The following is a 54,568-nucleotide window of genomic DNA, read 5'->3' as shown; positions in this document are numbered from 1 at the left end:
GCGCCTTCATGGGCCACGAACCCACCGGCAAGCGCATCGAGATGCGCACCATGGACGTGCACCAGTTCTGCGACGGGAAGATCATCACCACCTGGCACCTGGAGGACTTCGCCGGCCTCATGAGCCAGCTCAACGCCCCTGCAGACGCCCCGACCCCGGCACCCTGGGGCTGAACCGGGTCACCTCCGGAGAGGGCAGGGACTCATACCGAGTCCCTGCCCTCTCCGCGTGCCTGCCCTGCGGAACACAGCCTGTCCGCACTGCTGGGGATGTTCGTCGACGACGTGGCGCTCATCCGCCGCGACGCCCTCGACTCCGGCTTCCTCAGACGATCCGCGGCCGACGGTCCGTCCCTATGGCCGGCGCAACCCGCGGATGAGCAGCGCGCTGCACACCAGCATCACTCCCGAAAGCAGCACGGCACTCCCGAGGATGGCTGCCGATGTGCTCCCCGCCACGAAGGACACGAGGATGCCGATGACGGCGAGCGGAGCGCCGATGAGCAGGCCCACGAGGTCGGCGGCTCCCTGCTGTTGTGGCTTGTTCATCCGTTCAGGCTAGCGGCGGACAAGAAGGCGTATCCGACCGCTCAGTACCCGTATCGGTCGCCGATCGGCTACCGACCGTTCAGCCTGATGCCGTTCGGGGCGCCACTCGTCGTCCAGGCGAGTCCTACGCTGGGCGCATGCTCCTGAGTGGTGGGTCCGAGCAGCACCGATCGGAACACCGCGTGCTCACGCGCCGTCAGTACGAAGCGATCTTCGGAGCACCTGCAGGCATCACGGTTCCGTCAACGAGAGCGGGCGTTCCGGTGCCCGCGGTGCCGCCCGAGGACTTCGTTCCAGAGCCGGCGGTGGGGGAAGTAGATGTGTGGTTGCCCGAGTGGCAGGTCGACGCGGACGGCTTCGACGTCGCCGTGGGGGAACGCATCCGGTGGTCGCTGGTCGAGATGGATCAGCGATGGGTCGACCGACCCCTCACCGAGCCGAGGAGCGTGTCACTCCAGCTCGACTTCACCGCCGAGGACCGCGACGACGCGGACCAACTGACTTGGCATGACCTCACCGGGACGGTCACCCGCATCGACCAGGTCTCAGCTCGCTACGTCAGCTCCCGCGACCCAGCAGAGGGTGGCGCGCGCATGCCAGAGGCTGGTGGTGCACAGCAGCACAGCGTGTCCTCACTCTGGGATCGCCGACCTCATCACGGCCGCATCACGAGCTGGATCGTCCGCGTCCAGTCCTGATCGCAGCGATCCTCCTTCGCCCACGCGTCGCCTGGAGCAGCAAGGATGCTGACCGCTGTGTCCACGAGGGCTCCGGTCAGGATCCGCTACCGAATGTTCCGTGCCCACGACGCTCGTGACCGTGCTGCCCGTCGCCTCGGTACGCACACGAACGGGAGGAGGAGTGCGGGGCTCAGGCACAGACCGACGCCGGTCCCCGCGATCACCGTCAGCGTCCAGTCGTCCTCGAGGAACGTCACCTGCTGTCCCGTCGGTCCTGTCAGTGTGCAGTCGGTGCCGAGTGGCCAGGACGACGGAGTCACACTGCCTCCGACCTCTTCCTCGAATCGTGCACCGACGACGGACGGGTCGTGTCCCGAGCAGCCCGAACCGTGGTCCCCACCGACAAGACTGCCGTGGGCTGCGACAAGAGCGAACGCGAAGAGGAATGCGCCGGTGACCACGGCCGAACCCGTGAGGACCCAGAATCGCCCCCCACCGAGGAGCCGACGGCGTGCGGGCCGGGCGATCACACCGTCGAGCCCAGAGCATCGGTGCGGACACAGTCCGGCGACCACTGCGCTCGCTTGCTGTCATCGGCACCTGCTCCGAGACTCATCGACTCGGTCGACGCGTGGTTGCGGGATCCGGTCACCGCCACGACCCGTGGTCCGGCAGGAACCCTGTGACCGCCAGGACGACGAACAGGGTCCCGATGGCCGCCATGACGATCCCGATAAACCGGACGAAGCCTGGCGTCAACGGGCGTCCGTTCGCGAGCTGGTCGCCGCCCAGCTTCTGCGCCCACTGGTTGAAGATCGCGATCGTCAGACCCCACAGTGCGGCGACGGCTCCGCCGATCCCGAAGATGAGTTGCGGGTTCATCAACCTCTCCGGCGTGCGAGCTGGTTGCGGAGGTTCCGGACGAACACCGCTTCAAGACCGACCGCGATGACGAACCCGACGACGGCGAACGCGATGTGGCCCGGGTCCCGACCTGAGGTGAGCGCGATGACCGGCAGCGCGACCACGATGACGCCGCAGACCACGACGTTGAGGACGGCCCCGATCACCCCGCCGGGGGTGCGGCCGGTGCGTTGCATCCAAGGTGTGGGCATGTCTCAGATCCTATTGAGAGGCGGCATGCTGCCGTTCTGAGCACACCGCACTGCTGCGGAGCGGGCTGCGTACCGTAGGTGCATGACGGTGACCCTGACCAGGACCGACCCGGAGGGCCAGGACCGGGAGGCCCTGATCGCCTTCCACACGTCGGCGGAGTTCCCCTTCCACGTGCGCGCTCGGCCGGGGCGGGCGGACATGGAGCGTGTCCTCGACGCCGGCACCTTCCGCGACGAGGACCACGAGTCGTGGTGGATCGATGACCATGACGCCGGTCGGATCGGTCTGGTCGTGCTCGAAGACCTGCAAGAGCCGTCGCCACTGCTTGATCTCCGGCTCGCGCCCGCTTTCCGTGGGCAGGGTCTGGGCGTGGTCGCGCTCCGCGCGGTGACCGATCACGTCTTCCGCGCGATGCCGGCCGTGCCACGGCTCGAGGGCCAGACGCGCGAAGACAACATCGCCATGCGCCGGGTGTTCCTCCGTGCCGGGTGGGTGAAGGAAGCGCACTACCGGGAGTCGTGGCCGGTCGAGGGCGGGCCTGCGCTGGCGTCGGTGGCGTACGCGGTGCTCCGCCGCGATTGGGAGACCGGTACGACCACGACGTTCGTGTGGGATGACGTCACACTCACGGACTGACGCCAGCAGAGGAGCGGCCGGCGTGAGCCAGCGCGCGGCGATGCTCGGTGACGACACCGACACGGCTGGGAAGCCGTACCGCCGGGTGGTCGTGCCAAGCTGTCGGTCATGGGGTGGACGAAGCAGTTGCCGACGTGGATCGTCGGAGTCATCATGGCGGTCCTGTTCGCCGCGCTGTGGTTCGCGTTCACGTTCGTCACCGCGCCGGAACTCGGCATCGGAGCTCGAGCGCTCGTGTCTGCATTGGTCGGGGCGCTGTATGGCGTCGGGATGGGGCTGTGGCTCGGGCGGACACGACGCGGGTACGGCGGGGTAGCACGACGACCCGACTTCGGCCGGGCCGTCCGCCGCGGCACCGTTCCGGCCGACGTGGACGTGGACGAGTGGCGGCGCGCGGTGGAGCACCATCAGCGGCAGTACCTGCCACTGCGCTGGGCGGCGCCGCTGCTGTACCTGCCGATGACCGCCCTCGCCATCTGGCTCGCGGTCACCGGTCAGCCGCTGTTCTGGATCGGTGCGGTCTTCTTCCTCGCCGTGTTCATCGGCACCGCTGTCACCACTCCACGAGTGCTCCGGAAGACGGAGACGATGCTCGCCGAGCTCGACCGACGGAAGAGCGTGCAGCAGACCGTCCGGTGACGGTCGTCGGTCGCCGCCACGGCGAGACTCCGGTCGCACAGAGGATGGACATCCCCCGTCGCCCTGGCCTCGGCATGGAGATCGTACGTCCCGGGAGTCAACAGGGAGCGGTTCCGCTCGGAAGCCAACGGGGGTGGGGGAGAGTCTCAGCTGAATCGAGAGAGGAACGACCGCGCTGAGCAGCGATGTCCTTTCTCAAGTCAGGTGAGACTCCTTCGCAGCGATGAGACCATGCGGCGCTTGAGAACGCCAGGTTCCAGCGTCGCAGAATCTTCTCACTCGACGTGAGACCTTCTGAGCCGACTGCCCAGGACGACGAAAACGACGGCGAAGCTAGTGGGCTTCGCCGTCGTTTTCGTGTTGTTCAGTTCTAGTTGAGGATCCTGTCCTCGGGTTCGCAGTCGGTGCAGCCGCGTGACTTCCGACGGTTCGGGACGCTCTGTTGCTTGACGTGTCCGAAGGCGCACTTCCACCAGTAGCGGTCGGTTCCGGCGAACATGAGCTCGGGCCGCTTGGGGACGTTGAGGTAGTCGTGCCATTCGGTGACGAGGAGCGGGTCGGTGGTTGCGAGGTCGTTGACTCGGAGGACCAGTCGTCGGCTGGAGCAGAGCGAGCATCCGTAGCCCTGGACCTTTCGGTCGATGCGCTGCGGGTACCAGTGGGCGGCGCTGGTGGTGCACAGCCAGTAGACCTCGTCGTTCGAGCCGTAGGAGTAGTCCTCGGGCTGCTTGCCGTTGTTGCGGGTGGGGTGCCACTGGGCGGCGATGTCGGGGTGCGTGTCGACGAGGCTCGTGCGCGTGCTTCGGAGTCGGGCGCGGCGGCAGGGCTCGCAGCCGGAGCCTTGGCTGCGGTTGTAGAGGGACATCTTGTAGTGGTGTCCGCAGTCGGGGCAGATCCATTCGGGCTTGTCTCCGCTGCCGGCGCACATCTTCGTGGCGGGGTGACCTGCCTCGTACGCGGGGTCGAGTTCGGCGGCGAGGCGGGGGTGGGTGGTGGTGAGGTCGTTGATGCCGGGGACGATGGTGCGGTTGCTGCAGATGCCGCAGTTGGTCCCGCCCTGGGTTCGGTTTGATGCGGTGGCCCAGTAGACGTGTCGGTTGCGTGGGCAGCGCCACGCGAGGCTGAGTCGGGCTGCGGCCTGGATGGTCTGAGCGGTGTTCTTGCCGTTGAGAACAGGGTCGAGCTCTTTGGCGATGTCGGGGTGCGTGGTTGCGAGGTCGTTGTAGCCGGGGGCGACGGCGCTGTTGGTGCAGACGGGGCATCGGCCCTTGCTGGAGTGCTGGTGTCCGTGGTCGCAGATGACGAGGCCGCCGCGGCCGAGCCGGAGGCCACTGGTGCGCTTGTCTTCGGCGTTGTAGGACGTGAAGGGGATGACCTGGTGTGCGGCGACGTACGCATCGGCGAGGTGCTGCGGGGCGGCGAGGTCGTGTGCCCAGGCAGGTTCGTACGGTGTTGCCGTGATGACTGCGTGGCGGAGGGCCCAGAAGGTCGGGCGGAAGTAACCCCACAGCGCGGCGGTGACCGGGGTAGCGTTGCGTCCGGTGAGACCGGTTACAGCGTCAGTGAGGACGGCGTAGGCGTGCGCATAGTCCTTGCCAGGGCGCAGGAGTTGCTCGAGGAACCGACCGGTGGTCACCGCGGCGGCGACATCGACGATGACGGCAAGGTCTGCGACGTCGCCGTTGCCGATTCGAGCGGTCGCACTCCGAAGAACGTTGTAGAGGTGCGGGGTCAGCCGGCCGCTCTTCTGGAGCCGGTCGAAGCGGAGTGCTGCGCGGGTGGTGGTGGCGTCGACCGTGCTTTGCCTGGTGGAGAGGTCGAGTCCGACCCAGCGACGGTGCCGGATGCACACCGGGTTGGTGAAGCCGGGCGCTTGCACGACGGTTTCGCCCTTGGTGCAGAGGGCGCACATCAGCCGCACGTTGCCGGCGTCCGGGCAGAGCTCGCAGCGGTGTTCGCCACCGTTGAGTTCGGCAGTGGAGAGCGGGACGCCGAAGCGGAGGTGGCGGCCGGTCTTCTGCTCGAGCACGTCCTGCCAGGTCAGGGTCGCCGATTCAGCTTTAGCGGCGCGGAGCAGCTGTTTCTGGTGCGTGTCGAGTTCGCGGTTTGCCGTCAGCAGTCGGCGGGTGTAGCTGGGTTCGGTCTCTCGGTGGAGGGGCTTGACGGTCATCGGGTAGCGGCGGGTGAGGAGGTCGTTCATGCTGCGATTCCTGGCAGGAGGGTCTTCTTGCTGCGGGCGTTGCGGGCGGTGTGCTCGGCGTATGCGGACTCGGCGGCGGCGTCGAGTTCCTGTGCGTCGAGCAGCGCCCGGTCGATGCGCTCGAAGGGGATGGTCGGGTCGGTGATGGCTTCGGTGGCGGCACCGGTGAGGAGCCGTCCGAGGCTGCCAATGGAACCGTTCGTGCGGGCGTGGAGGTAGTCGGCGAGGTCCGCGAGGGAGCCGTGTTCGTGGTGGCGCAGTGGGAGGTGCTTCTCGAAGGTGTTGATGATTCTCTTCCAAGCCTTCGCGTCCGTCTGGTTGCTGAGGTTGTACGGGCGCAGTTCCAGCAGGGAGAACCGTCCGCCGATCTGTGCTCCGCGTTCTGTGGCGAGCATCTTCTTCACGTTGATGCCGGCGTAGAGGAACGTCGCGGGGAGGTCGTTGTGGAGGTTCTTGAGCAGGTCGTGGGATTCGCCGTTGCCTTGTGTGTGGCGGGAGAGGTTGTGGAGTTCGTCGATGACGACGAGCTGGGTACCGGCGGCGTTGAGGAGGTCGACGACGCGGTTGCGGATGCTCAGCATGGTTTCGCTGCTGCTGACGGTGAGGCCGAAGAAGTCGGCGAAGGTGCGCATGAGGAGTTTGCCGGTGGAGCCGGCGGGAACCTCGATGTAGACCACGGGGATGCGGTTGTGTGCGCGGAAGTCGGGGAACTGGGTTCCGTAGGAGCGGTAGATGTGCCGCATGAGGCTCTTGCAGAGCGTGGTTTTGCCGAGGGTCGAGTTGCCGGAGATGACGAGTCCGGCGTGGCCGGAGTTCCGGCCGGCGTTCGCGGCAAATGCCTTCTCGAGCTGTGTGCGGGCCTTGGTGTAGTGCGGCGTGGCGAGGACGATGCCGCCGGAGAGGTAGAGGATTCGGGCTCGGTCGTGTGCGGCCCGAGCTTCTGCCGTCAACGCTTCGTACGCGTGGTCGTCGAGTGCGGCGGGCGCTGTGGAGCTGCCGGAGAGGAACGCGTCGAGGGTCTCGAGGCGGTGCAGGGCTGCGGGGCGGTCGTCGCCGTGGAAGTGAATCATCGGTGGGTCGTTTCAGTCGAGGACGTAGATGACGTCGTCGTCGTCATCGTCGGTGGGGTCGGTGGGGTCGGTGGAGGGAAGGTTCGGCGTACTTTCGATGGCCGTGTGCAGCGGCGCCCCGGCAAGTGCCGCGGTGACTGCGGCGACGTCGCCGCGGTCAGTTTCGGCGTCGGTGAGGGTGAAGTCGTTGTCTTCGAGGTGCGGGTAGAAGAGCGCGTCTTCGTTGCGGACGGTGCACTCAATCCAGCCGCCCTTCGGGTCGGCGACCCAGGCTTTCACCGGGTTGTAGGGGTCGAGCTTGACTTCGTGCCTGCCGTTGCGGCGCCGGAGGTCCGACTTGGTGTTGCGGAGCGGGTCGAGTCCCTCGGCGTCGAACTGGCGGTAGTTGATGGTGACGCCGGTGTCGGTGACGTGCCGGTACATGGTGGGCAGCATCGCGATGTAGTCGTCACCGGTGAAGGTCGTTTCGAGGTTGCTGGTCAGCCTCGAGGCGGCGGCGAACATCTGGTACGGCGTCAGCTTGTTTTCCGGGTGCATCAGGTCGCGGAGGCCGCCGTGCGGGCGGTGGTTCCAGACCTTGAGGAACCAGTCGTCGAGGAGTTCGTGGAGGGCGTAGATGTCCATGAGCTCTTCGCGCTCAACCTTGTAGCCGCGGAACTCGGGGGAGCGACCGACGTAGCCGTACCGGTACTGCAGGAGGAGAGAGTCGATGCTGCCGAAGTTGCGCTCGACGAGCGGCTTGCCGGTTGGGGTGTGCGGGGCGCTGTAGCGGATGTCGACCCCGTGCATCTCGGCGGCGGCGCGGAACGCTTCCGAGATGAAGTCCTTCCCGTTATCCATCACAATGCAGCGGGGGTGCACGAACGGTCGCGACTGCTCGTATTCGCGACGTTCCTCCGCGCTCATGAGCGTCACGGAGGGGTTCATCCGCTGCACCATCTCCCGGAACACGGCGTTGTTCGGGCGATTCTGCGGCGGCGTCAGGGCCTGCGCGAGAAGTGCGACGTGGTCGACCGCCTTCCCTGCGACGAGGCGGAGGGTGAACGCGAGGACGAGCCGTGTGGCGCGGTCGAGCAGCACCGTCAGGATGGGGCGGACGGGTTCGCCACTGGGCGACTTCACGAGGATGTCAAGTGTCGTGGAGTCGACCTGGACCTCGGCGCCGGGCAGCAGTTCCATGCGAGTGTTGAAGACGCGCTTCGGTCGGTTCTCCAGTGACCGTCGGGTCGATGCGGAGCCGGTTGTGTGCTTGCCCTTGGTCAGCAGGTCGATGTACCGGTACATCGTCGCGTTCGATGGCATGTCCGGAGCTTCGGCGCCGTGCCACTTCACGAGGTTCGCCGCTGTCTCGGCGATGAGGCGGCTCTTCGTACCGGTCGACCGGTTCTTCTGGTCCGCGATGACGGCGCACAGTGCGTCGTAGACGTCGGGGTTGATGTTCTTGAGCGGCGGGTCTGAGCGCTGCGCCCGGCCATCAGCGAGCGCAGATGCGCCATCCTCCCGCCAAGCCTTGAGCTTGCGCATCACCGTGGCGCGGGACGCAGCCTGTCCGTTCTTTTGTAGCTCCTGCACCTTCGCCGCGACGCGCTCGTTCTGCGTGGTCTTCTCGATGTCGTACTCCGGACGGCGCTCGGCCCGACCGGGGTTCACGCCGGTCTCGATTTCCGCGAGGTGGTCCGCCATCGTGACCGCGGCTGCTCTGGTCTTGTCTGGCAGGTTCTCGAATCGACGGACGATCTCGGGGAACGCCTGCGGCAGACCGACGACCTGCTGGCTGAGCTCTGCGATGTGCATGTCCTGGGTCTCACTCGTGGCGGTGTTGCGGAGGCGGATGACGCTGCCGAAGCGGGCGACGAACTGGTAGATGCTGCCGTCGCGGAGCTCGATGGGGTCGTCGACGTTGATGCTGGTCATGGGAGGGTCCGTTCGATGAGCGTGCGGTCAGAGATGGGGGCGGTGAGGTCGAGGCTGAAGAGGCCGCTCCAGATGAGGTGGTACAGACCGGCGCGGCCGCGGTCGAGGGCGTCGGGAGCGAGCAGCCGAGCGACGTCGCGGAGAGGAAGCGGCCGATGCAGCGCGTCGACCGTTCGGGCTACGTCTTCCGGTAGGGGGCGGTAGCCGTGGTGCTTGAATCCGGCTATCCACGACAGGTTCACGTCGACCTGGCGAGGCAGCTCGTGGTGCACCTCGTAGTGAAAGCCAACGTGCTCGCAGAAGGCGCGAGTCTTCGCGAACTGCTCCTGGAACTTCGGGATGTACTTGCTCGGCTTCACGTCGCGAAGCACCTGACGGTGGTCGCTGTGGAGGGTGAGGATGTCCGGCGTGTGCGAGGTGCCGTCCGCGAAGTCGATGCGCACGGGCTGCGCGCTGAGGGCGATGACGTCTTCCGACATGTCGAGCCACCGCATGACTTGCGCTTCGAGCTGCGATTCGTGCCAGACGTGCTTCCTGGCGCCGGTGAAGAAGTAGAGGCCCTGGATGTTCTTTTGGCGCGGGTATCGGTGCGGCTGGCGGAAGAGCGCAACGTCGTAGAGCTCTCGGTTCAGCAGGTCCGAGTTCGCAGCCGCCGTCTTCGGGCGGGCGCGCTCCACGTTCGGCATCCATGTGACGGTCGCCGGCAGCGCAAGCGCCGCAGCGTCCGCCGAGGTCAGCGTGCGCTGCGGCGTTCTGCTCCTCGGCTTAGAGGCCCGTGGTCGCGGGAGGGCTCGCGAACCGAAGGCCAGGGCCGGGTTCAGCGGGGTGGTGAGGGTCATGTCCACCCCTGTGCTGCGACGCCGACGCCAGCGGGGCAGAAACACAATTTGAGTCCTGCTTCTGGCATGAATATGCTCCTTTTGGTGCGTTTTCGGCACGTTTGAGGGATCTGGAAGGGTCGGGATGGCAGGGCCGCGCTTCGTCCCACGGGACTTCGCCGAGGACGCACGGGGCTTCGGGCATACGCCGGTGCTGCGGTGGTTGCAGGCTGCTGACCGGCGGGCGGAGGTGTTCCTCCGCGCCGCGCAGGTGCAGCATCAGCAGGTGCTGCGAATCCGGGAACGGATGCAAGCGCGGGGACTCAGCCCGAAGCAGTACGCAGCGCAGGCGGGGACGAGCTACCCGCGGTTACTTCGACTGCTCCGTGGGGAGGCGATCCTGCGACTCGAGGACATCGCCCTTGCCGACCTGGTCCTCGGGGGTGTCATCCACGAGCCGGCGGCCGCCGCGCCGACGGAGCCTTCCGCGAGTGACCTGCAGGCGTTGCTGGAAGCGATACCCGAGCGCACCGCGCAAGCGGTCATCGGCCATATCAAGGCAGCGCAGTCACAACGCGTGCCGGGCGCTGCTGGTGCGCGCCCCGGGGCTCGTTCTCGCTGAGCCGTCGGTCCCGCGCGGCGGCGTGAGTGCAGGGTGTGCTGGTTCCTCCTTCCGATAGGTCCCTCGATAGGTCAGTCGCGCGAGGTAGCGATTGCGGTCGTCTGCGGGATCGCTGGCGGGAAAGCCGTCCTGCCTCCGGACGTGTAGCGACCGTAAGCGCCCACAACCCGTTCTGGTTCCTGCTCTTGGACTGAGGTCCTCAGCTGGCAAGACCTCGTCGACGCGATCGCGTCTTCGTCCGCGCATAGCCCTTCCCGGGACCGACCGCCGGTCCCGGGAAGGGACCAATGGACACGTCCAACCGCACGCCCGACTACGTCACCGAGCTTCACCAGCACTACGCCGAAGTCGCCAACCAACCCAGCGCGCTCCTGAGCGTCGACCAGCGCCGCGGTGTCGAGTTCTACCTCGCTGACATCGGGGAGACCGAGCAGCCCGCGACCGTCATCAGGAACTGGATCGCCTTCGTCCACGACCTCGACCGCTTCGTCAGCGCCATCGGACGGCTACCCCGATCCGACTCTCGCCGACCACGTGCACGGACGGAGGAGCAAGCCCTGGTGGATCGGCTCGCGTACCAGCGCCGGCCAGAAGTCCGCGCCGCGCACTGCAGCTACCAGACCCTCCGATTGGAGTCGTTTCCTAGCTTCCGTTGGGAGCCGCAGGAGGAGCGGTGGGCGGAGCAGCTGATGCTGCACCAGTCGTTCTGGGCGGAAACGGGACGAGCCCCTCGCCGTGACGCCCCGGACCCGAAGGAACGAGCAATCGCCCGCTGGGCGACACACCAACGAGCCGCCCAACGCAACGGCACACTCACCCCCGATCGCGCCCGCCGGCTCCGCCACGCGACCTACCGCATCCTCTAGCTGGCCTGCGGCGTGAGCAGCGTCATCGGCGAGCGCGGTACGGAACTTTCCTGCTCTTGGACGGAGGTCTGTCCGCGAGCACCCGCCGGCGCAGCAGTCTCCGTAGCGTTCAAGCACCAGCAGCCAACGGACGAGACAGCGCGGCGGCTCGTGAGTTAGGCGTCCGAGGAAGCACGAAAGCGAAGGCGTGATGAGCACGAACCGGGAAGAAGCCGAGCACCGCGCACGGCAGCAATTCGCCATCCAGGGCATGGCCCGAATCCCACTCTCCGACCTGCGCGACCAGAGTCCCCCGAACCTGACCGCGCTCTACGCCGACGTTCAAGAGGGTCAAGCGCTGATCCCTGGCTTGAAGATGGGTCTTGGCGCCCTCACCGTGCAGCGGTGGGAAGCCTCCTACGCTGCCGCCGGTTGGGCGCTCTACGGCGCAGACCTCACCCTCGACATGGGCCATCCGTTCGGGTCGATGTTCTACCGCAACGACGCCGACGGCCGCGTGCTCCGCATCGGGGTGAAGTGGCACCCGCCGGTGCAGCAACTCGAGTTCCCAGCCCTGCATCCCTCGAAGCCTGAGCTCACCTCTGACTGCACGGACGACGAGGTCGCCGCAGTCACCCTCGATGCGAGGAGTCGGATCGGGACGCTTGTCGCGATCAACGCGCAGATCGGGTCATTCGTCGCCACCGAAGAGTCCGAGAACGCGATCCTCGACGCGTCCGGACTCGGACTGGAGCGCCTGTCCGAGGACGACCCGCGGTTGGCTCGCGATGCCTGACCCTCAGTCGCCGCGGTTCGAGCCGATCCCGTTGCGGCTGCTGTCGTTGACTGCTCAGTTCGACGCCGTCGTCTGGCCGGCGCTGGTGGGGATGACGTTCACGAACTCCACCGGTCCGGCGATCCTGCAACGGCACGTCACCGTCCGAGCGTCCGACGACAGGTGGACGTTCAGTCTCCTCAACGGCACGCAGCTCATCGAGCCTGCTGACCCGCTGGTGGAAGCGGCGACCCAGGTGATGAACGTGTTACAGGGGCTCCGTTCAATGGGTCGTGGTGGCGAAGCGGCTGGCCCTGCTGATGTCTGACCGGAAGTGGGTGCAGAACATCCGGCACCACCAGACGGTCCTGTCATTGCCATTCGGACTCGGCTGGACCATCGACATCACCCAGACACTGACCGCCCTCGCCGCCGCCGGTATGCCCGCCCAGGTGGAAGCGTTCGACCGGCTCCGGTTCGAGGACGGCCGGACTGCGTTCCTCGCCACTCCAGACCCCACCACCACCGCTCAGGACGGAGCTGGGGACGGCCACCACGACGACGTGGTCCTCCTGCCAGGTGGATCGGAGGGCGGAGTCCTGTCGCTTGTGCGCCGGTATCCGGACTTGGTGGTCGTGAATGGGAAGCGGCAACGCGTCTGGGCGAACGGCCGGCAAGTGCACGGAACATCGATGCAACGAGACGCGACACCGGGCTGGCGTCACGTGTTCGCCGTTGCCCGGACCATCGCCCTGCGCGGTGGCGGCACGCATGCCGTCGCGGAACACATCGGCATCCCGGCGGACGACGTCCGTGCAGCCCTTCCTGCCCTCGGGCAGACCGTGTTTCATACGCCGTTGGGGTGGGAAGCGACGGACCGGCCGTCGCTCATCGACTGGGCTCTCGCCGCCTACCCGGGCCCCGGCGGAGTGCGCACCTGCTGGCACCGCGACGACACCATCGACGCGCAAGCAGATGAGCTCATCGGGCTCGGCGGGGTGATGTCGGACCGGTGGGCGGCGCAGCAGGCCGGCGTCTTGGTCCCGCCGAACCGGCTGACCGCGTTCTTCGCGAAGCATCCCGACATGCAGGCGCTCGGCTATGAGCCCGCATCGGCGGATGACGCCACCGTGGCGGTCGTCATCCCGCAGGACACCACCATCCTGACCGCGGCCGAGGGGTGCTGCACGGATGAGTTCATCACAGCGCACGTCATCCACGAAGACAGCTGGGTGGCCGCGAACACCGACGTGGTGAACGCGTTACGGCAGCTGCTGCACTTCCAATCGGACCTCGCCCACGACCTCCGCTGGCACCCCAATGGAAGTTGACGAGGGGACGCCGTTGATGTTGCAGCTGCTGTCTATGACCTTGGCATTCGACGACACCCGCTTCTTCGGCTCCGTCATGTTCACCAACCCCACCCACCCCACCGACAAGCCCTCGGTCGTCCTCGTCGACCACGCCGACCAGGCGCCGTGGTTCCGGCTCAGCAACGTCGACCCAGACGTCCAGGACCCGTCGGATCCGGCGATGGTCGAAGCGGACCGGATCATGCGGTTCATCCTCACCTGGGCACCAGAACGCCTCGGCCGCACCCGCCCCGAACCCGACCAGTCCTGACCCACCCCGCACCACTCCCAACTTCTTTGGAGGTACTCACTGATGATGCGTCTGGTATCCATGCACCTCTCGAACGACCGGATCCTCTGGGGACATGTCCTCCTTGAGGACACCGACAACCCGGACGCGCACCTGGCGCAGATCCTCGTCCGTCCCATCGACACGGAGCCCGGGTATGAGCTGTTCGACAAGCACAACACGGTCCTGTCGGACCTGACAGTCCCAGCGACGCGGGAAGCGAACCGCATCGCGCAGACCCTCCTCATCCCCGCCTCCGAAATCGCCCGACGCGAGCAGGCCGCCCGGTCCGTCATCCACTCCGGGTACCTCGAAGGATTCCCCGACGACATGCCCTGGCAGTCACAGCTGTGGATGTACGCCCGCGGGGAGATTACCCCGGAGCAGCTCAGCGCCTACGCCGACGACAGCCGGCAGATCCCCCGCGACCCCGAATACACCGCCGTCAACGCAGCGGACGTACCCGAGGACTGGTGGCGGGCCACGCAGGCCCGGATCCGCCGGCACCTTCTCGACTCGACCCTCACCGAAGCGGAAGCCGCAGCCGCCCTGCAGATCAGCATCCATGAGGTTGGGGAGTTGTTCGGGTCGAACCGGCTGCTGAGCTTCGACCTCGAGGGCGAAGAACGCATCCCTGACTGACAACTCGTCAGGCCGGCCCTGCCCGAGTTTGGCGACCCGTCCGCCCTGCTGCCCGGACTTGCAGTGCTGTACGCGGCGGCACCGCAGCCGCTGCTGGACGCGGCAGCGATGACCGAGTTCATGACCACACCCCGCACGCACCTCACCATCGACGCCCACGCCCTGTCGCCGCTGCAATGGATTCGGGAAGGGCGCCCGCTCGAGACAGTCATCGCCCTGTTCCGGGAACGTGAATGGTGAGCGCCGCCAGCCGCCCCGACCTGTTCCTACTCAGCGTCGCTTTCGACCTCGCCGGCACCCACGGGCACATGTACTTCCGCGACCCGACCAGCCCGGAGCTCCGGCAAGTCATCGTTCACAACACCGACGGAAGCTCCGGCTACCGGTGCGAACCAGCACACGGTGACACCCGCGACGGGTGGGAGCCGTTCCTCACCGAAGCAGGCCGGCTCATGGCCCTCATCCGACCAGACACCCCGGAAGAACGCAGCTGATGCAACCCGCACTCGAATGGGTCGCCGCGGCCTACGCCGGGCGGCCTCAGATCACGATGCCATACGGGCTCGGCGACACCACCGACCTCACCGACACCCTCGCCGTCCTCAAACTCGCGGGACTCGCCGCAGCCGTGGAGACCCACGACACGATCCGCCTCGCCGACGGCCGCCGCGCACGCTTCCCAACACTGACACAGCGGCCTCGCGATGAGGACGTGGATGACGCGGAACTCCTCCTCATGGCACCGCGGACCGTGACGGCGACGCAGATCGCGCTCGCTGAACAGACCGCGACGGTGCTGCTGGTTGACGTCGACCGGCGACGCGTGTGGATCGGCGGGAAGCAAGTCCTTGGAGTGCACGAGCGGTGGAAGGACGCCGCCCCCATCTACATCACGTTCGCCGTCGCCCGGATGCTCGCCGTCAACGGCGCCACCTTCGACAGGCTCGTCCGGGCAGGGCTGACTGCCGGGCAGGTGGATGACGGGCTCGCGCGACTCGGGAAACGTGTGCACCGCACCGACATCGGATGGGAGTCGCGACAGGTGGGCGGCCTCGTCGACTGCGCTATCGCCTGCTACCCAGGACCAGGCGGCGTCCGCACTCGGTGGACGTCCGACCTGCCGCTCATCCAGCAGGCGGAACGACTCATCAGCGTCGGGTGCCGGATCTCCGGCCGTGCCATCTCCGACCGCCCCGGCTACCCCGCATCAGCAGGCGCGAGATGCCCTACCGGCTCGTCGCGTTCACCGAGCAGCAGGTCGACATGGCCGCGCTCGGGTTCGAACCCGACACGATCGGCTTCGCCGGCACCGAACTCATCCGGCTCGCCGACCCAACGATCTTCCTGACCGCAGCAGCCGCCGACTACACGGACCGCACCGACGACATCATCACCGCCAACACGCTCCTCCGCGCCGACTTCCGCAACGACGACGACGCAGCATCGTTGCAAGAGGTTCGCGACCGGCTGCAATTCCTCGCCGACACCGGTTACGACCTCCGACACAACCTTCCGAACTGACGCCGTCTGTTCGACGCCCAACGCGTCCGGTTGAGGCAGGTCCGTGAGATCCGGATCGGACAAGCTATTCGGGACGGCACGACGCTCGGCCGGCCGACGGATCGCCGTCGGTCGGTGAACGACCGTCATCTGAGACGACTCCCTAGCGCGGCCCTCCTGATGGTGGAGGATTCCACTGAGGACGCCACGACGTTGAATGCCGGCGTCAGCGGTGTTGTGCCGTAGGTTTCCTGTCGGAACCTCACAGATTGGCATTGCCTTCGATGACGACGTATGGCTACCGAATACACACGCTCGAGCCGCGCCTCGGTCGTGCCCGCGGAGACAACGGCGCGATGCCGTTAGAGGACGTAAGTGCCGCTGGCGGCGCTGTCGATGCGTTCGATCAGTTCAAGGTCGAGTTGCTTGCACTGCAGGACGATCGCACGCAGCTAGGTAACCCGACGTTCTACGTCGACGAGGTCACCGAGGCGGAGAGGCAGGCGCGCTTAGACGAGGCTGAGGGGGTGCCGTACTTCGAGGTCACGAACGTCGACGTGGAGGATCGCCGGATCCGCGTGACGATCGAGACCGGCCGTGAGCAGGATCACGATGCACTGGTGAGCCGCGACGGCACGCATGAGCCGATCGAACGGAAAGCAGCGGTACGAGGGATGCAAGTGGTCCTGCTGTTCCCGACGTCCGGGCCAGCGGCAATCATGCTGTCCGAAGTCCGTGGGCAGACCTATGTCGGGGAGCTGCTGATCAAGTGGCTGACACGCCGTGCTCAGCACGCCGCTGTCACAATCAACGAGGACAACCGGAAGGTCGTCGGCCCGTTCCTCAACTGGCATCTCACCCCGCAAATCGACGGCGCTCGGTTAGACGGGATCCTTGGTGAATCAGCCGACCCGTCGTTCCGCTTGCGCCGCCGAGGTGTCAGCGCCACCGGCACGCGCAGCAGTTACGACCTGGAACTGGTGCAGTGGGGGTTGAAGAAGACGCCCGTCGAGCGGGTGTTCGGCGCGATTCTCGCGATGGCAGAACGACGGGGGTCCACGACCGAGCTCGAGCGCCGGAAAGCTGCTGCCGCCGACGTCATCGAGCTCGTCGATCCGGCTGTCAGGAGTGGCGACATAGAGTACGACGACGCGGAGATCTCGATCGTTGAGAGGGGCAAGCGGCAGACCATCACCGCCGAGACTGTCGACAAGCTCTTCATCTACCCGCTCGGGCCGGTCCGCCCGAAGGGGTACCGTCTGATCTCCGAGGCTGCCCCGGTGGTGAACCGCATCGCGAAGGCGCTGAAGATCGCCGTCACCCTCCCTGAATGACCCGCTGATCGAACGGAGGATTTACACCGTGGCCTCTCGACTCGTGCCGATCGAGCTGTTCCGTGGGCACTGGAAGGCACTCAGTGATTACCGCAGCGAAACCCCAACCCCGGACCGCGCCACCCGTGCCACTCTGATCATCGGCCCAGTCGCCGCTCTCGTGGCTATGCTGCTGATCCCTGGCGCGCAACTCGCTGCTCCTGGGGCGCTCCTGAGCGGTGTAGCGCTGCTCGCGGGCAGCTTCCTCGCCGCGTGGGGGCAGATCTCCTCGATGCGATTGAAGCTCACCGATCGAATGGACCTCTACGGACAGACTGAGCAGATCGATCGGGACGCCCTCGACGAGTCCGCCGCGCACCTTCTCGTCGCGTCTCTGTTCTCTGCGGCGGCCGCGCTGATGCTCGTCCTCGGCATGAACTTTGCCGCAGATCCAAAGTCCGGCGCGATTCACGGAATCTTCGCTGCCCTAGCAACCGGCTTCGCCTCCTATGTGTTGCTCCTCTTCCTGATCGCCGTGCCCCGGTTGTACACCGCATATGTGAATCTGCATGCGGTCCGCGCTGCGTTGAACGGCACCCACAAGAGCCATCGGTGAGAAAGTCGGCGCCGCTGACCGGCGGAACCTTCTCAACGCCTCAAGACCCACCAGTCATTTTGTAAGTCACCCAGACAAAGCGGCGCACAGCAGGACCGCAGCGATGCTCGAAATCATGACCTGAACGGTGAGGGCGACGCGCACCGTTGGCCGCCGAGCCAGCACCGGTGCGCCGAACTCAACAGTGTCCGCCGACACCACTGACTGTCCGCCTCACCATCGACTCCCAGGACGGCCAAGGACCGGAGCGACATACCGAAGCCTGAAGCTATGTAACGAAGAGGTTACGTAAGCGGTAACGGCTTTACAGGCTTGCTACAGCAGCGCTCCGGCCAGTCTTGCGTAGTGGGGGGAGCAATCGAACTCCGAGACGGCGGGGTTAAGCATGGAGCGCAAGGCGAGTACCTCCCAGCGCTGGCAGCCACGCGCGGAACCTCAGGGTGTTCGCCAGATCGGAACCCCGGCAGCGCGCAGCGCCTCAGGTAAGCGTTCGAGTATGATGCGCATCGCGGAGACGAGCGCCTCAAAGCCCGCTGCCGTTTCATCCACAACATCCTCGAGCAAGGGCGGTAGGTAGGTAGAGAACGTCGAAGCGCTTAGGGTCAGCGCGCCGACTGTTTGGTCTGCTGCCCATGGATTCGCAGATGGCACACCCCCCTGGACACTCTGAGGACGCAGGCGGTGGTATCCCGCGTCTCGTCGGGCCAATAGCGCAGTCCACGCCGAGTTCGACGTTAAGCCCTCCAGCGGCACAACGAGGTCTACTAATGCGGACTCGCCGGTTCGAAGTGCGGCCTGCTTAAGGTGCTTCACGGTTTCGACGTTGAGGGAAAGGTTGGCAGTGCGCCCCGCGTCGAACGGCACCGGCAGGCCCGTCCACCGGAGTTTCTTATCGAGCCCCGCAGCGCCGCTGTGGATCCGGACGACTCGAGCGACGACGTTGACTGCAGCGTGTCCCGCACTCACGGCCCATAGTCCTGACGCCTCCGCCATGGCGCGGCCAGCCATGGAACGGCGACTTTCGCTGGCGTCATCAACCCGGGCGTCTCGCCATACCTCTCCATCACGGAGTGCAGCGAAAGCAAGTCCAAGTTGCTCACCCGCGGCTGCAGCGCGTCCCAGGAGGTCCGCGAAGTAGCCGTGTGGCAAACCTCTTGTCACACCATGAATCTCTGCCCACTCGTACTGGGCGCCTAGCATCTGCCAATCATGCGACACCATCGCGCTTGCCCGACTGACGGCGGTGAAAGGCTTGCCTGTGTCACCGGGTGACAAGCTGCTGACGACGGCGGCCACCACGGGGCCTTTCGGATGCTGTTGACTCACACGTAGAGTTTGATGCCCCTGGGTCGACACCACAACGGCTGCTCGCGGAACACTAGATCAGAACCGATCACTGTTGGGCGGCAGTGGCATGCAGGCGAAAGAGCACGCTCTCACGAGCGTGACGCTATCCTCAAGGCGTGCAGTCCGCCGTAACGAACATCTACGACTTCCTTGATGTATGGCTCGACGGAGAGTTGAATCTGACTGGAGCGCTCCGTGCGGCGGAGTGGCCGGAGGAACACCTTCTCGAATTCAGCCGTCAGTGGCCGGATCCGGATGGTGACTGCCTCGAAGCTGAACTGCGCGTTCTTTCGCCGGGCGAATTTCGGCCAATCGTCCCCTTGACCGGCGGCTCGATCGGTAGCCGAGCGCAGACGGTCCTCGAGCTACTTTTGTATGCGCCTGCCGTCGTCGTTCCGTCCGGCGACCTCCATGCTTCCTGGTCGCGTGGGCGACCGATGGATGGAGCGGCTCGGAATGACTTGAGGCGACAGCTTGAATGGCTTGCCGTCCTTCGCCCCTTTATCGAGTCGGGCGCCGTTGAATTCGTTAGAGGGCACGAGGGTGACGAGCTTGCGTCGATGTTCGACGGCGTCGGTGATGAACGGACGAATCATCGACTTAGGCTTATCGACGATATGACGATGAGCGATTGGAGCGAGGCCGGCTGGAACTGGCCGCAGGAGGTATCGGCCGACGAGATGTTTGGGCTCAATCGTGCGGTATCGCTTCATCTCGGTGCCTCTCTGGTCCTTGCGGCGGAACAAAAGGGGCAGTTCACCGCACTCGATGTGGTGAGTGAGATCGCAATGAGGCGGGCAATCGGAGGTCGTCGTGTTGAGGATGGGCGGGTCAGCATCCTTCGGCGCTTGGGGGATTTCGACCTCCCACGACTGGTTGAGCAACCAGATCTACTTCGCAACCTCCGAAGCGACGATGCATTTGAAAGCTGGCGAGCAGCGCTTCAAGCGGGCCTAGCTGTCGTCGGCGAGATACCGGACACTCCTGAGGGCCGCAAAGAAGCAGGCGGCGTGCTAGCAGATGTGCTGCAATCGAAGCTCTTTGCCGTGAAGAAGGCAACTTCCACCTCCGCCGTCATGTCCGCAGCAGTCCGTGGTTCGAAAAATTTCGCTATCGGGGGAATCGGGGCGGCGATCGGGACCGCGATCACTCAAGACCCTTCGGGTCTTGTCGGCGCTGCCGCTTCGGGTGCCGCCGATGTTGGCTGGGAGTATGTCGACCGCCTCGCGAAGCGCCGCGCGTCTTACGCCGTACTCGACATGACAATCGCTTTCACTGACTCAGCGCGATGAGGCTGAGGTTATAGGCGCCTGGCCGTCGCGGGACTGCTGCAGGTTCGGTTGACTCCTGAGAGGTAGGGGCATGTCCTCCTGCTGGAACGATGTGCGCACGGTGAAGGCGTATCCGGAAGAGTTCCGTCGTGACGTGATCGCGGTCGCCCGCTAGGGTGAGACATCGGCGCCAAGGACAAGATTGGCCAGCGAGGGTACTCAAACCCGCGATCACGATCGTCCGATCGTCCCAAGCGCGATGGGCCGTCGGTACTCCGAGCCCCGATAGTTCCAAGGGTCTGCTGTTGGTGCTTCACCGAGCTGATGACCGACGAACGAGACTGACGGCAAAGAGCGAACCGTAGTCATGCGTGCGCCAATTGTCCCGACGAACGGGAATCATCCGCCGGTAGCCGCTGGCACTCAGCTCCTGTTCTTGGCGACGTCCCCTCGCGGATCACTCTCGGCAGCCGTGGCCACTCGCGCTGGCGCATGAGTAGCGACAAGCCGTGACCTGATGTCAAGATGCAGACTGACCAAGGGGGAACATGACGAATCCGACACCCGCGACCAATCCTGCTACGGCATCGCCAGCCGATACAGTTGATACTGTCGCCCAGTTGACCAGCCGCACCCTGAAGTGGCTACTCGCCGGGCATCTCTCGGGGCTCGCCGCTTCCTTCACAGCCTTCGGGGTGGCTGTTCTCCTTCAGCAAAGCGCGGCATCCGTCACAAATGAAGCTATTCATGGTCAAGGTTTGACGGACGCTGAAGCCGAGGCGCTCATCGCCCGCGTCAACGATGGGTCGTCGAGAGCAGCAGACTCCTGGCTCACAGTCAGCTGGATCGCCTGGCTGTGCTTCCTCGTGTTCGCAGTCATCATTTCCGTCGTGCTCTTTCTCACAACCAAGGGCCGGATGCGCGAGCGTCTCGCGACGAACGGGTGGCTCTACACCTTCGTTTGGACAGCAGCATTGGGCGCCGCGAGCGCGCTTGCCCTCGCCGCGCTGTCTAACGCACTGATAGCGCATCTCAGTGCCTTCGCGCCATGGGTGTTTTTCGCCCCCGCGGTTATCCTTCTCGCCGTCGCAGCGCGCTTGAGTAGCGGATTCAGAAAAGCCCTTTTCCGATTCCTCAAGGAGCGCCTCCCTTCCTCGGCTACCTCTACGTAAGCGTCCACCAACAGCCCTTCAGGAGATCAGCCGTCTCGCACGACGCTCGGCCTATGGCGCAGACAATGCCCAAGCTCCCAGCTGTTGGCTCGTGCGCCCCGCGCTGACCATCGCAGGGGGCATGGAGACGGACGTCCCGACCGAGCACTGAGTCGCTTCCTCGCGGCGTGCTGCAAGAGACTCGTCCCACCTCCAAGCACTTCGTCACGCCCGATTTCGGCCTATCGTTGCAGGCCGCTTTGATGGTCGGATCGCCGCCTCTCGGCCTGCTCCTCGTGTTTTGCTTCCCGTTTCCGCGCCTTCTCTGCAGCAAGGTGCTGCCTGGTCTGCTGTTCTGCTTCGCGCTCCGCTTGCTCCCGCACCCATATCCGCACGAACTTGCTCGTCTTCTCACTCAACGGGTCCTTCAAGCCCCACGACGCCGCCGACAGCACGGCTTCGACGCGCTCTCCGATCAGGAGCAGAAGCCTTCGGGCAGCGACTGGGCTGAGTTCGACGACAACCGGCACGAAGGCGTCGTCCCTGAAGCCTGACGCAGGGCTGTAGTTGGAGTAACGACCGAATGCGTACGGCGCTTCTTTGAACCCGAGAGCGTGTTCCTCTGGACTGAGGTCGGCCGGTCCGAGGTGTGGGTGCAACGACGCAGCGAGCTTCTCGGCCTCTTCCTTTCGATGGGGACGTCCGTAGCCGTGAGCGTAGAGATCACGTAGCTGCGTGATCGGCGCCATCGCGCCGCCACCGATGCTCACCGGCCTGCTGAGGCAAGTCCGGTAGAAGAGGTCCGCCATTTTGCGAGACCAGGAGTGATTGCCCTTATATACCAGCGGCTCAGCATCGACGAAGAGTGCCCCCGGAATGGAAGCGAAGACGATTTCTGATAGAGCTACGCCGCGGCTCACGAGCATCAAGCCAGTGTGGGCATGAATCTCGAGCGGATTGGCTCCGAAGGCTTTTTCGGCCTCCCAGTAGACGTCGCCCATGTCGTGGAGTTCCGGGTCCAAGCGTGTTTCGACGTTCCCGACTACCTCTTCGAAGCGTTTGTCTATCTCCGGGCCGACAACCTGCAGGTACTGATGAATCGAGGCGAAGTCTCGGCGCGCGTCGTGAGCGATAGTCCGTAGGCGCGAGGCCCATGGTCCGGCGCTCGGATCGTCCTGCTCTATCACCGCGCACCTCTTCCAACCGCTTGTCCCTCGAGTACTGGTCCGCGGGGCTTCCCAAGAACACTTCGACCGCTGGCCTTCATTTTTCGCATGAGAAGACGGTAGAACAAACCACTGACGTCACGAACCGAGCGCGTCATGGGACCCGCACCAGTAGCCGATGCGCTGACAAACCTGTTCGGCCCACCCGATGGAGACCGGAGCTGCAGGGTCTGGAGCGAGATGCGCGTCTCGGGGGCCGATCCCCGCACGCGCAGCGACGATTGCGCCATTGACGACGGCGATGCTGTCTCTCTCACTGCGCTTCTGTCTAGGTGTCGACGGGCATTGAACGTCCGCAGCTTTGCCGACGAACGGCGAGAGGTCGTTCGCTCAGCCGATGTCAGTAGTGCTTCAGGATGTACCCCCAGGCAGAGTCGAAGGGCTCACCGGTGAGTGGCAGCTTGTACGTCCGGAACAGTTGACGCAGCTGACGGCGGATTGCCTTTTTGGAGGCATCCTTCGTCGCCCAGTTTGGATGCACGGCCTGCTTGACGAGGGCATCAACCTCGGCGACGACCTGTGAGACGAGCACGGTCATGCCCTCGGGGCGGTGCTCTTCGAAGATGCGCGTGAGCATGCCGATGTTCGGGTCTGGGAGATCTGCCAGGACCCCGCCATCTGCCTCTACTTCTGTAATCTTGAGGTCCTGTGCGACGCCGAACAGCGTGGTGAGGAACTCGATGGAGTCCTCCGCCGTCGCAATGACCCGCTGACGCAGCTGATCCAGGCGCTCGGCAATCGACGAGTAGCGAAGCGCTCCCTCGCCGCCGCCGTCGAGCTTGCGCTGGATGCGAGCGGTGAGGGAATCGAGGATGTCCCTTGCGGACTTCCCCTCGTACTCGGTCGGGACCGGCGGCAGCTGACCGCTCTCGCTCATCTTGCGGATCGTCTCTGCGTCGGCGATCACGACAGCGATGTTCCGATCGGAGACTCGGACGTTGCGCATGTGCTGGTGGACCAGCTCGCGGGTCTTCGGCCCGAGACGCTCCCACAGCAGATCATCGTCGTCGCTCTCAGCCGGGATCGCGGCATACACCTGCGCGTACCAGCGGTAGTCGTTAGCCCAGTCATCGAGAGCCGCGTCCGGGAAGATCGTCTCCCACAGTCCCTGCGAGAGAGCGAACTCTGCACGGAACTCTGCGCGGTCCTCGGTGTCGGCCGGCACCCGCTCGAGCGCCGCCTGCAGCGAGTCCATGGATCCGTCTCGGGTTATGCCCACGAAGCGGCGGCGAATCTCCTTAAGGGCGCCCTCGAGGGTGCGCAGTAGCTCCTCGGTGTCGATCTGGCGCTGTGCGTGTTCGGGGTTGGAAGGAGCGATCGCGCGAGCGAATCCGTCGCCGAGGCCGACATAGTCGACGATCGTGCCGTAGCTCTTAACGAAGCCTGTGTCCGGGTTCCGCCACGGCCTGTTCGTTCGGGTGATTGTCTGGAAGAGCGTGTGGAGTTTCATCGGCTTGTCGAGGTACAGAACGCCCTCGATCGGGGCGTTGAACCCGGTGCCGAGCTTGGCCGTGACGATGAGGAACTTCAGCGGGTCGTGCGCGTCCCGGAACCGGTCCAGCAGCGCTTCCTCTTCGGCGTCACTGAGCTTGTACTGCTCGTAGTCGCTCTTGCCCGACGCCGAGATGACGACCGCCACCTCGTCTGCGCGTCCGGCGCCGGCCAGCGCGCCACGGAGAGCTGCGTCGTAAAGAGTGCAGAGCTCCTGATCGGCCACGACAATTTGTGCCTTCATCCCGAGCGGGTCGATCGACTTGTAGAAGTGCTCGACGATGTCGGCGCTGACCGCTGCGATCCGTTCCGGGTTGTGGAAAATCGCCCGAGCATTGGCGACTCGCCGGGCGTTGGACTCCTTTTGCGTCTCGGTGAGTTCTTCCTCGGTGGCAAGCGCATCGAATGCCGCGTCGAGCTCATCCTTGGCGATGTCGAACTTTACCGGCCGAGGAATGACCCTCATCGGCACGGTGGTGCCATCGGCGATGGAACGGTCCGAGTCGTATGTTCCGAGAGCCCATTCCGGGTCCCGCTCGTCTCCGAACAGCTGGTATGTGTTCCGGTCCAAGTCTGCGATCGGAGTGCCGGTGAAGCCGTATCGGTGAGCGCTCGGGAGCGCTGCGCGCATCGCCTCACCCAGCGAACCCTCCTGGGTGCGGTGGGCCTCGTCGACGAGCAAGACGATGTTGTCACGCTCGCTGAGCACGCCCGCGCCAGCGAACTTGTGCACGGTGGTGGCGATGATGCCGCGCTGGCCTTGCTTGAGCGCCGTCTGCAGCGAAGCGAGCGTGGCCGCCTTGACCGGCTCGGGGACACCGGCGGAGGCGAACTGCGAGAAGGTCTGGGTGACCAGCTGAGTGCGGTCCGCCACGGCGACGATCGTCGGGTTGTTCATCCGCGGATCGAAGTACAGCCGCGTGGCCACCCACGACATCGTGAGCGTCTTGCCCGAGCCCTGCGTGTGGTAAACCAGGGCGCGGGAGCCTTGCTCGCTGGTGGCTCTGGCGACGATCTTCTCCACTGCCTCGTACTGGAAGTACCGCGGTAGAAGCTTGATCGTTTGGCCGGCGCCGTCTGCGTCCTGCACGTCGAACGCCGCGTAGTGCTCAATGAGGTTGAGTATGACCGTCGGGTTGAGAAGCCCCGCCACGCTCATCTTCACCCGGTCCCACCCCTCGACGGTCGCTGGCACCTCCGACGAGCCCCAACGGTTCCAGTGGTCCAGAGGGGTGCGCACGCCGGCGTACCGAAGGTCCTTTCCGTCGGTGGCGAACGACAGCAGGTTCGGCGTGAAGAACACTGGCTGATGCACCTCGTAGGAGGAATGGATGTCCTTCGCACCGTCCTTCCACGTCACCGTCGTTGACACCGGCGTCTTCGTCTCCCCAACCACGATGGGGATGCCGTTCACGAACAGCACGATGTCGAACCGAGCCCCCTGGTAGGTGACCTCGTCAGAGACGAGGAACGTGTTCTGTTCCGGGCGGGTGAAGCTGATCGCCTCGTACGGCTCGACATGATTTGTGTCGGGCATCAATACGGTTCCGCCGCCGCGCAGCAGACGTGTAAACGTCTGGTTCGCCGCCATGAGGCCCTCGTCAGCTGCGCTGAGCGCCGCGCGACGAAGTTCTCCGAGCACCGCATCCGCGCGCCCCGCGAGCCCCGGGTTCAGCTCCTCGATCGCGGCGCGTAAGTCTGATTCGACGAACACCTGCGACGTGGTTCGCGGGAGGTCCTTGCCGGGGATATAGGTCCACCCGGCGTCCACCAGCAACTTCACGAGCGGATCCTGCACCGTGCTCTTCTCGTTGTACCCGTCGCTCACGCGGCATCCCCCTTCAGCAGAGTGTCATACGAAGACGGAATTTCGTGCTCCCCGGACAGCAGCACTGTCAGCAGGTTGTGACGCAGCGTGCGGAGCGCCTCGCCAGCGGCACGGGCGGACAGTGCGACGTTCTCGAGTCTGTCGAAGGTTGCGACTTGGGCGGCTCGAATTTCACTATCTTCCGGCCATGGCACGTGCATATTGCGCAGCGTCCCTGCCGCTATGTTGCCGAGACCCGTGGAGCCGGACGCCGCGGCTGTCATTGCAGCCTGGAATGATGGCGCCCGCATCATCCAGTACAGGTGAGCGGAATTGGCGGACTCGACGGGCTCGACGACGAACTGGAAGGCGGATACCGTGGCGCCAATATGTCTCTCCGGTACGCGGTAGATGTTGCCGATCCGATCGTGGTTGCCGTTCGTACGGATCGCGATCAGCGAGTTTTCGGTGAGGCGCGCAACCTTGGCGCTAAGTCCTTGAATGAGCGTGGGCTCTCCGCGGATACTGCCGTCCGGCTTCGTATTCGCGATCGTGAGTACCGGCGTCACGCCCTCTCCGGCGTTGCTGCGCACATCCGCCCTACCCCAGGACGCCCCAGACACGACGGAGGCGAGCGAACCAACGTCGGCCGTCGCTTCGCCCCCACTGGCATCGAGCATTGCACCAAGGAGCGAAGCGGCTTCAGTAGCCTCCGCCTCAACCGCTTCCTCAGCGTCGCCGAGGGCCGCCATCAGGTCCACGATGCGCCGCTGCTCGTCTAGCGACGGGAGCCTCAAGGGGATTGACTCGAAGGCGTTCTGGCTCAGCGTCTTCCGTCGCAGCACAGATCCAACGCACCTTACCGACATTGCCTCATGGAACTCCGGCGATGTAGTCAAAATCGCCATATATTCGGGAAGCAGTCGGGAGCGGTCGATCGAGTAGGTCGGGAAGGTTTGAGGAGTGACGAACGCTCCGTCAAACTCACTCGACACCACCGCACTCGGTGCCTCGAACGCTGTGATGGTTCGGTAGACCAGGTCATCGCTGTGAAGCTCGAGAAGCTTGCCGAATTTCATCGAGTCGCCGCGAACAGGGGCGCGGTCGACGAGACCCCACCCGCTGCGCTGCACACCGACGATCCGGTACAACACGTCGGCCTGGACGGCGGTGAAGTCTCTCCGCCGGGTAGTCACCTCGCCCAGCGTCACCTCACGCCACCCGTCACGCATCGAAGCCCGCTTCTCTTAGCCGCGCGTCGAGAGCAGCTCGCGCGCTGTTCATACGCTCCTGCGCTTCGCGCAGCGCTGCCAGCGCCGCGTCGACGTTCGCTTCAGCCTTGGTCTCCGTCTGGATATAGCGGCCAATATTCAGGTCATAGTCGTTCGATTGAATTTCGTCGCGCGCGACTAGGCTGACGTTGACGCCGCCTGCACCGTCGGCGTCGGTACCCGTCACGTAGCTCGTTGTGATGGAGTCGACGTCATCGTCGTCGAGGATGTTCTGGTTCCTGCCGGGCTTGAAGCGTGCCCGCGCGTCGATGAATAGAACCTGCCCTTGTCGCTCCACCGTCTTGCTTGCTCGGAAGATCAGTAGGGACACCGGGATCGATGTTGAATAGAACAGGTTGTTTGGCAGCCCAATCACGGCCTCGAGCAGGTCTTTCTCGATCACCCACCGGCGCATGTCGGATTCTCGGCCGCCACGGAAAAGCGCTCCGTGCGGCATGACAACGCCGACCCGGCCGGTGTCGTCTTTCATCGTGGCGAGCATGTGCTGGATCCATGCCCAGTCCCCGCTCTTTGCCGGCGGGACGATGCCGCCGAGAGCCCGCTTGTACTTGTCCTTCCCCCAGGTGCTCGACGGCCAGTTGTCGAGGGAGAACGGCGGGTTGGCGATGACGATATCGAACTTGCGGAGCTCGCCGGTCTCATCGAGGAGCTTCGGTTCTCGAAAGGTGTCGCCACGCTTGATCTCGAAGTCCTCGAGCCCGTGGAGGTACAGGTTCATGCGGGCGATGCCCGCGGTGGTGAGGTTCTGTTCTTGGCCGTACAGCAGGAGTGAGTCAGGGTTGGCACCTGCGAGCTTCACGGCTTCGACCGTTTCGACAAGCATGCCGGCGGACCCGCATGCGGGGTCGCAGATCGAATCTCCTGGCTGCGGGTTGAGGATCTTCACCAGTAAATGGACGACGTGTCGAGGTGTGAAGAATTCACCAGCCTTTTTCCCGGATGCTTCCGCGAATTCTCGCAGCAGGTACTCGTACGCCGAGCCCAGCATGTCGCCGGACACGTGCGCCGGGTCGAGAGTGAGGCGAGCAAACACGCCCATGAGCGCCCTCAGCGCCGACTCGGGGATGCGCTCTGTGTTCGCCCAGTTCACGTCGCCGAACACGCCGGAGAGCTTGCCGGGATTGGCTTCCTGAGTGCTGACAAGGGCCTTGTTGAGCGCCGCGCCCGGCCTCTTCGTCACCCCATACGTGTCATCCCAGTGAGCCCCGTCAGGGACGAGGAACGTCTGATAGTCCTCTTCTTCGATTTCCTGGGTCCAGCCATCGCCGAGTTCCTCGACCGCCTGGTCGTGCCGGTAGTCGTAGACGTCGCTGATCCACTTGTAGAAGAGCACGGGGAAGACATAGGCCTTGAAGTCGCCTGGGTCGACCGGCCCGCGAAGGGCATTCGCAGCAGCCCAAAGCGCCTGCTCAAGCTCTCGTTGCGTGAGGTGGTCGGGGGTAGCGGGCACCAGCGTCATCGAGCCTCCGGTCGTGGGATTCCCCCGTTCCTGGGGCAGCATCACGCTATCGCGGGATGCGCGCGCTTGCGGCCTTCGTCATGGCCAGACCATATATACGATGCGTCTCCGGTCCGCCAATGCGCGGGTCGCTCGACGGCGACGGGACAAAGCTTTGAATCTCCGCGCCCTGCAGCCCAGCGACGCCGGCGTCGACTTCGGCAGCGGCGCGAGCTGGGTAGCTGGCGCGCTTCCGAGCGCGAAGCCCGTGCCCGAGCCGACGACCGTCAAGAACCGGGAGCACCTCGACCTGGGCGGCGAGGATGCCGCCGCCGAGATTCGCTCGTCACGCTCGGCGCTCTCCGAGTCCCCGGGATGGACGACGACGGCGGATTCCGAGCGAAACGAGGTCTGCGTGCTGCGCGAAGCTGTGTCAGGCGATGGGTCGTGCCGTCCTGCTCGGCGTCGGCAAGCTCAACCTGCTGCGCGTTTCAACGGCTGCAGTCTCAACTACTTCGAGAGAAGTCTCATCTGGGTTGAGAAACGACAAGCGACTCTGATCGAAAAACGGAGCGAGTGACGGGAATCGAACCCGCGCTACCAGCTTGGGAAGCTGGAGTTCTACCATTGAACTACACTCGCGCATCCCGCCGAACGGGACCGCACCAGCCTAGCGGATGATCCGCTGGATGCCAGCCGAGCGCTCCCGCGAGCCGCGGGGCGGACGTGTTCCGCGCCTCCCGGCCGCCCTGTCTCTCCGCTGTGAGACGCCGTCCTCCACGGACACTCCCCGGACGCCGTGTGTACCGTCCAGGGGGACCAAGCGAGTGTCAGCACGACCGAACCGAGGAGGAACCGGATGGTCAGGCATCCCCTCATCGACGACGTGGTCGGACCGGCCATCGTGGTGGATTCGAGCGCGCCGGTCGTCTGGCTGACCGAGTCCTTCGACTCGCTGCTGCGTCGTGCGTCCGCCTCCGGTCGCACGGTCGTCCTGCGGACCGGCCCGGAGGCTGCGCTCACCCCCGCCCTCCGGCACGCGCTCGGCACCCACGGTGCCGCATGGGCAGTCCGCGGGTCGGACGGCGAGCTGCGCGACGGTCGCACCGGCGTGCCCGCCGCCGGCATCGAGGACTTCGTCGAGCACGGACCGGAACTGCTCGGCGACCCGTCGCCGGAGCACCGGGAGGCCCGGGGCTCGGTCCGGCAGATCAGCATCGACCTCACGCTCCGCCACCACGACGAGCGGTCGGTGGACGTCGGTTCCGCGATCGAAGCGCTCTGCGCTGCCGTCGACACCTGCCCGACACGGTGGGGGACCTCCGAGCCGCTCACCTCTGCCTGGGACCGCTGGGTCGTCACGCAGTACGCGAAGCACGAGTCGCCGGGCATCAGCACCTCCTACGCCGTCGGCGACGGCATCTCCGCGACGATGACAGCGCATCTGACCGACGGGGTCGTCGTCGAGACGATGTCCGCGGTGCTCACGGTGCCCGAGGGCGGGACGGATCCCGGGCTCGCCGGTCGTCTGCTGGACGCTGTGCACCGGGTCGCGAGCGACGTCGAGCCGGTGTTCGGCGTCGTCATGCAGCGCCGCGGGGACGCCGACCACCTGGTCCGCGCGGTCTCGTACGGCGAGCCGGAGCCGCTCGCGGTGATCGTCGGCCCCGAGGCCACCCGATTCCTCGACCGCCGCGGCGAATGGCCGCCGGTCCGCACCACGACCGAGACCTTCGCCGGCGAGGTCGGCGAGGGGCTCGTCGTCCGCTTCGAGGACGGCTGGGTCGCACTCGAGTCGTTCCTCGACCGCATCGACGAGGACCGCTTCCTGCAGCTCGTCGGCGGGGCCCCGCTCGACCCGGCCCACGACGACGGCGCCCTCGGGGCGCACGCCATGCAGCACGGCGGGCAGGGGTCGCAGGGTGCCGCGTGAGGTGACCCTGCTCTGTCGTGGTCCGGTCGAGGTCCGCGACGTGGCCGAAGCCCTGCTCCTGCACGACGACTCCTGGGGCGTCCGTGCCCTCGACGACGGCCCGATGACGCAGGTCTGCCGCGACGCGACGCACCCGGTCATCACGGTGCTCGGGGTCCGTCGGGTCGACTCCCTGGACGAGGTCACCCGACTCCTGCCGGACGCCCCGGCGATGTCCGTCCCGCTGTGGTGGGTCGACACCGTCACGCCGCTGGGCGCGGACGGCGAGGCCGGGGTCACCGCGGCCCTCGAGGCATCGCTCGACCTCGATGCGGTGTGCATCGTGCACGGGGACTGACGGTCCGGCGCTCCTGGTCAGGGGCAGTCACCGCGGAGCCGCTCGACGGCGTCGCGGAGCGCGGGGACGTCGGTGCGGGCGGTGTTCAGCAGGACGGAGGCGGGGGCGTCGGACGGTCGGCGCGTCAGCTGCTCTCCGAGTGCCGCCAGCCGCGCCCAGGGGATCGTCGGTTCGGTCGCGGTCATCGCTGGCGGCAACTCCCGGACCGAGGACGCGATGTCGACGAGGCGCATCCGGACGGCGTCCGCGACGACCGCCTCGGGCAACGTCGGGTCGTCGGCGTACTCCTGGATCCGCGCGCACGCTGTGACGACGTCCTCCAGCGACCGCTCGACCGCCCTGGTCACAGCGGGACCGTCCGGTCGAGGACGTCGGAGGGCAGGGCATCGGCGGCGAGGACCTCGACCCGCACCCCGAGCAGCTGCTCCGCTTCGTCCTGCATCCGCATGAGGGCGAAGATCCCGGCGGCAGGGGCCAGCTCCACGACGAGGACGACGTCTGCTGCCCACTCGTCCGGGTGGGCTCGCTCCGTGCCGTCGAGCAGCTGCCGCACGCCGACCGCGCCGTGCTGCTGCAGCACGCCGAACAGCTCGTCCCGGTGCCGTGCGACCAGTCGTCGGAGCGGTGCCGGTTCGGCCACGGGCTGCAGGTCGATCGCCGTCCGGAACCCGGCGGCGAGCAGGAGCCGCTGCAGGGCTGCCAGTGAGGGCTCCCGGCGGCCGTTCTCGTACGTGCTGATGACGCTCTGGGTGACACCGGCGCGGGCGGCGAGTTGGACCTGGGTCAGGTCGGCGCGCTGCCGTGCCTCGCGGATGATCGCGGCGGCGGAGAGCGTCATCGGTGACGCACGAGGATGGCGTGGCAGCATGGCGCCACGATACACAGTATTCCGTATTTCGTACGCCTACAGAGGGACTCGATCAGTTCGAGCGCGACACGTCCGCACGGTGGAAGTTCAACGCCGAACGGGACGGCGTCGGCCCGCGCTGCCCCTGGTACCTCGACTGGTACTCGGCGGACCCGTACGGCTTCTCGGCCGGGCTCGACAGCTGGAAGAAGCAGAGCTGCCCGATCTTCATCCCGGGCCACAGCTTGATGGGCAGGGTCGCGACGTTCGACAACTCCAGGGTCACGTGTCCGGAGAAGCCCGGGTCGATGAAGCCCGCCGTCGAGTGGGTCAGGAGGCCCAGTCGGCCGAGCGAGCTCTTGCCCTCGAGTCGTGCGGCGATGTCGTCCGGCAGCGAGACCACCTCGAACGTCGACCCGAGCACGAACTCACCCGGGTGCAGGACGAACGCCTCGTCCGGGTCGGTCTCGACCAGGCGGGTGAGCTCGGGCTGGTCCTCGGCGGGGTCGATGTGCGGGTACTTGTGGTTGTCGAACAGCCGGAAGTACTTGTCGAGCCGGACGTCGATGCTCGACGGCTGCACGAGCGAGGCGTCGTACGGGTCGAGGCCGATCCGGCCCTGGTCGAGCTGAGCGGCGATGTCGCGGTCGGAGAGCAGCACGCTGGAAGCCTAGTCGTCGGCCCGTGCCCCGTCAGGACTCGAAGGCGTCGAGGACCCAGTCGTCGGTGGGCAGGGTGCGGTCGTGCCAGCGCATCCGGATCGAGCCGTCGTGGACCGCGTGGAAGTCGGGGTGGCCCTCACGGAGCTGGCAGCGGTGCCCGTGCAGCGTCCGCGGGCAGCGGTCCTGGTCCGGTACGGCCCCGCTGCGGCCGACGACTGCCCCGACCAGGCGGACGGCGACGCGGCGCAGGCGAGCACGGCCGGTGCGACGGAGGCTCGCGCGCCGGAGGACGGGACGCGCGGCGGACGGGGGACGACGTGATGTGCGCACAGGATGCTCCAGCTGTTCGCCATGGATCTGATGGATCGAGCGGCCGGGGTCTGGGGCTACCGAAACGCTAACCGCGCGCACCTCGGAGTGGGTGGAGTCCGCGCGACTAGGCTGAAGGTGTCCGCTTCAGCACCCAGCCCCCGCGCTGCAGCCACTTCTCGCAGGAGCGCTGATACCCATGACCACCACCACCACACCCACGGGCTCCCTCGCCCGGGGCCGACGATGACTTCCTTCACCGACGCAGCCCGTCGCCTCCAGGGTGGCGACGACGACGCCCTGGCGGGTGCGTTCGTCGACGTCCTCCCGGTGGCCGGCGCCGCGCTCTCCACGCTCGGTCGGCCCTTCGGCAGCGCCGTGATCGCCGCCTCTGATCCGCGAGCCGCGGAGTCGGACGAACAGCAGGTGCTCCTCGGTGAGGGCCCGGGCTGGTCTGCGCTGCGGAGTGGGGCTCCCGTCCTCGCCTACGACCTGAGCGAGACGACCGACGACGAATGGCCGTCCACCCGTGCGGCCCTGCGGGCGACGGGATGGGCCGGGCTGCTCTCGTTCCCGCTCTCCGTCGGCACCTTCGACATCGGCGCCGTGACGCTGTACCGACTCGAGACCCAGCCGCTCGCACCCGCCGAGCTCTCCGAGGCGAAGCTGCTCGCCGGGCTGGCCGCGCTCCGTGTCCTGTACACGACGACGCGTGACCTCGAAGGCGGCATCGCCACCTCTGCCGTCTCCGTCACACATTCGTCCGGGCGTCACGTGCACCAGGCGACCGGCATGGTGGTCGCCCAGCTGGGCCTCACTCCGGAGAACGCGCTGCTGGTCCTCCGTGCACGCGCCTTCGCGGACGGGCAGCCCCTCCGCGCCATAGCCGAAGCCGTCATCGAGCGGCGCATCGACTTCCGAGACCCACGCACAAACGACCCCGCACGGAAAGAAGACCGCTGATGACGCAGAGCAGAGAGCAACGCCTCGTCGACACGTTCGTCACCCTCGCCGACACCCTCGTCGACGACTACGACGTCATCGAACTGCTCCAGATGCTGGTGGGGAAGGCAGCGGACCTGTTCGACGTCACCGCGGCCGGCATCATGCTCGCGACCCGGACCGACGAACTCGAGTTGGTCGCGTCGACCAGCGAGCGGAGCAACCTCGTCGGCGTCATGCAGCTCGACGCCGGCGAAGGTCCCTGCGTCGAGGCCTACCGCACCGGCCGGGTCGTCACCGTGGGCAGCACCGCCGAGTTGCGCCGACGGTGGCCAGCGTTCGCAGCGGCGTCGGAGCGGTTCGGGTACGCGTCGGTGCACGCCATCCCGCTCCGTCTGCGGGACGAGACGCTCGGCTCGATGAACCTCTACCGCGAGCGGCCGGGTGCGCTGGGCGACGAGGACATCGTCGCCGCCCAGGCGCTGACGGACGTCGCGACCATCAGCATCCTGCAGCAGCGCGGACTCGAGCGGGCCACCATCGCGCGCGACCAGCTCCAGCGGGCGCTCGACAGCCGGGTGGTCATCGAGCAGGCCAAGGGGTTCCTCGCGCAGACGCACGAGGTCGACATGGACCAGGCGTTCGTGATGCTCCGGTCCTACGCGCGGTCCCACCAGGTGCCGCTCGCGGAGACCGCGCGGCAGGTCGTCGAGCGGACCGTCTCGATCTGAGGATGACCGGGGCCGACCGTCAGGCGAGCTCGCGCAGGTCGGCCCCGTGCTGGATGACGTCCGCGGCGACGTCGCGCAGACCGCGGCCGGTGCGCACGGCGCCGTCCCGGAGGACCCGGAAGGCCTCGTCGATCTGGACGTCCCGCCGGTACGCCAACGCGCCCTTGGCCTGTTCGAGCAGCACCCGGGCCTCCAGGGCGTCCGCGATCTGCTCGTCGAGCGTCCGTTGCGTCCCCTGCGCGCGGTGGCGTGCCAGAGCCGCGGAGGCCGCGTCGGCGAGCAACTGGATCATCACGACGTCCTGGTCGTCGTGTCCCCGGTCGTGGTCCGCGAAGACGCACAGGCATCCGATGGTCGCGGTCCGCAGCCGGATGGGCTCGGCGAAGGTGCCGATCAGTCCGCGGTCGCTCATGGTCTGGACGAAGGTCGGCCATTCCGCGGCCTTCGTGGAGACGTCCGGGACGTCGATCGTCCCGCCGGTCCGGTAGCAGTCCAGACAGGACCCCTCGTTCGTGCCGAGCTGGGCTTCCTCGGCGTCGATGCCCCGCTCGCTCGTCGAGGCGATCACGTGCAGGACGCCGGACCGGTCGGCCAGGACGATCCCCGCCTCGGCGGACCCGGTCCACCGCACGCATGCGTCCACCGCCCGGGTCATGGCGTCGAGGACGTCGAGCGACGGGTCCAGCACGGCGGCGACCGCGCCGAGCACGTGGTCGAACCGGTCCTGGTCGTCGAACTCTGTCGTCGTCGTCACCCGCCCGAGCGTACGGGGGTGGCCCGGGACGCCGCGCAGCATCCTGCCCTCGCGCGTCCAGACCCGCGCGCCTACGATGGAGGGTCCGCGGACCGCGGACGGAACCGACCCGAGACAGGTATGGCCGTCACGTCACCCCAGCCCCACCCCGACGCCGCAGGTCGTCCGGACACCGCCTCCCGACCGGGAGGCCCGGCACCGGAGACCGCGCCCGTCACCACCCGCACGTCCACCGTCGCGACCGTCCTCGTGATCGCCCTGCCGCTCGTCGTGGCGTGCGCGCTCCTCGGGATGACGATCACCGGGGCGTTCACCGCGAACCAGCAGCTCGTCTCCGCGGGTGACGTCGTGCAGTTCGGTCTCGTCGCCGCCCGTGGTGTGCACGACGGGGTCGCCGCGCTGACCGTCGGTCTGCTCATCGTCGCCGCGTTCGCGCTGCCCGCGCAGAAGGCCGACCACGGGGCGATGTCCTCCGTGCAGCACCGGGCCGCTCGGTGGGCGGCGGTCTCCGGGTCGGTCTGGTTCCTCGCCGCGGTCGCCGGGATCGTCCTGACCGGGGCGAACACCCTCGGCGTCCCGCTGACGAGCCCCGTCTTCGCCCGCAACTTCCTGCTCTTCGCATTCCAGGTCGAGATCGGGCAGTCGCTCGTCGTCTCCGCCGCGGCCGTGCTCATCGCCACGCTCGTCGCCGCGTTCGCCACCCGGGCCACGACCCTCGCCGTCGCCACGGTCGCCGCGCTGTTCGCCCTGCTGCCGCTCGCGCTCTCCGGCCACGCCGCCGGCTCGCTCGAGCACGCGAACGCCGTCAACTCGCTCGCCGTGCACCTGCTCGGCGTGTGCGTCTGGGCCGGTGGACTCGTCGCCGTCGTGCTCCTGCGTGTCCGGACGAAGGGCGCCACCGGACGGGTCGTCGCGCGGTACTCCACGCTCGCCGGGTGGGCCTTCGCCGCCGTGGCGTTCTCCGGCATCGTCAACGCGCAGCTCCGGCTGACCGGGCCGCTCGACCTCGTCACGACGCCCTACGGCTGGCTCATCACGACGAAGGCCGCGATCCTCGTGCTCCTCGGGATCGCCGGGGTCGTACAGCGCCGCAAGCTCGTGCCCGGGCTGCTCCGCGCCCCGACCGACCGCCGACTGTTCGTCCGCTTCGCCCTGGCCGAGATCGTGTTCATGGCCGTCGCGATCGGCGTCTCGGTCGCCGTCGCCCGCAGCCAGCCGCCGATCCCGCAGACGCCGGAGACCGGGGCCGACACCCGCTCCGGGCTCATCGGGTACCCGTACCCGCCCGAGCAGACGATGCAGACCTACCTGTCGCACTGGCACATCGACTGGATGTGGCTCGCGCTCGCCCTGGTCGGCGCCGGCTGGTACCTGTGGAGCGTCCGCAAGCTCAAGCAGCGCGGTGACTCCTGGCCGGTCGGCCGGACCATCGCCTGGCTCGTCGGCTGCGCCGTGTTCATCTGGACGACCTCCGGGGGACCGGCCGTCTACGGCATGATCCACTTCTCGTCGCACATGGTGCAGCACATGCTGCTCATGATGTTCGTCCCGCTGCCGCTCGTGCTCGGCGGTCCGGTGCTCCTCGCGCTGCGGACCCTGCCGGTGCGCAACGACGGCTCACGCGGTGCCCGTGAATGGCTCATGCTCTTCGTGCACTCGCGGTGGATGCAGTTCCTCGCGAAGCCCGCGGTCGCCGGGGTGGTCTTCGCCGGGTCCCTCGTCGTGTTCTACTTCACGCCGGCGTTCGAGTACGCGATGCAGTCCCACGAGTGGCACATCGTGATGATCGTGCACTTCGTCCTGAGCGGGTACCTGTTCTTCTGGGTGTTCGTCGGCATCGACCCGGGCCCCCAGCGCCCGCAGTACCCGATCCTCATCATCGCCCTGCTCGCGACCCTGGCCTTCCACGCGTTCTTCGGCGTCGCGGTGATGACGTCGCAGTCGGTGTACGCGATCGACTGGTTCCACGCCCTCGGACAGACGAACGACGCGGCACTGCTCGACGACCAGCACACCGGCGGCGGCATCGCGTGGGGCGCCTCCGAGCTGCCGATGGTGTTCGTCGTGCTCATCGTCGTGCGCAACTGGGTGCGGTCGGACGAGCGCACCGCCAAGCGGAAGGACCGCCAGGCGGAGCGGGACGGCGACGCCGAGCTCGACGCGTACAACGAGCGCCTGTCGGCGATGCAGCGGCGCGACTGAGCATGTCCACCGGCTCGGGGGCCGACAGCGGCGCCGTCCGGGACGCGTACGGACGGCGCGCAGCCGAGTACACCGAGCAGCTCGGGTCCATGGTGTCGATGCACGCTGCCGACGTCCACCTCGTCACGACGTGGGCGGCGGGGCTCGGCGGCCCCGTGCTCGACGCCGGGTGCGGTCCCGGCCACTGGAGTGGCCACCTCGCCGACCGGGGGCTCGACGTCGTCGGACTGGACCAGGTGCCGGCGTTCGTCGAGCACGCGCGGCGGACCCATCCGTCCGCTCGGTTCCACCTGGGCAGCGTCGACGACGTGCCGGCCGAGGACGGGCACTTCGCCGGCGTGCTCGCCTGGTACTCGCTCATCCACCACGGCCCGGCGGGCATCGGTCGGCCGTTGGCGGAGGCGGCGCGGGTCCTCCGCCCGGGCGGCGGGCTGCTCGTCGGCTTCTTCACCGGCGATCGCGCAGCGCCGTTCGACCACGCGGTGACGACCGCGTACCGCTGCCGCCCGACGCACTGGCCGACGCGGTCCGCGCCGCCGGTTTCACGGTGCTCGAGGTCCACACCCGGACAGTGGCGACGCCGGGCCCCCGCCCGCACGGCGCGCTGCTCGCGGTGCGCTGACCGACGCGACCGGACGCCGGACCGGGCCGGTGCGGAGGGGCGCGGATCGGGCCTCCAGGCCGGTGCGGAGGACCGGCGGGCGAGCAGTCAGGGGAGGTCGTGCGGCCCGCGGAACTGTCCCCAGCCGAAGCGGCTCTCGGCGATGAACTCCTGCAGGGCACTCTGCACCAAGCGGGCCATCATCTCGGGCCCGTCGTCGAGCCAGAGCCCCCCGGACACTCCACGCTCTCCGGCGATCCGCCACCACACGACCGCGTTGTTCGTCTCGACCAGGTCGTCCGGCTGGAGGGCGTGCCCCCACGGGTCGTCAGCCGGGGTGAGGTGGAAGCGGGTCGAGCGCAGCTCGTCGGCGTGCAGCATCTCGCGGAACACCGGTTCGAGGAGCGCGAGGACCGCCCGCACCTCCATCACCGCACCCTCGGCCACGGGGACACGCTACCGGCGCACGGGCACACCGAGCCGGCCTGGAGGCGCGGGGCGGGCCTCCAGGCCGGCGCCCGGGAACGCCGCGGCGGGGGCGGGAACGAGGAAGGGCCCCGGCGCTGACGCGACGGGGCCCTTCTGCTGGAGCGGGCAGGCTCAGCCCTTCTTGGCGAGCTCGGAGAGCGTCGCGTCGTTCTTGTAGGCCTCGACGGCGTTGTCCTTGGTGACGAGGACCGGGGTCAGCTCGACGGTGGGGACGATCTTCTTGCCGTTGTCGTTGTTCTTGTCCTTCACGGTCTCCGGCTTCTTGCCGTCGGCCAGGTCGGACACCAGGTCGATCGCGGCCTGGGCCTCGTCGGTGGTGTTCTTGTAGATGGTCGAGTACTGCGTGCCCTGCATGATGAGCGGGATCGACGCGGTCTCGGAGTCCTGACCGGTCACGACGGGGTTGTCCTTGCCGGCGGCCTTGGTCGCGGTGAGGATGGCGCGGGCCAGGGTGTCGTTCGGGGAGAGGACGCCGTCGAGCTCGGTGTCACCCGTGTAGTACTGGGCCAGGAGGTCCGTCATGCGCGACTGGGCCTTCTGCGCGAGCCAGCCCTGGGTGGCGACCTTCTGGAAGGTGGTCTGGCCCGAGGTGACCTTCAGCGTGCCGTCGTCGATCTTCGGCTGCAGGACGTCCATCGCACCGTTGAAGAACACGGTGGCGTTGGCGTCGTCCGGCGAACCGGCGAAGATCTCGACGTTGTACGGCTTGTCGCCCTTCTTCTCCTCGAGGCCCTTGAGGAGCGCCTGCGCCTGGAGCTGGCCGACCTTGAAGTTGTTGAACGCGACGTAGTAGTCGACGTTCTCGGTGTTCAGGATGTTGCGGTCCCAGGCGATGACGGTCGCACCGGCGGCCTTGGCGGCCTTCACCTGCGAGCCGAGCTGCGAACCGTCGGCGGCACCGATGATGACGGCCTTGGCACCCTTGGTGACCATGCCGGAGATCTGCGACTGCTGGTCCGGGACCGGGCTGCCGGCGTTGGCGTACTGGATGTCGGCCTTGAAGCCGGCTTCCTCGATCGACTTCTTGAACGCGGCGCCCGCGAGCACCCAGTTCTGCGAGGTCTTCGCCGGGAGGGCGACGCCGATGAGGTCGCCCTTCTTGATGGTCGAGCTGGAGCCGGAGCCCGAACCCGAGTCGGAGCCCTCCGTGTTGCCACGGGCCGAGCAGCCGCTGAGGGCGAGGCCCGCGATGAGCGCCAGGCTGACGCCGGCGACGATCTTCTTGCGCATGTGATTGCTTTCTCTTCGTTGAGGAGGTGGGGCCGGGGCCCCGCTGTGGTGGATGGGTCGTACCGGGTGTCCCGGCGGCCGGTCACCCGACCGCCGGGATCCCCGAGCTAGGGGAGGGTGACCTTCTCAGGCTGGTCCTCGATCGAGCGCGGCTGCTGCGCACCGATCGTGTTGTCCTCGGTGTCCTTGCGCTGGAACTGCCGCATCATGCCGCCGATCAGCGACGGGCGGCCCTGCGACTTCGAGTACACGTCGAAGGCGACGGCGACGAGCAGGACGAGACCGCGGATGATCTGGACGCGGTTCGACTCGAGACCCATGAGCTGCAGGCCGTTCGACAGCAGCGCCATGACGAGACCACCGATGATCGAGCCGGAGATCGTGCCGACACCACCGGCGACGGCGGCACCACCGACGAACACGGCGGCGATCGCGTCGAGCTCCCAGCCGGTGCCGTCCGCGGGGCCCGAGGCGCCCGAGTAGGCGACGAAGACCATGCCGGCGATCGCGGCGAGGACCGACATGTTCATCATGACGAAGAAGTTGACCTTCTTCGCGGAGACACCGGACAGGACCGCGGCGTTGGCGTTGCCACCGACGGCGTAGACCTGGCGGCCGAAGATCGTGTTCTTCGTGACGAAGCCGTAGACGATGGTCAGGACGCCGAGGATGATCGCGACGATCGGGACCGAGGTGCCGACCGGGCCGGCGGCGAACAGGTAGGTCGCGAAGAGCGTGACGGCGACGAGGATGCCCGTGCGGACGATCGAGACCCACAGCGGCGGGACGTCGGCGTGCATCTTCTTGCGGCGGGCACGGCCACGGGCCTCGATGATGATCAGCGCGGCGATCGTCGCGAGCCCGATGATGAGCGTGCCGTTGCTGAAACCGAAGTCGGGACCGAAGTCACCGAGGAAGCCGGCGCCGATCGGGGTGTACGCGTCCGGGACGGGGACCGAGGTGGACGAGCCGATGATCTGGTTCGCACCACGGAAGATGAGCTGACCGGCGAGCGTCACGATGAAGGCCGGGACCTTCACGAACGCCACCCAGAAGCCCTGCCACGCACCGATCAGCGCGCCGATGGCGAGCCCGAGGACGATCGCCGCCCAGACCGGGAAGTGCCAGACCGCCATGGACTGCGCCACGACGATGCCGACGACCGCCGCGACCGAACCGACCGACAGGTCGATGTGGCCGGCGATGATCACCATGACCATCCCCAGCGCGAGGATGAGGATGTAGGAGTACTGCAGGAACAGGTTGATCACGTTGGTGGGCTCGAGGATGAGCCCCTGGGTCGTGATCGAGAACAGGATGAGCAGCACGACGAGCGCGATGATCATGCCGTACTGGCCGATGCTGTTGCCCTTGCCGAAGAGCAGTTTCAGGTTGTTCATGAGACGGTGGCGCCCTTCCGCGCGGACGTCATGCTGCGCATGAGCGTTTCTGGATCGGCCTGGTCGGCCGGGAGGTCAGCGGTGATCTGCCCCTCGAAGATGGTGTAGATCCGGTCGGAGAGACCGAGGAGTTCGGGGAGCTCGGACGAGATGAGGATGATGCCCTTCCCCTCGGCCGCGAGCTGCTGGATGATCCCGTAGATCTCGAACTTCGCACCCACGTCGATGCCGCGGGTGGGTTCGTCGAGGATGAGGATGTCCGGGTCGGTGAACATCCACTTCGACAGGACGACCTTCTGCTGGTTGCCGCCGGAGAGCTTGCCGACGTTGTCCTCGACCGAGGGCACCTTCGTGCGGAGCATCTTCCGGTACTTCTCGGCGACCGAGTACTCCTCGAGGGAGTCGACGACCCCGCCCTTGGAGATCTTCTTCAGATCGGCGGCGACGGTCGAGCGCTTGACGGTGTCGAGCAGGTTGAGGCCGAGGGCCTTGCGGTCCTCCGACACGTAGCCGAGGCCGTTGTCGATGGCCTGCTGGACGTTCGTGACCTTGATCTCGCGGCCGTCCTTGATGATCTGCCCGTCGAGCCAGGTGCCGTACGAGCGACCGAACAGGCTCATCGCCAGCTCGGTGCGGCCGGCACCCATCAGGCCGGCGAAGCCGACGATCTCGCCCCGGCGGACGTGGAAGTTCGAGCCCTTGCAGACCAGGCGCGACGCGTCGAGCGGGTGCTGCACGGTCCAGTTCCGGACCTCGAAGAACGTCTCGCCGATCTTCGGCGTGCGGTCCGGGAAGCGCGACTCGAGCGACCGACCGACCATGCCTCGGATGATGCGGTCCTCGTTGACGCCGTCCGCCTTGACGTTGAGCGTCTCGATGGTCTTGCCGTCGCGGATGATCGTGATCTCGTCGGCGATCTGCTCGATCTCGTTGAGCTTGTGGCTGATGATGATGCTCGAGATGCCCTTGGCCTTCAACCCGACGATGAGGTCGAGGAGGTGCTGGGAGTCGTTCTCGTTCAGCGCGGCGGTCGGCTCGTCGAGGATGAGGAGCTTGACGTCCTTGTGCAGGGCCTTGGCGATCTCCACCAGCTGCTGCTTGCCGACACCGATGTTCTTGATCTGCGTGTCCGGGTCGTCGGCCAGGCCGACGCGGGCGAGCAGGTCCTGCGCGCGGAGCTGCGCGGCGGTCCAGTCGATGCGACCGAAGCGGCCCGGCTCGTTGCCGAGGAACAGGTTCTCCGTGATGGAGAGCTCCGGGATCAGCGCCAGCTCCTGGTGGATGATGACGATGCCGGCCTGCTCGGACTGCTTGATGTTCGAGAAGCGGACTTCCTCGCCCTCGTAGACGATCTCGCCCTCGTACGTGCCGTACGGGTACACGCCCGACAGCACCTTCATCAGCGTGGACTTGCCAGCGCCGTTCTCGCCGCAGATCGCGTGGATCTCGCCGGCTCGGACGCTCAGCGAGACGTCGGAGAGCGCCTTCACACCAGGGAACTCCTTGGTGATGGAACGCATCTCGAGGATCGTCTCGGGAGCGGTGATCGAACGGGTCTCGAGCCCGCTCTCGATCGGGTCGTGACCCTGTGGGGTTGACGCCACGGTGCATCTCCTTCTGCCGCTGCGATGCGGCAGTCCTTCGGTGGAACAGCTGCGGCATCCGAAGGGCACGAGGGTGCGTGCGGACTTCGTTGTCGCGTCCGGTGTCCCCCGTGTGACGGGCCATGTGAACGGTCACATCGAGGAACGGAGGTAATCCTACGCACAGGCTCGCCCGGGCTGTCAATTCGGACGGGTCGCGATTCGGTAACGCTGCGGGCACTTCCGCGCGCAGTGGCTCGCACGCCCCTCGGGCTGGGGACAGACCGACCGGTTCAGCGGTGGCGCGGAGCCCCGGTCGATCCACGGACGACGAGTTGCGGGACGATGTCGATCGGGCGCAGCAGGTCGTCCCCGCTCGGCAGCAGGATGTCCACGCTCCGGCGCCCGAGCTCGGCGAAGTCCACCTGCACGGTGGTCAGCGGTGGCCAGAAGTGCTTCGCCTCCGGGATGTCGTCGTACCCGACCACGGACAGGTCGCCGGGGACGTCGAGCCCGTAGGAGCGGGCGGCGTGCATGACGCCGAGCGCCATCGCGTCGTTCGAGCAGAACACCGCCGTGCAGTCCCGGTAGCGGAGCAGTTCCCGCCCGGCGTGGTAGCCGAAGTCCGCCGTCCAGTCGCCGAGGACCGGGGGCTGCACCGGCTTGTCCCGGTCGGACATCTCGCGCAGGAACCCCTGCATCCGGGCGTCCGCTTCGATCCAGTCCTGCGGGCCGGCGATGTGTCGCACGTACTCGTGACCGAGGTCGAGCAGGTGCGCGGTCGCCAGCCGGGCGCCCTCCATCTGGTCGACCCAGAGGGCTGTCGGGTCCTCGCCGACGCTCGAGCGCATCGTCACGTACGGGGTGCGCACGCCGAGCTCCTCGATGAGGTCGAACACCCGCTGTTGCGGAGCGATGACGACGATGCCCTCGACGTCCTGGTCGAGCAGGTGACCGAGCCCGTCGCGCACCGCCGCATCGGTCGGTTCCGCGATGTTGGCGGTCGTGACGGAGTACCCGCGCAGGACCGCGGCGTCCTCGATGGCCTGCAGGGTCACGGTCGGCCCGTAGTGGGCGCGCTGCGCGGTGAGGACACCGATCGTCCGCGTCCTGCTCGTCACGAGGGCGCGGGCGGCGCGGTTCGGCCGGTACTGCAGCTCCTCCATGGCGGCGCGGACCCGGTCACGGGTCTCGGCACGGATCGCGTCCGAGTTGTTCAGCACCCGCGACACGGTCTGGTGCGAGACGCCCGCGACCCGCGCGACGTCACGGATGCTGGGGGACCGCGGCTGCTCTGCCCGCGTGGTCGCCATTGCTGCTCTCTCCCGCTCGGGCCCGCAGCACGCCCATGTGCACGTTCACATCCCGAGCCAGATCATTATGCACGGCGCGCGGATGCACACCGACTGAAGGCAGGGGAGACCCCGGACGGGAGGCGCGGCGCACCGCCGTCACGGAGCCGACGGCGCCGCCGTCGGGACCGGTGCGTCAGCTGCCGGGGAAGGGCCTCCCGGCAGCGGACCGGGCGCGTCGCGCCCGCCGACGCGCTACCGACCGGCGAGTGCGTCGAGCGGCAGCTCGGCGAGCTGCCACCCGAGCCACGGGCTGAACGCGAAGGGCGCGGCGGTGACGGCCTGGCGGAGCTTCTCCTCCGACAGCCACACCCACTCGGACACCTCGTCGTCCGCGGGCTGCGGATCGGCGTCGGCCACGGCACGGAACACCGGGCAGACCTCGTTCTCCACGATGCCGGAGGCGTCGACTGCGCGGTAGCGGAAGTCCGGCAGGACCAGCTCGACGCTGTGCACGGAGAGCCCGAGCTCGCGGTCGGCCCGCCGGGCGATCGCGTCCTCGAACGACTCGTCCGGGCCGGGGTGCCCGCAGAACGAGTTCGTCCACACGCCGGGCCACGTCTTCTTGGCGAGGGCGCGACGGGTCACGAGGACGTCCCCGGCCGCGTTCTGCACGTGGCAGCTGAACGCGAGGTGGAGGGGCGTGTGGTCTGTGTGCACCGTGAACTTGTCGGCGGTACCGATCGGGGTACGGTCTTCGTCGAGCAGGACAACGGTTTCCGGGAAAAGGCTCATCTGCCTCGATAGATTAGGCCAATGACCGAGGAAGCGGCCACCGTGGCGCACATCGACCTCGCGCTGGTGGATGCGTGCCTGGAGCACTTCTTCACGGCGTCGAGCGCCCGGGCCGCGGCCTTCGGCCGGCCGTCCGAGGAACTCTGGCGCGTCCTCCGCAAGGCGAGCATGGGCGGGAAGCGCTTCCGGCCGCGCATGGTGCTCACCTCGTACACCGCCCTCGGGGGTGACGACGAGCACGCGGGCGCACACGTCGCCGCCGCGTACGAGCTGCTGCACACCGCGCTCGTCGTGCACGACGACGTCATCGACCGCGACTGGTCCCGCCGCGGCCGTCCGAACGTGGCCGGGTCCTTCCGCGACACCGCGACGACCGGTGGGCTGCCGCTGCCGACCGCCGAGCACCGTGGGACGAGCGCGGCCGTCATCGCGGGCGACCTCGCGCTCGCCGCCGCCCCGCGCTTCATCGAGGCCAGCGGCGTCACCGGGGAGCGCCGGTCCCGACTGCTCGACCTGTTCGACGACGCCGTCTTCGCCAGTGCCGCCGGCGAGATGGCCGATGTCGACCTCGCGCTCGGGGTCATGCCGACCGTGGCCGAGGTGCTCCAGATGGAACGCGCCAAGACGAGCGTGTACAGCTTCGAGGCGCCGCTGCAGTCCGGCGCCGTGCTCGCCGGGGCGCCCGAGGCAGTGGTGGCCTCGCTCGGCGCCTTCGGCCGCGAGATCGGCATCGCCTACCAGATCGTCGACGACCTGCTCGGGGTCTTCGGCAACGAGGGCGCGACCGGCAAGACCGCGATCGGTGACCTCCGCGAGGGCAAGCGCACCATGCTCATCGCCTACGCGGCGACGACCGACTGCTGGCCGGACCTCGCGCCCTACCTCGGCGACCCGGACCTCACCGAGGAGCGGGCCGCCGGTCTCCGCGCCCTCCTCGTCGAGTGCGGTGCGCGTGACGCGGCCCTCGACCACATCCGCGAGCACACCGCCCTGGCCCGCGCCGAGCTGGCCGCGCTGCCCGACGAACTCGGCGCCCGGCTCGAGGGACTCGTCACCGAACTCGTGGAGCGCGTCCGGTGACGTCGAGCACCACCCCCGACCGCCTGCCGCTCTACGACGCCACCGCCGAGGCCGCCTCGAGCGTGGTCATCAGCCGGTACTCGACGTCGTTCGGCCTCGCCAGCCGACTGCTGACGAAGGACACCCGCGAGCACATCCGGAACGTCTACGCGCTGGTCCGCGTCGCAGATGAGGTCGTGGACGGCCCCGCGACCGAGGCGGGACTCGACCCCGAGCTCGCCCGCACGGTCCTCGACGAGCTCGAGACCGACACCGAGCGTGCGATGGCCCTCGGCTTCTCGGTGAACCCCGTCGTGCACGCCTTCGCCCGGAGCGCCCGGACGACCGGCTTCGGCCCCGAGCTCACGCGCCCGTTCTTCGCGTCGATGCGGATGGACCTCAACCAGACCGAGCACGACCAGGCGTCCTTCGACACCTACGTCTACGGATCGGCCGAGGTCGTCGGCCTGATGTGCCTCCGCGCCTTCGTGTACCGCGCCGGACGACCGACCTTCGACGACGCCGTGCTCGTCGACGGGGCCCGGGCCCTCGGGGCCGCGTTCCAGAAGGTCAACTTCCTCCGCGACCTGCACGCGGACTTCGAGGTGCTCGGCCGCTCGTACTTCCCCGGCGTCGACGTCCGCAGCTTCGACGAGGCCACGAAGGACCGGCTCGTCGCCGACGTCCAGGCCGACCTCGACCGCGCCGCCCGCACCGTGCCGCTCCTGCCGAAGGACGCCCGCCCCGCGGTCGCCCTCGCGCACGCCCTGTTCCAGGAGCTCAACGACCGCATCGCCGCGACCCCGGCAGCGCGGCTCATCACCTCCCGCGTCCGCGTCCCGAACCCCGTCAAGGCCCGCCTCGCCGCGCGGGTCCTCGCCCGGCGGGGCACGCTGTCCGCCCGGAGCGCGCCACCCGCCACCGCACCACACGCCACGACACAGACTGGAGGCTCGTCTTGAGCCCGACCCCTGCCTCCCGTCCGACGACCGGACCGAGCACCGGACGGGCCGTGCCGGTCCGACGGGCCGTCGTCATCGGCGGCGGGATCAGCGGCCTGGCCGCCGCCGCCCTGCTCGCCCGGGACGGTTTCGCCGTGACCGTCCTCGAACAGCGCACCCAGCTCGGCGGTCGTGCCGGCTCCTGGGAGCAGGACGGCTTCCGGTTCGACACCGGCCCGAGCTGGTACCTCATGCCCGAGGTGTTCGACCACTTCTTCCGGCTGCTCGGCACGAGTGCCGACGAGCAGCTCGACCTCCAGGTGCTGGACCCCGGGTACCGCGTCTACACCGAGGGGCACGACGAGCCGATCGACCTGCGGGCCTCGCGCGAGGAGAACATCGCGCTGTTCGAGTCGATCGAGCCGGGTGCCGGCGCGAGGATGGCCAAGTACCTCGACTCCGCCGCCGACACGTACGACATGGCCGTGCGCCGGTTCCTGTACGGGACGTTCCAGGACCTCACGAAGCTCGCCGCCCCCGACGTCCTGAAGCGGCTGGGGAAGCTCGCCCGCCTGCTCGTCCAGCCGCTGTCCTCGTTCGCGTCCACGGCCGTCAAGGACCACCGGCTGTGGCAGATCCTCGGGTACCCGGCGGTGTTCCTCGGTACGAGCCCGTACTCGGCGCCGAGCATGTACCACCTGATGAGCCACCTCGACCTCGCCGACGGGGTGCTCTACCCGAAGGGCGGCATCAGCGCGCTCATCTCCGCCGTCGAGAGGGTGGCGCGCGCCGAGGGTGCGACGATCACCACCGGCGCTGCCGTGTCCCGCATCGTCGTCGACGGTGACCAGGCCACCGGCGTCGCCTGGCGCGACCAGGACGGCACGGAGCACGTCGAGCACGCCGACCTCGTCGTCAGCGCGGCGGACCTCCGGCACACCGAGATGGAACTGCTCGAGCAGGAGCACCGCACGTACGACGCCTCGCACTGGCAGAAGCGCGACCCCGGTCCCTCGGCCGTCCTCGTCTACCTCGGCGTCGAGGGCGAGGTCCCCGGCCTGCTGCACCACACGCTCGTGTTCACCGAGGACTGGAAGGCCAACTTCGGTGCGATCTTCGGGAAGGACCGGCACGTCCCGGACCCCGCCTCGATCTACGTCTGTGCGCCCTCGCTCACCGACGACTCGGTCGCGCCGGAGGGGCAGACCAACCTGTTCGTCCTCGTGCCGCTGCCCGCCGACGTCTCCATCGGCAAGGGCGGCATCGACGGAGCCGGCGACGCCCAGGTCGAGGCCATCGCCGACCGCGCGATCGACGTCATCGCCGAGCGCTCCGGCGTCCCTGACCTGCGCGACCGGATCCTGGTGCGCCGGACGATCGGCCCGCAGGACTTCGCCGACGACCTCAACGCCTGGAACGGCTCGATGCTCGGCCCGGCCCACACCCTGACGCAGAGTGCGTTCTTCCGCGAGAAGAACGCATCCACGAAGGTCGGCGGGCTCTACTACGTCGGCGCCTCGACGATCCCGGGCATCGGCCTGCCGATGTGCCTCATCAGCGCCGAGGTCCTGCTCAAGCGGATCCACGGGGACACCTCGACCGAACCGTTGCCGACCCCGCTCCCGCGGTCGGCCGACGCACCGCCGCTCCGGACGACGGGCTGATGCCGGGGCTGTACCTGGCCGGCCTGCTCGTCTCGATCGCCGGGGTCGCGGTGCTCGACGCCCGCCACCGGCTGTTCTTCTGGCGTGCGCCGCTCCGGGCCGCCGTGGTCATGCTCATCGGGCTCGCGTTCTTCATGGTCTGGGACGTCGTCGGCGTGCACCTCGGGATCTTCTTCATCGGCACGACGCCGGTGCTGACGGGCGTGCTCCTCGCCCCGGACGTGCCGCTCGAGGAGTTCTTCTTCCTGGTCCTGCTGTGCTGGACGACGATGGACCTGTTCGGAGCCGTGCGCCCGGTCGCCGAGCGCCTCTGTCGGCGACGGGCTGCACAGGGCACCGGCACGGTCCCCGACGTCCGGGGCGGAGGCCCGGTGTGACCGGGTCGGGGACGTACGCCCTGCTCGCGGTCCCGTTCCTCGGGGTGGCGGTGCTGACCGCGATCGCCGCCGGCGTCGTGTCGGCGCGCCGGAGCCGCGGCACGGTCGGGGCCGAGCGCAGCCGGCGGTCCACCGTCCTCGGCGGCGTCGTCACCGGCGTCGTCCTGGTCGTCATGACGTGTGTGTTCAACAACGTCATCGTCGGGCTCGGCGTCGTCGCGTACGACCGGGCGCTCGTCCTCGGCGCCCGCGTCGGGCTCTTCCCCGTGGAGGACCTCGCCTACGCGATCGGGGCGGTCCTGCTGCTGCCGAGCTGCTGGGTCCTGCTCGACCGACCGGTACGGTCGGAACGCCCGTCCCAGCCGTCCCGTTCCCCCGAGGAGGCCCCATGACCGTGCCCCGCGCCTCCAGACCGTCCACCCTCCGAGCCCTGTTCGTCTCGTCGCGACCGATCAGCTGGGTGAACACCGCCTACCCGTTCGGCGCCGCCTACCTGCTCGGCAGCGGGGTCGGCGTCGAGGGTGGCGGCGGCTTCTCGCTGCTCGCGTTCGTCGTCGGGGTCGTGTACTTCCTCGTGCCGTACAACCTGGCGATGTACGGCATCAACGACGTGTTCGACTACGAGTCCGACCTGCGAAACCCGCGCAAGGGCGGGGTCGAGGGAGCGCTGCTGGACCGGAGTGTGCACCGCGCGACCCTGTGGGCCGTCGCGGTCACGAACGTGCCGTTCCTCGTCGCGCTCGTGCTGCTCGGCGCGGCCAGCGGGAACGGGCCGTGGTCGTGGCTCGTGCTCGCGGTCAGCGTGTTCGCCGTGATCGCGTACTCCGCACCGGGACTGCGCTTCAAGGAGCGCCCGTTCCTCGACTCGATCACCTCGTCCACGCACTTCATGTCCCCGGCGGTCTACGGACTCGCGCTCGCCGGACCCGAGTGGACCGGACAGCTCGTCGCGGTGTGCATCGCGTTCTTCCTGTGGGGGATCGCCTCGCACGCGTTCGGTGCCGTGCAGGACGTGCTCGCCGACCGCGCCGGGGGGATCGGCTCCGTGGCGACCGTCATCGGCGCGCGCGCGACCGTCCGCCTCGCGTTCGTGATGTACCTGGTGGCCGGGGTGGCGCTGCTGTTCTCGGCGTTCCCCGGGCCGATCGCGGCGGTCGTCGTCGTGCCGTACGCGCTCAACGTGCTGCGGTGGTGGAACGTCACCGACGCCGAGGCCGAGTCGGCGAACGCGGGGTGGAAGCGGTTCCTCTGGCTCAACTACCTCGCGGGGGCCGTCGTGACCCTGGCCCTGATCGGGTACGCCTTCACGCACTGACCCCGCGGGTCAGGCCGCGCCGGCCACCCGCCGCGCCTGCTCCACAGCCGCGCGGACGCCTCGGGACCACGACGGGCCGTGGCCGGGCAGCACGTGCCGGGCCTCGGTGTCGACGAGCAGGTCGAGCGACGCCACCGCGGTGTCGACGTCCGCCGTCGCCGCCGGGGCGACGATCCGCGGACCGATGCCGCCCGTGTAGGGGTCGAGCGTGACGAGGGCGTCGCCGACGATGACGGCGTCCCGGTCGGCGAAGTGCAGCGCGACGTGTCCGTCCGTGTGACCGGGCGTCTCGATGATCCAGGGGTTCCCCGGGGTCTCGGCGCGGGACTCCATGAGCTCGACCTCGTCGATGCCGTCGACCGTCGCAGCACCCGCCAGCAGCATCCGTCCGAGGGGCCGCAGTCCGCCCGGGTGCGTCAGCACGAAGCCGAACCGGTTCACCGCCGGCCGGTACGAGTACGGGTGCGCAGCGAGGTCCCGGTCGCCCGGGTGGACGTACACGGGGGTGCCCCAGTCGCGGTGCATCCGGGCGGCCGTGCCGACGTGGTCGAAGTGCCCGTGCGTGAGCAGCAGGGCCTCCACCTGGTCGGGGGCGTACCCGAGGTCGTGCACGGCGAGCTGCAGGTGCGGCCAGACCGCGGGCAGCCCGGCGTCGACGACGAGCAGTCGGTCCCCGGTCTCGACCAGGTAGGTGTTGGTGTGTGCGAGCTCGAGGCGGTGGATGCCCTCTGCGACGTCCCGGAACAGCATGACGGGGACGGTAGGCCCACGCCGCTGGACGCGTTGCCGGGAGCAGCGCCGGGGATGGGCGGCAGCGCCCGGTGCGCTGCCCGGACCTCCACCGGAGCGCGTCCCGCGAGTGCGCTCGGTCCGGAGCGTGTACTCAGGATGCATGCCCAACGACTCCCTCCCCGAGCTCGAGCTCGCGAACGTGCGCACCCGGGAGCGGATCACCGAGACGGTGGACCGCATCCGGCAGAAGGCGGACGTGCCCGCGCGCACGCGCCTGGCCGTCGCGAAGACCAAGCAGCGCTGGCGCCACGACCCGACGCCCCTCGTCGCGGTCGCGATGACCGCAGCGGCCGGTGTCGCGGCGATCGTCGTGGGCGTCCGGATCGGGAACACCCCCGCCGGTCGCCTCGCCGCGCTCCGCGAGCCCGCCCCCGTGCCGGTGTTCAAGCCGGTGAAGGTCGGCAAGGACGGCAAGTCGAAGGGCGTCCCCGTCTTCGCACGCAAGGACCCGACGGGCAACCCGGTGTACCAGGAGCGCGAAGCCGCCGAGAAGCGTCGGAAGAAGGACGCGAAGCGGGCGGGGAAGTCGATCAAGCGGATGAAGAAGGCGGCGAAGGGCTGACCATGGCGAAGGAAGCACAGAAGCCGGCGGCGAACGACCCCCGCAAGCCGGATTCACCCACTGACCTCAAGAAGCCGACGGTCACGTACACGCTGAAGAAGACCCTCCGCGAGTTCACCGCCGACCAGTGCACCGACCTCGCGGCGGGCCTCACGTACTACTCCGTCCTCGCGCTCTTCCCGGGTCTGCTGGCGGTCGTGTCCATCCTCGGTCTGTTCGGAGACCCGTCGAAGACCATCGACACCCTGCTGCAGATCATCGGCAACGTCGGGTCGAAGGACGTCGCTGACCTCCTCCGCGACCCGGTCGAGGGTCTCGTCCGCTCGCCCGCCGCTCCCGTCACGTTCATCGTCGGTATCCTCGGTGCGCTCTGGTCGGCCTCCGGCTACGTCGGCGCGTTCGGCCGCGCGATGAACCGCATCTACAACGTGCGTGAGGGTCGCCCGATCTGGAAGCTCCGTCCGACCATGCTCGGCGTCACCGTGACCACGGTCGTCCTGCTCGTCATCGGGCTGCTCACCCTCGTGTCCGCCCCGCTCGCCCGCAGCTTCGGGGACGTCATCGGCCTCGGCGACGTGGCGGTGACCGTACTGTCGATCGTGCAGTGGCCGATCCTGCTCGTCATCGCGATCGTCATCGTCGCGGTGCTCTACTACTGGTCGCCGAACGTCAAGCAGCCGAAGTTCACCTGGGTCGGCGGCGGGTCGATCCTCGCGCTGCTGATCTGGATCATCGCGAGCGTCGGCTTCGGGTTCTACGTCGGGAACTTCTCGAACTACAACGCCACGTACGGCTCGCTCGGTGGTGTGATCGTCTTCCTCCTCTGGATCTGGATCACGAACAACGCACTGCTCTTCGGTGCGGAGTTCGACGCCGAGATCGAGCGCGGCCGCGAGCTGCAGGCCGGCATCAAGGCGGAGGAGGACATCCAGCTCCCCGAGCGCGACACCCGCCAGACCGACAAGCAGGACGAGAAGCGCGCCGAGGACATCATGCAGGGCATCCGCATCCGGCAGAGCGCCGGCGAGACCAAGGACGAGTGAGCACGGCGCGCGAGCGCGTCCTGTCCGGGAGGCTCGGTGACGGTTCCGTAGGCTTGCCTGCGTGACCGACACCGAGCCTCCCGTCTCCGTCCCCACCGCCGCGAACGACCGTCCGGTCGCGCTCGTCACCGGAGCGACCCGCGGCATCGGCCGTGCGATCGCGGCCGACCTGGGCCGGACGCACCACGTGCTCGTCGGCGGACGCGACGCCGACGCGGTCGCCGCCGTCGTCGCGGAGCTGCCGAGCGCGGAGCCCTTCGTCGGGGACCTGGGCGCCGGGGACCTGCCGGCCGTGCCGAGCTGGATCGACGTCCTCGTGCACTCCGCCGGCGTCGAGCAGGGCACCCGCATCGCGGACACCCCGCGGGACACCTGGGAGGCCGTCTTCGCCACGAACGTCTTCGCGGTCGCGGAACTGACCCGCGTGGCGATGCCCGGCCTCCGTGCCGCCCGCGGTCTCGTCGTGACGATCAACAGCGGCGCCGGCTTCACGGCCGGTCCGGGCGGTGGGGTCTACGCGGCGTCGAAGTTCGCGCTCCGGGCCTTCACGGACGCCCTGCGCGAGGAGGAACGCGCGAACGGCGTGCGGGTGTCGAGCGTGCACCCGGGCCGCACCGACTCGGACATGCAGCGGGCCCTCACCGAGAAGCTCGGCGAGGAGTACGACACCGACTACTACCTCGCGCCGGAGGACGTCGCCGACGCGGTCCGCACCGTGGTCGACCTGCCGGAGCGTGGCACGGTCGAGATGCTGTCGATCCGGCCGTCGCGGCGACGCTGAGGGCGCTGAGCGCGCTGCCACGCCGGGCCTCGGTCACGGGCGTCCCTCGACGCCGCGTGGCCGAGGCCAGCCCGCCCGGTCCGCCGGTCGAGCCTCAGCCGAGTTCGATCCGCGACGTCAGCCCGAGTCCCCCGAGGAACTGCTCGTCGTGACTCACCACGACGAGCGCACCGCGGAACGACCGGAGGGCCGCGACGAGCTGGTCGACGCTCGACAGGTCGAGGTCGTTCGTCGGCTCGTCGAGCACGAGCAGGTGCGGCGGCGGATCCGCGAGGACGAGACCGGCCAGTGCGACCCGGAAGCGCTCCCCGCCGGACAACGATCCCGCCGGCCGGTCGACGGTGTCCCCGCGGACGAGCAGCCGCGCGAGCCGGTTCCGCAGCTCCGGCACCGGGACGGCCGGCGCTGCGCGTCGCACGTTCTCGAGGACCGTCGCGTCGTCGTCGAGGGTGTCCTTCTGCTGCGGGAGGTACCCGACCCGGTCGGTGTGGGCGACCGCGCCGGTGTCGGGGAGCGGGTGTTCCCGTGCCGTCGGGAGCCCGACGAGCTGTTCCAACAGGGTCGTCTTGCCGACGCCGTTGTCGCCGACGAGGGCGAGGCGCTCGGGTCCCCGCACGACCGCGTCCCGACCGCGCACGGTGATCGTCGCGATCTGCCGCGACGCGGCCACGCCGGGGTCGGGCAACTCGACGTGCAGTGTCTCGTCCTGTCGGACGCGGCGGCCGGCCTCCCGTACCGTCGCGGACGCCACCGCCTCGGCCGACGCGTGTCCGGACCGGAGCCGCCCGGCGGTCGCCTCGGCCTGCTTCCGCCGCTCGTTCGCCAGGATCTTCGGCATGGACGTGGCGGAAGCAGCCCCTGCCTTCGCACGTCGCGCGATGGAGGTCTCGGCCTCGATCCGCTGCCGCTTCTCGGCACGGTACCGCTGCTCGGCGACCCGGACCTCCCGTTCGACGGCGGCCTGCTGCACGGCGAGGTGCTCCTCGTACGCCGAGAACGTGCCGCCGAACACGGTCAGAGCGCCGTCGCGGAGCTCGACGACCTCGTCGACGTGCTCCAGGAGTTCCCGGTCGTGGCTCACGACGACGAGTGTGCCGCGCCAGTCGTCGATCAGCGCGAGCAGGGCCGCCCGCGCTCGGCGGTCGAGGTTGTTCGTCGGCTCGTCGAGGAACGCGATCGGACGCGCGCGGAGACGGATCCCCGCGACCGCGACGAGCACCGCCTGACCGCCCGACAGCGTCCCGACGGGGCGGCCGAGGTCGGCAGCGCCGAGAGTTGCTCGCGGACCGAGGTCGAGGGCAGCCAAGGCCGCTCCGGCCCGGTCCTCGA

General features: G+C 67.9%; 59 protein-coding genes, 1 tRNA gene and 1 pseudogene (2 of these 61 only partly in view). 35 read left to right on the top strand and 26 right to left on the bottom strand.

The annotated features are described in order from the left end of the window. Window positions 1-173: the final stretch of an ester cyclase gene (locus DEJ16_RS03690; RefSeq protein ID WP_110823195.1), read on the top strand. The gene continues 292 nt to the left of window position 1, outside the view; the window shows 173 of its 465 coding nt (coding positions 293-465); its start codon lies beyond the left edge, outside the window; the stop codon is at window positions 171-173. A gap of 180 nt (window positions 174-353) precedes the next feature. Here the strand turns inward: DEJ16_RS03690 and DEJ16_RS03685 are convergent, their stop codons facing one another. Further along, window positions 354-548: a hypothetical protein gene (locus DEJ16_RS03685; protein WP_110823197.1), complete on the bottom strand. Its 195-nt coding sequence runs from the start codon at window positions 546-548 to the stop codon at window positions 354-356. Between the two features lie 182 nt (window positions 549-730). Between DEJ16_RS03685 and DEJ16_RS03680 the strand changes: the two genes are divergently transcribed. Further along, on the top strand, window positions 731-1,246 hold the full coding sequence (locus tag DEJ16_RS03680; RefSeq protein ID WP_146232815.1) for a DUF6578 domain-containing protein: 516 nt from the start codon (window positions 731-733) through the stop codon (window positions 1,244-1,246). Window positions 1,247-1,876: 630 nt separating this feature from the next. Here DEJ16_RS03680 and DEJ16_RS03675 read toward each other — a convergent pair. Both DEJ16_RS03675 and DEJ16_RS03670 read right to left on the bottom strand, forming a co-directional pair. Then, on the bottom strand, window positions 1,877-2,110 hold the full coding sequence (locus DEJ16_RS03675) for a hypothetical protein (RefSeq protein WP_110823201.1): 234 nt from the start codon (window positions 2,108-2,110) through the stop codon (window positions 1,877-1,879). Next, entirely contained in the window at window positions 2,110-2,343 is a 234-nt protein-coding gene (locus tag DEJ16_RS03670) for a hypothetical protein (RefSeq protein ID WP_146232814.1), read from the bottom strand. Before DEJ16_RS03670 ends, DEJ16_RS03675 begins: the two co-directional genes overlap by 1 nt. Before the next feature lie 82 nt (window positions 2,344-2,425). On the opposite strand from DEJ16_RS03670, the gene DEJ16_RS03665 reads away from it, so the two are divergent. Together DEJ16_RS03665 and DEJ16_RS03660 are read left to right on the top strand one after the other, a co-directional pair. Further along, window positions 2,426-2,980: a GNAT family N-acetyltransferase gene (locus DEJ16_RS03665; RefSeq protein WP_110823205.1), complete on the top strand. Its 555-nt coding sequence runs from the start codon at window positions 2,426-2,428 to the stop codon at window positions 2,978-2,980. A 108-nt stretch (window positions 2,981-3,088) separates the two neighbouring features. Next, complete coding sequence (locus DEJ16_RS03660; protein WP_110823207.1) at window positions 3,089-3,619, top strand: hypothetical protein; 531 nt, start codon at window positions 3,089-3,091, stop codon at window positions 3,617-3,619. A gap of 370 nt (window positions 3,620-3,989) precedes the next feature. Here DEJ16_RS03660 and DEJ16_RS03655 read toward each other — a convergent pair whose 3' ends face one another. The 4 genes from DEJ16_RS03655 to DEJ16_RS03640 are packed head-to-tail and all read right to left on the bottom strand — an operon-like array spanning window position 3,990 to window position 9,642. Then, window positions 3,990-5,819, bottom strand: a complete 1,830-nt coding sequence (locus DEJ16_RS03655; protein WP_110823209.1) for a zinc-ribbon domain-containing protein — start codon at window positions 5,817-5,819, stop codon at window positions 3,990-3,992. Next, window positions 5,816-6,889 (bottom strand): TniB family NTP-binding protein, encoded by a 1,074-nt coding sequence (locus DEJ16_RS03650; protein WP_110823210.1) that lies wholly within the window; start codon window positions 6,887-6,889, stop codon window positions 5,816-5,818. The genes DEJ16_RS03655 and DEJ16_RS03650 overlap by 4 nt, the downstream gene beginning before the upstream one ends. Window positions 6,890-6,901: 12 nt before the next feature. Next, a complete protein-coding gene (locus DEJ16_RS03645) occupies window positions 6,902-8,803 on the bottom strand; it encodes a DDE-type integrase/transposase/recombinase (RefSeq protein ID WP_110823212.1) in 1,902 nt (633 codons plus the stop codon). Continuing rightward, window positions 8,800-9,642, bottom strand: a complete 843-nt coding sequence (locus DEJ16_RS03640) for a TnsA-like heteromeric transposase endonuclease subunit (protein WP_110823214.1) — start codon at window positions 9,640-9,642, stop codon at window positions 8,800-8,802. Before DEJ16_RS03640 ends, DEJ16_RS03645 begins: the two co-directional genes overlap by 4 nt. Before the next feature lie 124 nt (window positions 9,643-9,766). Between DEJ16_RS03640 and DEJ16_RS03635 the strand changes: the two genes are divergently transcribed. The 13 genes from DEJ16_RS03635 (at window position 9,767) to DEJ16_RS03585 (ending at window position 17,575) form a co-directional block, all read left to right on the top strand. Further along, window positions 9,767-10,243 (top strand): helix-turn-helix transcriptional regulator, encoded by a 477-nt coding sequence (locus DEJ16_RS03635; RefSeq protein WP_110823216.1) that lies wholly within the window; start codon window positions 9,767-9,769, stop codon window positions 10,241-10,243. Window positions 10,244-10,530: 287 nt separating this feature from the next. Beyond that, complete coding sequence (locus DEJ16_RS03630) at window positions 10,531-11,109, top strand: helicase associated domain-containing protein (protein ID WP_110823218.1); 579 nt, start codon at window positions 10,531-10,533, stop codon at window positions 11,107-11,109. Window positions 11,110-11,299: 190 nt separating this feature from the next. Continuing rightward, window positions 11,300-11,884 carry a hypothetical protein gene (locus DEJ16_RS03625; protein ID WP_146232813.1) on the top strand — a complete coding sequence of 195 codons (585 nt, stop codon included), beginning with the start codon at window positions 11,300-11,302 and terminating at the stop codon, window positions 11,882-11,884. Then, complete coding sequence (locus tag DEJ16_RS03620) at window positions 11,877-12,191, top strand: hypothetical protein (protein WP_110823222.1); 315 nt, start codon at window positions 11,877-11,879, stop codon at window positions 12,189-12,191. Before DEJ16_RS03625 ends, DEJ16_RS03620 begins: the two co-directional genes overlap by 8 nt. Then, a complete protein-coding gene (locus DEJ16_RS03615) occupies window positions 12,160-13,194 on the top strand; it encodes a hypothetical protein (protein WP_110858026.1) in 1,035 nt (344 codons plus the stop codon). The genes DEJ16_RS03620 and DEJ16_RS03615 overlap by 32 nt, the downstream gene beginning before the upstream one ends. A gap of 34 nt (window positions 13,195-13,228) precedes the next feature. Continuing rightward, on the top strand, window positions 13,229-13,486 hold the full coding sequence (locus tag DEJ16_RS03610) for a hypothetical protein (RefSeq protein WP_110823226.1): 258 nt from the start codon (window positions 13,229-13,231) through the stop codon (window positions 13,484-13,486). A gap of 60 nt (window positions 13,487-13,546) precedes the next feature. Next, entirely contained in the window at window positions 13,547-14,146 is a 600-nt protein-coding gene (locus tag DEJ16_RS03605; RefSeq protein ID WP_146232812.1) for an antitoxin VbhA family protein, read from the top strand. Window positions 14,147-14,254: 108 nt separating this feature from the next. Next, on the top strand, window positions 14,255-14,386 hold the full coding sequence (locus DEJ16_RS15920) for a hypothetical protein (RefSeq protein WP_258365791.1): 132 nt from the start codon (window positions 14,255-14,257) through the stop codon (window positions 14,384-14,386). Continuing rightward, window positions 14,383-14,640 carry a hypothetical protein gene (locus DEJ16_RS03600; RefSeq protein WP_146232811.1) on the top strand — a complete coding sequence of 86 codons (258 nt, stop codon included), beginning with the start codon at window positions 14,383-14,385 and terminating at the stop codon, window positions 14,638-14,640. Before DEJ16_RS15920 ends, DEJ16_RS03600 begins: the two co-directional genes overlap by 4 nt. After that, complete coding sequence (locus DEJ16_RS15475; RefSeq protein WP_146232810.1) at window positions 14,640-15,494, top strand: hypothetical protein; 855 nt, start codon at window positions 14,640-14,642, stop codon at window positions 15,492-15,494. Before DEJ16_RS03600 ends, DEJ16_RS15475 begins: the two co-directional genes overlap by 1 nt. Next, complete coding sequence (locus DEJ16_RS03595; protein ID WP_146232809.1) at window positions 15,410-15,667, top strand: hypothetical protein; 258 nt, start codon at window positions 15,410-15,412, stop codon at window positions 15,665-15,667. The genes DEJ16_RS15475 and DEJ16_RS03595 overlap by 85 nt, the downstream gene beginning before the upstream one ends. A gap of 263 nt (window positions 15,668-15,930) precedes the next feature. After that, window positions 15,931-16,980 carry a hypothetical protein gene (locus tag DEJ16_RS03590; RefSeq protein WP_146232808.1) on the top strand — a complete coding sequence of 350 codons (1,050 nt, stop codon included), beginning with the start codon at window positions 15,931-15,933 and terminating at the stop codon, window positions 16,978-16,980. Window positions 16,981-17,008: 28 nt separating this feature from the next. After that, the gene (locus DEJ16_RS03585) at window positions 17,009-17,575 is read left to right on the top strand and encodes a hypothetical protein (protein WP_146232807.1); all 567 of its coding nucleotides are present in this window, start codon (window positions 17,009-17,011) and stop codon (window positions 17,573-17,575) included. Between the two features lie 435 nt (window positions 17,576-18,010). Here the strand turns inward: DEJ16_RS03585 and DEJ16_RS15470 are convergent, their stop codons facing one another. Continuing rightward, window positions 18,011-18,901 (bottom strand): hypothetical protein, encoded by an 891-nt coding sequence (locus tag DEJ16_RS15470; RefSeq protein WP_146232806.1) that lies wholly within the window; start codon window positions 18,899-18,901, stop codon window positions 18,011-18,013. Window positions 18,902-19,038: 137 nt separating this feature from the next. On the opposite strand from DEJ16_RS15470, the gene DEJ16_RS15465 reads away from it, so the two are divergent. Together DEJ16_RS15465 and DEJ16_RS03580 are read left to right on the top strand one after the other, a co-directional pair. After that, complete coding sequence (locus tag DEJ16_RS15465; RefSeq protein ID WP_146232805.1) at window positions 19,039-20,214, top strand: hypothetical protein; 1,176 nt, start codon at window positions 19,039-19,041, stop codon at window positions 20,212-20,214. A gap of 599 nt (window positions 20,215-20,813) precedes the next feature. After that, window positions 20,814-21,365, top strand: a complete 552-nt coding sequence (locus DEJ16_RS03580) for a hypothetical protein (protein ID WP_146232804.1) — start codon at window positions 20,814-20,816, stop codon at window positions 21,363-21,365. Window positions 21,366-21,586: 221 nt separating this feature from the next. On the opposite strand, the gene DEJ16_RS15460 is transcribed toward DEJ16_RS03580, so the two are convergent. The 4 genes from DEJ16_RS15460 to DEJ16_RS03555 form a co-directional block, all read right to left on the bottom strand. Further along, on the bottom strand, window positions 21,587-22,531 hold the full coding sequence (locus DEJ16_RS15460; RefSeq protein ID WP_146232803.1) for a hypothetical protein: 945 nt from the start codon (window positions 22,529-22,531) through the stop codon (window positions 21,587-21,589). Window positions 22,532-22,910: 379 nt separating this feature from the next. Continuing rightward, complete coding sequence (locus tag DEJ16_RS03565; RefSeq protein ID WP_110823244.1) at window positions 22,911-25,889, bottom strand: type I restriction endonuclease subunit R; 2,979 nt, start codon at window positions 25,887-25,889, stop codon at window positions 22,911-22,913. Then, window positions 25,886-27,100: a hypothetical protein gene (locus tag DEJ16_RS03560; RefSeq protein ID WP_110823246.1), complete on the bottom strand. Its 1,215-nt coding sequence runs from the start codon at window positions 27,098-27,100 to the stop codon at window positions 25,886-25,888. Before DEJ16_RS03560 ends, DEJ16_RS03565 begins: the two co-directional genes overlap by 4 nt. Next, window positions 27,093-28,619 carry a class I SAM-dependent DNA methyltransferase gene (locus DEJ16_RS03555; RefSeq protein WP_110823248.1) on the bottom strand — a complete coding sequence of 509 codons (1,527 nt, stop codon included), beginning with the start codon at window positions 28,617-28,619 and terminating at the stop codon, window positions 27,093-27,095. The genes DEJ16_RS03560 and DEJ16_RS03555 overlap by 8 nt, the downstream gene beginning before the upstream one ends. Before the next feature lie 100 nt (window positions 28,620-28,719). On the opposite strand from DEJ16_RS03555, the gene DEJ16_RS15455 reads away from it, so the two are divergent. Further along, the gene (locus DEJ16_RS15455; RefSeq protein ID WP_146232802.1) at window positions 28,720-29,178 is read left to right on the top strand and encodes a hypothetical protein; all 459 of its coding nucleotides are present in this window, start codon (window positions 28,720-28,722) and stop codon (window positions 29,176-29,178) included. Here DEJ16_RS15455 and DEJ16_RS03550 read toward each other — a convergent pair. Then, window positions 29,170-29,240: transfer RNA gene (locus DEJ16_RS03550), tRNA-Gly, on the bottom strand. The two genes, DEJ16_RS15455 and DEJ16_RS03550, sit on opposite strands and share 9 nt — an antisense overlap. Window positions 29,241-29,457: 217 nt before the next feature. Between DEJ16_RS03550 and DEJ16_RS03545 the strand changes: the two genes are divergently transcribed. Further along, on the top strand, window positions 29,458-30,531 hold the full coding sequence (locus DEJ16_RS03545) for a DUF6177 family protein (protein ID WP_110823250.1): 1,074 nt from the start codon (window positions 29,458-29,460) through the stop codon (window positions 30,529-30,531). Continuing rightward, window positions 30,521-30,868, top strand: a complete 348-nt coding sequence (locus DEJ16_RS03540) for a hypothetical protein (RefSeq protein WP_110823252.1) — start codon at window positions 30,521-30,523, stop codon at window positions 30,866-30,868. Before DEJ16_RS03545 ends, DEJ16_RS03540 begins: the two co-directional genes overlap by 11 nt. 17 nt (window positions 30,869-30,885) lie before the next feature. Here DEJ16_RS03540 and DEJ16_RS03535 read toward each other — a convergent pair whose 3' ends face one another. From DEJ16_RS03535 to DEJ16_RS03520, 4 genes are read right to left on the bottom strand one after another with little or no spacing between them, the layout of a single operon-like run. Then, the gene (locus DEJ16_RS03535) at window positions 30,886-31,215 is read right to left on the bottom strand and encodes a DUF86 domain-containing protein (protein ID WP_110823254.1); all 330 of its coding nucleotides are present in this window, start codon (window positions 31,213-31,215) and stop codon (window positions 30,886-30,888) included. Continuing rightward, window positions 31,212-31,736, bottom strand: a complete 525-nt coding sequence (locus DEJ16_RS03530) for a helix-turn-helix transcriptional regulator (RefSeq protein ID WP_110823256.1) — start codon at window positions 31,734-31,736, stop codon at window positions 31,212-31,214. Before DEJ16_RS03530 ends, DEJ16_RS03535 begins: the two co-directional genes overlap by 4 nt. A 52-nt stretch (window positions 31,737-31,788) precedes the next feature. Next, window positions 31,789-32,376: a dCTP deaminase gene (gene dcd, locus DEJ16_RS03525; protein ID WP_110823258.1), complete on the bottom strand. Its 588-nt coding sequence runs from the start codon at window positions 32,374-32,376 to the stop codon at window positions 31,789-31,791. A gap of 31 nt (window positions 32,377-32,407) precedes the next feature. Then, the gene (locus DEJ16_RS03520) at window positions 32,408-32,707 is read right to left on the bottom strand and encodes a hypothetical protein (RefSeq protein ID WP_110823260.1); all 300 of its coding nucleotides are present in this window, start codon (window positions 32,705-32,707) and stop codon (window positions 32,408-32,410) included. Window positions 32,708-32,932: 225 nt separating this feature from the next. Between DEJ16_RS03520 and DEJ16_RS03515 the strand changes: the two genes are divergently transcribed. Beyond that, a complete protein-coding gene (locus DEJ16_RS03515) occupies window positions 32,933-33,649 on the top strand; it encodes a GAF and ANTAR domain-containing protein (protein ID WP_181419440.1) in 717 nt (238 codons plus the stop codon). Then, window positions 33,649-34,359 carry a GAF and ANTAR domain-containing protein gene (locus DEJ16_RS03510; RefSeq protein WP_110823264.1) on the top strand — a complete coding sequence of 237 codons (711 nt, stop codon included), beginning with the start codon at window positions 33,649-33,651 and terminating at the stop codon, window positions 34,357-34,359. Before DEJ16_RS03515 ends, DEJ16_RS03510 begins: the two co-directional genes overlap by 1 nt. 19 nt (window positions 34,360-34,378) lie before the next feature. On the opposite strand, the gene DEJ16_RS03505 is transcribed toward DEJ16_RS03510, so the two are convergent. After that, window positions 34,379-35,113 carry a GAF and ANTAR domain-containing protein gene (locus tag DEJ16_RS03505; RefSeq protein ID WP_181419439.1) on the bottom strand — a complete coding sequence of 245 codons (735 nt, stop codon included), beginning with the start codon at window positions 35,111-35,113 and terminating at the stop codon, window positions 34,379-34,381. A gap of 120 nt (window positions 35,114-35,233) precedes the next feature. Between DEJ16_RS03505 and DEJ16_RS03500 the strand changes: the two genes are divergently transcribed. Both DEJ16_RS03500 and DEJ16_RS16035 read left to right on the top strand, forming a co-directional pair. Further along, complete coding sequence (locus tag DEJ16_RS03500) at window positions 35,234-37,315, top strand: cytochrome c oxidase assembly protein (RefSeq protein WP_110823269.1); 2,082 nt, start codon at window positions 35,234-35,236, stop codon at window positions 37,313-37,315. A gap of 2 nt (window positions 37,316-37,317) precedes the next feature. Beyond that, window positions 37,318-37,701: pseudogene (locus DEJ16_RS16035) on the top strand (class I SAM-dependent methyltransferase); the annotation flags it as partial. A 323-nt stretch (window positions 37,702-38,024) separates the two neighbouring features. Here the strand turns inward: DEJ16_RS16035 and DEJ16_RS03490 are convergent. The 6 genes from DEJ16_RS03490 to idi form a co-directional block, all read right to left on the bottom strand. Beyond that, the gene (locus DEJ16_RS03490) at window positions 38,025-38,363 is read right to left on the bottom strand and encodes a hypothetical protein (protein ID WP_110823271.1); all 339 of its coding nucleotides are present in this window, start codon (window positions 38,361-38,363) and stop codon (window positions 38,025-38,027) included. Between the two features lie 153 nt (window positions 38,364-38,516). After that, a complete protein-coding gene (locus DEJ16_RS03485; RefSeq protein WP_110823273.1) occupies window positions 38,517-39,635 on the bottom strand; it encodes a sugar-binding protein in 1,119 nt (372 codons plus the stop codon). A gap of 107 nt (window positions 39,636-39,742) precedes the next feature. Next, window positions 39,743-41,035 carry a multiple monosaccharide ABC transporter permease gene (mmsB, locus tag DEJ16_RS03480; protein WP_110823275.1) on the bottom strand — a complete coding sequence of 431 codons (1,293 nt, stop codon included), beginning with the start codon at window positions 41,033-41,035 and terminating at the stop codon, window positions 39,743-39,745. Next, the gene (gene mmsA, locus DEJ16_RS03475) at window positions 41,032-42,555 is read right to left on the bottom strand and encodes a multiple monosaccharide ABC transporter ATP-binding protein (RefSeq protein ID WP_181419447.1); all 1,524 of its coding nucleotides are present in this window, start codon (window positions 42,553-42,555) and stop codon (window positions 41,032-41,034) included. Before mmsA ends, mmsB begins: the two co-directional genes overlap by 4 nt. Window positions 42,556-42,911: 356 nt before the next feature. Then, complete coding sequence (locus tag DEJ16_RS03470) at window positions 42,912-43,931, bottom strand: LacI family DNA-binding transcriptional regulator (RefSeq protein ID WP_110823277.1); 1,020 nt, start codon at window positions 43,929-43,931, stop codon at window positions 42,912-42,914. A 234-nt stretch (window positions 43,932-44,165) separates the two neighbouring features. Further along, window positions 44,166-44,705 carry an isopentenyl-diphosphate Delta-isomerase gene (gene idi / locus DEJ16_RS03465; protein WP_110823279.1) on the bottom strand — a complete coding sequence of 180 codons (540 nt, stop codon included), beginning with the start codon at window positions 44,703-44,705 and terminating at the stop codon, window positions 44,166-44,168. Between the two features lie 21 nt (window positions 44,706-44,726). Between idi and DEJ16_RS03460 the strand changes: the two genes are divergently transcribed. Genes DEJ16_RS03460 through DEJ16_RS03435 form a run of 6 tightly spaced genes read left to right on the top strand, consistent with a single transcriptional unit; the run spans window position 44,727 to window position 50,061 of the window. Beyond that, on the top strand, window positions 44,727-45,785 hold the full coding sequence (locus DEJ16_RS03460; RefSeq protein ID WP_110823282.1) for a polyprenyl synthetase family protein: 1,059 nt from the start codon (window positions 44,727-44,729) through the stop codon (window positions 45,783-45,785). Continuing rightward, entirely contained in the window at window positions 45,782-46,726 is a 945-nt protein-coding gene (locus DEJ16_RS03455) for a phytoene/squalene synthase family protein (protein ID WP_110823284.1), read from the top strand. The genes DEJ16_RS03460 and DEJ16_RS03455 overlap by 4 nt, the downstream gene beginning before the upstream one ends. Further along, window positions 46,723-48,369 carry a phytoene desaturase family protein gene (crtI, locus tag DEJ16_RS03450; protein ID WP_258365790.1) on the top strand — a complete coding sequence of 549 codons (1,647 nt, stop codon included), beginning with the start codon at window positions 46,723-46,725 and terminating at the stop codon, window positions 48,367-48,369. Before DEJ16_RS03455 ends, crtI begins: the two co-directional genes overlap by 4 nt. After that, the gene (locus tag DEJ16_RS03445) at window positions 48,369-48,746 is read left to right on the top strand and encodes a lycopene cyclase domain-containing protein (protein ID WP_110823288.1); all 378 of its coding nucleotides are present in this window, start codon (window positions 48,369-48,371) and stop codon (window positions 48,744-48,746) included. Before crtI ends, DEJ16_RS03445 begins: the two co-directional genes overlap by 1 nt. Continuing rightward, a complete protein-coding gene (locus DEJ16_RS03440; protein WP_110823290.1) occupies window positions 48,743-49,138 on the top strand; it encodes a lycopene cyclase domain-containing protein in 396 nt (131 codons plus the stop codon). The genes DEJ16_RS03445 and DEJ16_RS03440 overlap by 4 nt, the downstream gene beginning before the upstream one ends. After that, a complete protein-coding gene (locus DEJ16_RS03435; RefSeq protein ID WP_110823292.1) occupies window positions 49,135-50,061 on the top strand; it encodes a prenyltransferase in 927 nt (308 codons plus the stop codon). The genes DEJ16_RS03440 and DEJ16_RS03435 overlap by 4 nt, the downstream gene beginning before the upstream one ends. Window positions 50,062-50,070: 9 nt before the next feature. Here the strand turns inward: DEJ16_RS03435 and DEJ16_RS03430 are convergent, their stop codons facing one another. Beyond that, window positions 50,071-50,811 (bottom strand): MBL fold metallo-hydrolase, encoded by a 741-nt coding sequence (locus DEJ16_RS03430; protein WP_181419438.1) that lies wholly within the window; start codon window positions 50,809-50,811, stop codon window positions 50,071-50,073. Between the two features lie 142 nt (window positions 50,812-50,953). Between DEJ16_RS03430 and DEJ16_RS03425 the strand changes: the two genes are divergently transcribed. From DEJ16_RS03425 to DEJ16_RS03415, 3 genes are all read left to right on the top strand, one after another. Continuing rightward, window positions 50,954-51,415 (top strand): hypothetical protein, encoded by a 462-nt coding sequence (locus DEJ16_RS03425; RefSeq protein WP_110823294.1) that lies wholly within the window; start codon window positions 50,954-50,956, stop codon window positions 51,413-51,415. Between the two features lie 2 nt (window positions 51,416-51,417). Then, the gene (locus DEJ16_RS03420; protein WP_110823296.1) at window positions 51,418-52,458 is read left to right on the top strand and encodes a YihY/virulence factor BrkB family protein; all 1,041 of its coding nucleotides are present in this window, start codon (window positions 51,418-51,420) and stop codon (window positions 52,456-52,458) included. Between the two features lie 61 nt (window positions 52,459-52,519). Then, on the top strand, window positions 52,520-53,239 hold the full coding sequence (locus tag DEJ16_RS03415) for an SDR family oxidoreductase (protein WP_110823297.1): 720 nt from the start codon (window positions 52,520-52,522) through the stop codon (window positions 53,237-53,239). A 94-nt stretch (window positions 53,240-53,333) separates the two neighbouring features. On the opposite strand, the gene DEJ16_RS03410 is transcribed toward DEJ16_RS03415, so the two are convergent. Further along, on the bottom strand, window positions 53,334-54,568 hold the 3' portion of the coding sequence (locus DEJ16_RS03410; RefSeq protein WP_110823299.1) for an ABC-F family ATP-binding cassette domain-containing protein. The gene runs 418 nt beyond the window's last position; only the last 1,235 of its 1,653 coding nucleotides appear in the window; the start codon falls outside the window, past its right edge; it ends in the stop codon at window positions 53,334-53,336.

Source organism: Curtobacterium sp. MCJR17_055, assembly GCF_003224335.1.
Lineage (GTDB): Bacteria > Actinomycetota > Actinomycetes > Actinomycetales > Microbacteriaceae > Curtobacterium.
This window is presented reverse-complemented; position numbering and strand designations above follow the sequence as displayed.

Bases quoted from the DNA above. Each gene is read 5' to 3' on its own strand.
- DEJ16_RS03685 (WP_110823197.1), bottom strand. From the start codon at position 548: ATGAACAAGCCACAACAGCAGGGAGCCGCCGACCTCGTGGGCCTGCTC.
- DEJ16_RS03675 (WP_110823201.1), bottom strand. From the start codon at position 2,110: ATGAACCCGCAACTCATCTTCGGGATCGGCGGAGCCGTCGCCGCACTG.
- DEJ16_RS03670 (WP_146232814.1), bottom strand. From the start codon at position 2,343: ATGCCCACACCTTGGATGCAACGCACCGGCCGCACCCCCGGCGGGGTG.
- DEJ16_RS03665 (WP_110823205.1), top strand. From the start codon at position 2,426: ATGACGGTGACCCTGACCAGGACCGACCCGGAGGGCCAGGACCGGGAG.
- DEJ16_RS03660 (WP_110823207.1), top strand. From the start codon at position 3,089: ATGGGGTGGACGAAGCAGTTGCCGACGTGGATCGTCGGAGTCATCATG.
- DEJ16_RS03655 (WP_110823209.1), bottom strand. From the start codon at position 5,819: ATGAACGACCTCCTCACCCGCCGCTACCCGATGACCGTCAAGCCCCTC.
- DEJ16_RS03650 (WP_110823210.1), bottom strand. From the start codon at position 6,889: ATGATTCACTTCCACGGCGACGACCGCCCCGCAGCCCTGCACCGCCTC.
- DEJ16_RS03645 (WP_110823212.1), bottom strand. From the start codon at position 8,803: ATGACCAGCATCAACGTCGACGACCCCATCGAGCTCCGCGACGGCAGC.
- DEJ16_RS03640 (WP_110823214.1), bottom strand. From the start codon at position 9,642: ATGACCCTCACCACCCCGCTGAACCCGGCCCTGGCCTTCGGTTCGCGA.
- DEJ16_RS03635 (WP_110823216.1), top strand. From the start codon at position 9,767: ATGGCAGGGCCGCGCTTCGTCCCACGGGACTTCGCCGAGGACGCACGG.
- DEJ16_RS03630 (WP_110823218.1), top strand. From the start codon at position 10,531: ATGGACACGTCCAACCGCACGCCCGACTACGTCACCGAGCTTCACCAG.
- DEJ16_RS03625 (WP_146232813.1), top strand. From the start codon at position 11,300: ATGAGCACGAACCGGGAAGAAGCCGAGCACCGCGCACGGCAGCAATTC.
- DEJ16_RS03620 (WP_110823222.1), top strand. From the start codon at position 11,877: ATGCCTGACCCTCAGTCGCCGCGGTTCGAGCCGATCCCGTTGCGGCTG.
- DEJ16_RS03610 (WP_110823226.1), top strand. From the start codon at position 13,229: ATGACCTTGGCATTCGACGACACCCGCTTCTTCGGCTCCGTCATGTTC.
- DEJ16_RS03605 (WP_146232812.1), top strand. From the start codon at position 13,547: ATGCACCTCTCGAACGACCGGATCCTCTGGGGACATGTCCTCCTTGAG.
- DEJ16_RS15920 (WP_258365791.1), top strand. From the start codon at position 14,255: ATGACCGAGTTCATGACCACACCCCGCACGCACCTCACCATCGACGCC.
- DEJ16_RS15475 (WP_146232810.1), top strand. From the start codon at position 14,640: ATGCAACCCGCACTCGAATGGGTCGCCGCGGCCTACGCCGGGCGGCCT.
- DEJ16_RS03595 (WP_146232809.1), top strand. From the start codon at position 15,410: ATGGCCGCGCTCGGGTTCGAACCCGACACGATCGGCTTCGCCGGCACC.
- DEJ16_RS03590 (WP_146232808.1), top strand. From the start codon at position 15,931: ATGACGACGTATGGCTACCGAATACACACGCTCGAGCCGCGCCTCGGT.
- DEJ16_RS03560 (WP_110823246.1), bottom strand. From the start codon at position 27,100: ATGCGTGACGGGTGGCGTGAGGTGACGCTGGGCGAGGTGACTACCCGG.
- DEJ16_RS03555 (WP_110823248.1), bottom strand. From the start codon at position 28,619: ATGACGCTGGTGCCCGCTACCCCCGACCACCTCACGCAACGAGAGCTT.
- DEJ16_RS15455 (WP_146232802.1), top strand. From the start codon at position 28,720: ATGCGTCTCCGGTCCGCCAATGCGCGGGTCGCTCGACGGCGACGGGAC.
- DEJ16_RS03545 (WP_110823250.1), top strand. From the start codon at position 29,458: ATGGTCAGGCATCCCCTCATCGACGACGTGGTCGGACCGGCCATCGTG.
- DEJ16_RS03530 (WP_110823256.1), bottom strand. From the start codon at position 31,736: ATGCTGCCACGCCATCCTCGTGCGTCACCGATGACGCTCTCCGCCGCC.
- DEJ16_RS03515 (WP_181419440.1), top strand. From the start codon at position 32,933: ATGACTTCCTTCACCGACGCAGCCCGTCGCCTCCAGGGTGGCGACGAC.
- DEJ16_RS03510 (WP_110823264.1), top strand. From the start codon at position 33,649: ATGACGCAGAGCAGAGAGCAACGCCTCGTCGACACGTTCGTCACCCTC.
- DEJ16_RS03500 (WP_110823269.1), top strand. From the start codon at position 35,234: ATGGCCGTCACGTCACCCCAGCCCCACCCCGACGCCGCAGGTCGTCCG.
- DEJ16_RS03485 (WP_110823273.1), bottom strand. From the start codon at position 39,635: ATGCGCAAGAAGATCGTCGCCGGCGTCAGCCTGGCGCTCATCGCGGGC.
- mmsB (WP_110823275.1), bottom strand. From the start codon at position 41,035: ATGAACAACCTGAAACTGCTCTTCGGCAAGGGCAACAGCATCGGCCAG.
- mmsA (WP_181419447.1), bottom strand. From the start codon at position 42,555: ATGCGTTCCATCACCAAGGAGTTCCCTGGTGTGAAGGCGCTCTCCGAC.
- DEJ16_RS03470 (WP_110823277.1), bottom strand. From the start codon at position 43,931: ATGGCGACCACGCGGGCAGAGCAGCCGCGGTCCCCCAGCATCCGTGAC.
- idi (WP_110823279.1), bottom strand. From the start codon at position 44,705: ATGAGCCTTTTCCCGGAAACCGTTGTCCTGCTCGACGAAGACCGTACC.
- DEJ16_RS03460 (WP_110823282.1), top strand. From the start codon at position 44,727: ATGACCGAGGAAGCGGCCACCGTGGCGCACATCGACCTCGCGCTGGTG.
- DEJ16_RS03445 (WP_110823288.1), top strand. From the start codon at position 48,369: ATGCCGGGGCTGTACCTGGCCGGCCTGCTCGTCTCGATCGCCGGGGTC.
- DEJ16_RS03435 (WP_110823292.1), top strand. From the start codon at position 49,135: ATGACCGTGCCCCGCGCCTCCAGACCGTCCACCCTCCGAGCCCTGTTC.
- DEJ16_RS03430 (WP_181419438.1), bottom strand. From the start codon at position 50,811: ATGCTGTTCCGGGACGTCGCAGAGGGCATCCACCGCCTCGAGCTCGCA.
- DEJ16_RS03425 (WP_110823294.1), top strand. From the start codon at position 50,954: ATGCCCAACGACTCCCTCCCCGAGCTCGAGCTCGCGAACGTGCGCACC.
- DEJ16_RS03420 (WP_110823296.1), top strand. From the start codon at position 51,418: ATGGCGAAGGAAGCACAGAAGCCGGCGGCGAACGACCCCCGCAAGCCG.